The following is a 52,969-nucleotide window of genomic DNA, read 5'->3' as shown; positions in this document are numbered from 1 at the left end:
CGAGAAAACGGCTTGATTTTTCAACACCGATGGAATTGTTTTTGAAGAAAGGTGTTGCACTTAATTGTTGAATCTAAGTTTTAATTTTATTTAATTTTGCATGACTCAATTAATAACGAATCCTCCATCCACCTTCCTGATCTTCCCCAAATTCACCAGCCACATCAATCTATAAGTCACCTGCACGCCAGTAGTCCATCCCACATTATGGTTCTCGTTTAAATAATCCAGAATGTCCAGGTCAGTCTGTGGCTCGTCGGTGGATTGAATAAACTGTACTATCTCCTCAAATCCGAAGATATTTTTGTTTATTGTGTCATATAAAAATTCAATATCTTTTGATCCAAGATATCTCTCACCATCTTCTGTGAGTTTATAAACGCCATCTCTGACCTCTATGAGTCCCATACTTCTCGGAACGCCGGAGTATCCATAGGCGGTTTTTTCACTGGTTACATTTTCATAAGTATCAATGAACCATTTTATAATAGCAGTTTTCGTGTTGATGCCTTTCTTTATCGATTGCAAATAAAGATCGAGTGTTGCAATATAACTATTAATTCCACCGGGAAGTGGCCATACTGATCTGCCTTTGTCGGTTTGTAATGATTCTGTTGACGCACCCACTTCATTCTCAAAATAGTCATGATCAAGAGTGTATATCACCATCTCTTCTTTCTTAATGCCAACGCCATATTGAAACATGAGATCAATAAGTTTCTCCCCGTCCACCAGTGAAACGGGCATTTTATTCGGTGCCTGTGATTCCTCAATGGCCCCCTTGGCAAATTTTGACGTAGTTATCACCAGGCCGCGCTGGTCCACTTCGGCGCTACCCCTGAGTTCCCGTATTATTTTCACATCGATATTGCTCTTGAATCGTTTTACCTGAATAATAGTCTTAACATTGGTAACGCCGCCTACCGTAAGATTGGCGTTTATATCTATGCCGCCGTCACCGGTACTCTTTGTCACCTGTACGTTTTCATATCCGATTTTGGTCAATAAATCCCCTACGAGATATTCAAAAACAAAGGGGTCCATTTCATGGAGCTTTTCTTTAAGTTCCTTTCTGACAATTTCATTTTGCTTCTCGATAAGTAAGTCCGGTGAATCAATATGCCCCTTCATCTCTTTCAATGAAAATCGGCCCCGCCCTACTTTGATAAAAGGAGTATCAATATTTTTTTTAATGTCGGTATAGATGTGCGCCGCCATAGTTGCTTCAGGAGTCTTCCCTTCGGTTTCCAGCAGGCCTTCCTCAAGAGCGATCTCTGTTATTTCCTTTGGGGATAAAGGCTTTGGTGTTTTCCTCAGTATCTTAACTGCTACATCTTTAAAAGTTGCCATTTATTCCTCTCATGTATCTGAGTCATACATCATCTGAACATGATCTCCAACCCGACAGCGAACACACGGATGTGTGAGCTGCTGGGCTGCGGTCGAGGACAAGCAGGATGCGTCCGCAGACCGCACAGCGCAAGTTACCTTATACTATAAGTCCCAGCCCGTCGCGGCGTTTGAGCGACCGCGGGGGTGGCGCCGGAGGGGCGCCGCGTCGCGCCCCTTCGGCAAAGGAGCCAGTCCCGGCCCCCCGGGACATCCCCACCAACCGTGGGTAACGGTCCTAAATCCTCACCCGAGGACCCCGGACACCCTGGGTATACCCCCGACCGTGGATAACGGTCACAATCTTCCCCCAACCGTGGGTAACGGTCCTAAATCCTCACCCGAGGACCCCGGACACCCGGGATATACCCCCGACCGCGTGTACCGGTCACAATCCCCACCCACTGTGGGTAACGGTAATCACCCCCTCACGGCAGTGAACTTTTATTCAATACCGGGATATAACAGTCAATAAGTCAAGTTCTTTACCCTACTGTGGAGCAATTATATAAAAATTTTCATACCATTCCACCGTTTCCCCTTCCCACGGAAACCCTACAGATATAACACAGGTATAATACAGGTATAACACAACGAGCCTTGTAGCAGCCGTGGAAGGTGCAGAAACAGTTCAAGGTTTAAAAAATTTTCTGCCGGAAGCCCAACCCTTCATTTAGCGGGAGCATGGACGCTCCCGCTGCTGTATGGCGGCCGAGGACGGCGCATGGAAGCGCCTCCCCGGGACACAAACCCAGGCAGGGTCCCTGCCGAAACCCCCAAAAAATTTTTTTCGGATTAAAAATATTTTTCCCAAAAATCTTTTTAATCCACCCGAAGGCCCTTCGTATTATAGATAACCACACGGGAGACATGGAGCGCACGACGCCCATCCCCGTAACTTCTCAATAACAGGAGGCCAGCTATGGCTGATGTTAAACTCAATCCCGTATTTACCGGCTTTTCAAAACAGATCGGAGACCTTGTCTTTGTCCGCAGGAACGGCGGAACCTATGTACGGAGAAAGGGCATTCCCCGCCAGCCGAACACGGAAGCGCAGGTGAAGATCCGCTCCTGCTTCAGGGAAACGGCAGCGGCATGGAAAGGGCTCAATGGAGAACAGCGCCAATCCTGGGAGGAAGCGGCTCGCGCCGGGAACATCTCGGGCTACAACCTTTTCTTCAAGGTGAATTTCCCGCGCCTGCGCGCCGGTGAGGCGGTAACGGCCACCCCCGCCGACAGGTGAACCGGATTGGGCGCGCCTGCCGGGCAGGTCAAGACCTGCCCGCAGGCGGCAGCCTGCCAATAGCCGCATTGAGGCAACGATCTTTCAAAATATGAACTTTCAGGGGGATGAATTGCGGAATTCATGAACGATGGGAAGTGGATTTTTTCTTTCAATTGAGGAGGTAACCGGAATATTTGCTTGACTGCCCGAATCAATGTATCTATATTGTGTATACATACTTGGAGGCTTTACATGATAAAGAAAATAATACAGCACGGGAACAGCTCAGCGGTAATAATCGATAAGCCCGTAATGGAACTGCTGGATATCGATAGCGATTCCCTGCTGGAAATGTCAACCGATGGGAGCAGCATTATACTCTCACCCGTAAAAGACAGGGAAAGGTTGAACAGGCTCAAAGCTTCCCTTGATAAAATCAACAGTAAACATTCAGCCACCCTCAAGAAACTCGCAAAATGAAACAGCCTGAAATAAACTTTCTTACACTGGCAGAGCTAATTGAAATTCACGGAAACCAGGTTTCACTATACGGCGGGGAAACAGGCATCCGTGACATTACACTTTTAAGCTCGGCCATGGCTATTCCACGATCAACTTTTGACGGAAAGTATCTCCAAAATGATATCTTTGAAATGGCAGCCGCCTATATATTTCACATAGCACAGAACCACCCCTTTCTCGATGGAAACAAGCGCACCGCACTGGCAGCCGGTCTGGTTTTCCTTGACTTCAACGGTATAACGATCGACGACCCTTCAGACAGGCTGTATGCCATGATGATGCGCGTCGCATCAGGCAAAGGCGATAAAAAGTATATCACTGAAGTTCTCCGCGGTCTCTCTCCCCACTCAGCAGAAAAATAACATGACCATTATTCCGGAGCTTAGATTTAATATTTATCGTCATCATTATCAGTGTCCCCGTCCACTTGATTGTCCAGTGCCGGTTCCACGACTGCGGCGCGCTCCTTCATCCGGCTGCTGAACGACATCCTGGGCGCCGGCATTGCCGGCCTGGCCTTAATCATCACTTCCTCACCGCTGAAGTTTTTCCCCATGCGCGCCTTGCGTGCCGGCTGCATCTTGAGATAGAGCCTGCCCAGCCTGCCCAGGGGCACCCTCTCGCCGAGTAGCATGCCGCTTTCCAGTATGATCAGGTAATCATCGATAATCTGCCGTGCTTTCCTGAGGGTGATATCGTTCCGGGCCGCCACCTGCTGGATTATGGATTTCATCGTGAACTGCACATCTTCCAGATCCCTGTTGATAGCGAGGGACATATTGATTTTAACAAAGCCGTTGGTCAGAAACAGCACCGCCTCGCGTATTCTCATTTCCTGCTCTTCAGGCCTCACATCGTCGCGGCATACCGCAATCCGGTAAAGAGCCGATGTGCTCTTGATGACACCCGATTCGAACTCCAGTATTTTGTCCGTTCCCGTATCGGCCTTGATTTTTGCCTCCGGGGTTTTTAAGATCTCCGGCACATCGGCCCGCAGTTTTATGCTGTGATACTCCATCCAGCGAAGTCCGTCGCGCGACGGCCCCAGGCTGATGAGAGAGCCGGAATAGGTAAGCGCCAGCGCTCCCCTGGGATCATCGGCGGTGAACACGCCGGTTTCGATCATATCCAGGGATTTGATCTGTCCCTGGAATAAATTCATTTTATCAATCCAGTTTTTTGCAATGGCCTCCAGCGATTCCCCGGTATCGGGAAGCCCGGAAGTATGCAGTATTTCACGCAGGTGAACCTGAATATGTTCCGGCAGGGTGTTGATCACTTTTTCCATATATGCCCCTTTGACAGTGAAATTGGAAAATACTGTAGTAAATGAATCATTCATATATAGTAAATATTCCCCGTAATTTCAATATTTTGTCATGAACACGATATAATTTATTTGGAATATTCATTTTTTTTAACTCGTTTGTTGACTTGAACCTGATTTCTCCGTATATTGAATGATTTTTTTAATCACTCGTGCCTGTACAAAAAAATAAATTATTTTAATCAGGAGGAAATTATGGGAGAACATTTTGAACAAATACCTCAGAACATCCAGGAGCACATCAAGGACATCTTTAAAACATCGGGACTGCCCGACACACCGGAATCGCTGGACATAATGTCCGAGGCCTGGCTCAAAAAAAAGGAAGCATTTGAATCAGAAATAGAAAGGCTCGAAATGGAAGAGGTCGACATGCTGGCCAAGGATGATACGCACGGTGTCCTGGTCCTTACCTACTCGGGCTCCCTGGTTAACATAGGCCCTCTTTCGGAACAGGGCAGGAAGGTTGAATACGTAAGCATCGGCCTGCGAAAGGATGTTCCCGAGGCCGCCACAAAAGAAGATTCCATACTCGGCGGAGACGTGTTCATTGACGAAGAGATAGAGTTTGAAAAAGGCCCGGTTCAAATGACCTCGGCGGCATATAAAATCGCCCTGTGTAAAAACCCGGTAAACGCGAAACAGGAAACAAAAGCACTGTCCAGGGCAACAATGATTATATCCAATAAATTCTCTGAAATCAACAAAACGGTCATCAGCGACTAACACACGGTTTAAAAAATATAGCAGACTTGCCGTATACCGTGCCGATTGCATGTTCGACGGAGCGGGATATTCCCATAATACTCCTGAAGTTCCATTGGCGAGAAACGAAAGAGTTACGGCAAGTCCCGCTATGATTTTTTGCCGCCACGCGGCCCGACCGTGAAGCTCATGACCATGAATCGATGTGTTACGGAAAACATAACAGACTAAGCACTGACAGAAATGATATATACCCGGTTTGAAAAAGAACTAATCGATATATACGAACGGGATCATCCTCCCGATGCGTCTCATATGATCAGGCTGATCGAGGAAACCAATAATCAGTTCACTCGTGAAGATCCCCTGATACGGCCGCGCGATAATGAAGGTCTTCCCGGCGGTATCATCTATTTAAACCGCGTTTTGCCGAGCATACTGGTCCCGGACATACACGCCAGGATGGATTTTCTTCTGAGTGTGCTGCTGCGCAGGGATGACGATGGAACAAGCGTACTGGATCGCCTTTTTAAAAACGAAATCCAGCTTATATGCCTGGGCGACGGTATGCATTCCGAGGGCCGTGCCTATGATCGCTGGAACGCCGCGGTGGGAGAATTTGTCAACAATTACCGCGAGCACCGGAACATGGATGATGAAATGCGCGAAAGCCTGGGTGTCATGGAGATAGTAATGCGCCTCAAAACCGAGTTTCCGGAAAATTTCCATTTCCTGAAAGGAAATCATGAAAATATTACCAATGAAGAGGGCAACGGCAACCATCCCTATATAAAGTACGCCTTCGAAGGAAACATGGTTTCGTCATACCTGGAACTATTTTACGGACCGGATTTCATCAGCAGCTATTATCAATTTGAAAGAAACCTGCCGCTTCTGGTCGCGGGTAATGGATTTCTTGCTTCGCACGCAGAACCGGCAGGCCATTATTCCCGCGAGGAAATAATCAACTACCGGGCTCATCCCGCAGTGGTGGAAGGACTCACCTGGACCGATAACGACGCTGCTGAATACGGGAGCGTCGCATTTATGATGGCTGAGCACCTGGGAATTGACGCCGGGAGCGGTCTCTATTTCGGCGGCCACAGGCCCATCGACTCACTCTATGAAAAACGGGCCGACGGGAAATATATCCAGATTAACAATCCCGATAAATTTATTATTGCAAAAATTGATCCGATGAGGAATATTAAACTGGAAGAAGATATCATGGAGATTGACAATTCCATTTCGCAGATACTCGACGATTATTACGGGCTGTAATAACCGTACAACAGGGAGAAGCATGAAAACAAAGGTCGGTAAATATACGGTAACGGAAAGAATAGCCAGGGGAGGAATGGGCGAGATATTGAAGGCCAGGCACCCGACCCTGAACAAGGACGTCATTTTGAAGCGCCTCACCTTCAACGCCAAAAATTCGGTCATTGAAAGATTCAAGAGAGAGGCCCAGCTCCAGATCGATTTTCGCAATGACAACATAGTACAGGTCTTCGACCATTTCAAGGAAGGGCCCTCCTACTACATCGTTATGGAATATGTCGATGGCATATCCCTCGATGCCCTGATAGAAAAAAACAGGTATCTGCCCAACGAGATCGCCCTGCTCATATTTTACCGGATAGCCGGGGCGCTGAAATACGCCCACGACAAGGACGTGATCCACAGGGATATCAAACCGGCCAATGTTTTAATCTCCAGAGAGGGTGTTGTGAAACTGACCGATTTCGGGATCGCCACATCCAAGGAATTTCACGACAAGTATCTGACCAGGGAGATGACCCTGGGAACACCGGCCTATATGTCACCGGAGCAGATCACCGACACCAGGAATGTGGACAAACGGGCCGATATCTACTCCATGGGGGTCGTGCTGTATGAGATGGTGACGGGAAAATGCCCCTATCCCGGCGACATATCCTCGGAAAATATCAACCGCATACAAAAGGGCAAGTATACCAGGCCCTCGAAAGTGAACCCGAAGGTCACTTCGCTGACGGGCCGCATTATCAAAAAAGCCATGCATCATAAAATCAAAAAAAGATACAAAGATTTAGAGGAGATAATCAGAATACTGTCAGTCCAGCTTAAGAAATATAAAAGCCAGGAAATGATAGACGAAACCATCCGCCTTTTTATCCAGGGAAAAACCGCCGACTCAAAGAAATCAAAAAAAAGCAAAGCGACCGCAAGCGCCATATCACCCGTACGCAGCGTACTGAAGATTGCGGCCGCACTCTGCCTCTTTGCCGCGATATCAGCGGCCATAGGTTTCTACGTCTGCAAGAAGGGATATCACCATGAGTTTTACAAAGCCGATGAATTCGGAGCCCTGCGTGCCAAGATTAAAATAAACACGGCGGAAAAGAACGGCGCTGCGCGTTATATACGCGGAAATCTGCTGGTGCGCGGACCTCAGGGATATACGCCCGTGGAGAACGGAGTTCTTGAGTTCACCCCCGGTACTATGAATGAAGATAAAGCGGCAGTTGCCTATACATCGGCGAGAATGTATTTGCCGACCGGTTCTTACCGGCTCATGGTCGACATAGACAACAGGATTTACCAGCGTGATTTTTTTCTTAAACCGCGCGCGGTACAGAAGACCGAAGATGAACATTACAACGCCAGGGTAATCACCATAGATCACACTCCCCTCGCCGCCATGCCCGTCTCCATAACCTGTGCAGTGAGCGACTCAAGCTCGGGCAGGATCATCACTGATGAAACAAACTGTTTCATAAATTATGGCGGCCGATGGGTAAAGTGGCAGGATTTTATCGATAAACCGGAATCCAAAGATTTCCTTGTAAGCGGCAAGAAATATATTTTCAACTTTACCAAGACCAACTACTACAACCGTACCGTCAGCATAGACGTGCTCCCGCACCAGGCTCAGATCGATATCCAGGCCGAGATTGCTCCCTTCCCCGGAATCCTGCTTATCAGGTCAAGCGAGCCCGATGTCGAAGTGCTTATCAACAATAACCCCTATTATATTGAAGGCGGCTCTACTGCCAGAATTGTAAAACTCGACAAGCTTTCACCGGAGGTACGGCGCATAGTGCTCCCGCCGAACAGCTACTACATCACGGCGCGGAAGAAAGGTATTATAAAAACCGAATCAATTCAGATCAATTCAACAAAAAATACCCGTGTAATCGTCAACGTGAACATGGAAAATAATACTATTGAATTCAATGTTTTTTAGCCCAAACCAATAACAAGGAGCGAGATATGTCTTCAATCAAGAGAAGGATCTTTCTGTGCCTGGTGGGCCTTTTGGCCGGACTTGCCGCGTGGCCCGCTGCCGAGACAACCCTGCTGTTTCAAGCCGATTTTCCGTCATACCTGGTATTCTCGATTTTCCTCGGTGCCGTCTTCGGAATTTTTCTCGGCGGCTTTTTCGGAAGCGGCGACGGCATTATCATGTCGCACCGCCGAAGCATAATAACGGGTGTGACACGGGGGATGGTCATCGGGGCCCTGGGCGGCGCCGCCGGTTTTTTCATCGGCCAGGCGGCCCTGTTTATAACCGGCGAATATCTCATCCATTCAATGAAGAAGTTTAATACCGTGGGTATGCCCATATCGCGCGCCATAGGCTGGGCATTCCTGGGTCTGTTCATAGGCATGGTCGACGGAGTACGTTCGGGCTCGTGGAATAAAATCAGGATCGGCATGATCGGCGGCATATCGGGGGGATTCGCCGGCGGGCTCGCTCTGGAATATTTCAGGATAGCCTTCCCCGGGACCGTCTTCGCCAGGCTCCTGGGACTGCTTATATTCGGCCTTTTCATCGGACTCTTTTACGGCTTTGTGGAGATGCGCCTCTCCTATGGGGTGCTGACGCTTTTAAACGGGCGGTTTAAAGGCAGAGAATTTTTGATAAACCAGAAGAAGATCAGGATAGGCGCCCTGGAAAAAAACGATATCAGGCTGGAAGGATATCACAACATATCGGACAACCACGCGCTTGTGAGTATAAAAAAAGACGATGTATTCATAGCAAAGGCCGGCGATGGCAGTATCCTTGTGAACGACGATCCCGTGAACGAACATATGCTGAAATACGAGGACGTCATTAAAATCGGTTCAGCGAAACTGCTGTACCAGTACAAATAGGAGCGGCCCATGAAAACAGGAAAAAAAGCAATCATATCCGCGGCGCTTATGGCGCTGCTGGCACCCTGGACATCCTCGCACGGCGAGACTATCCGCATTTCACAGATAGATCCGTCCATGCTCCTCTTCAAGCAGGATGTAAAGGTATACGTAAGCGTAACGGACAGAGATGGCGCGCCCATAAGAAATATCGGCAAGGACAAGTTCACCGTTTTCGAATCGGCCGATGGAGACAGCTTCAGGCCCATTCCCGAGATCAAAGATTTTCAGACAATGGCAAACTACGAGGATGGTATATACTTTCTGCTCCTCATCGACAACTCGGGAAGCATGTACCTTGACATGCAGCAGAGACTGACCCGCAATCAGGCCGACATGAAGTTCAGACACGCCAAGACGGCCATTTCAACGTTCCTGCAAAGCATGACCAATCCCCGTGACAGGGTGGGACTCGCCTCGTACAATTCATATTATGAATCTTTTTCCAGTCCCGTGTCTGACAAAGCGAGGATAGAGAGCCTCCTGGGACAAATCAGGATGCCTGTGGGGGAAGAAGGGCATACCGAGATATACGCAAGCCTCAGCCGTGCCGTCGATGAATTCAGGTCAATAAAAGGACGCAAGGCCATACTCATACTCTCCGACGGAGAGAACAGGCCCTTCTATAAATATACGGGGAAACCGCACCGGGATTTCGGCACCAAAATCTATTCATACACTGAGCCCATACGCGATTGTCAGCAAGAAGGAATAAGCGTCTTTGCCATCAATTTCGGACGGGGCGGCGAACGCAAGGACATACACCTGAAAGACATCGCTCTCCAGACCGGCGGAGCGATGTTCGATGCCGGTGACGGAAGTGAACTCGCCCTGGTATACTCGAAAATCGTGGGCCAGATCCTGAATGAGTACCTGATTACCTATTCCGCGACGATGGACCCGGCCGACAAAAAATACGTGAAGATACGATACGCCTCGGACAATGGGCCGATCCAGGGTGTCCGCTTCTATTTCTCAAGCACCGTATTCGGGCTTCCGCTTAAAAATTTCAGCATCCTGCTGCTCGTGCCCTTCCTCCTGGCAGTATTGCTGCTGTGGCTCCTGTCGAAAATCAGGTTCGAGAAAAAAAAGGGGGCCGCGAATATAGAGGTATTAAATCCGGGCACGGCCAGGGCAGTGACAAAGTCATTCACGCTGAACAAGGGCCAGACCATCATCGGCGCTTCCAAGGGTGCGGACATGACCATTATGAGCGGCATCACGCAGATAGAGGAGAAGCACGCCACTATCACCTTCGACAATAAAAAGAAAAAATATACGATCGCCGGAGACGGTGATTTCAAGGTCAACAACAAGCGGGTAAAAAGCAGGGTACTTGAACCGGGTGACGTCATCAACGTCGGCGGAGCCACCATCGTATTTGATGACGGCGAGGTGGATTGATACAACAGGCAGATTACAGCCCTTCGGGGGCAACGGCATGTCGTGCCCCTGAAGGGTCTTATCGTTTTTGATATAGTTTATTTCCTCTTTTTGATAAGATCACCTTCGATCTCTTTTTTCTGTTTTTCCGTCAGCTCCGGCAGCCTGATGTTGACCGTATCAAGGCTGCTCTCTATTTTTTTATATTTCTCCGAATCTTTTAATCTCCGCAGTCTTTTATTCGCCCTGCGCCTGTCCCATCGATTGATCTTTCTCTCTTCTCCCATATAATAATACCTCCGTATAACAAAATGACTGGATATGCTTCATTCTTCTGCAATGTTTAATCTTTCACGATAAATTCGCTGCTGACAATAAATTTTTTATTTTACTATTATTTTTACTGACACGGGAATATATATATATGCGAATATCGTCGTATTTTAACAGCTCATTCAGGGAGTTTCATGTATACTAGTTTAGAAATGTCCGGGGCAAGGCAGTACCTCTGTAACAATTAATGCTTGACATTGCCATAAATTTTATAGATATATTATTCAATAAGATTTGAGGTGATAAAATAACATGCTCTCTAAGATACTCCTTATACTTGGCATTGCCTGTTCGCTATATCTTATTGTATCCTCTGCCATGAACATCATGGTTCGGCAGATCAATAAGCATATTGACGAGAAACTGGACCATAATTCTAAAGCATGATCGATAGAATTATCCTCATCCTTGGCTTTTTCATTCTGGCCATTCTTGTAACTCTGGGCCTGCTGGAATATGAATATATTTACGATCCAATAATCAACATTACCTCAATCGTGGCATTTCTCCTCACTATTTATCAGTTTCTTCGTAATCGATAATGCTATGACCCCGGTTCAATGTGACAGGTCAGCCCTGTTCTCTGCACACGGTGCCGTCAAACAAATCCGCTACCTCGCCCCAGCATGATTCCCGGTCGGCAGTGATTCTTTCCACGATTTTCTCAAAATCAATCCACATGGCGTCCCTGGTCATCTCGTAGGAGTGCCCCCAGAAATAGAAGACCCCGCGCTTCTTTGCCTGCTCGTATCGCTCCCACAGGTCGGGCGCAAGAAAATGGCAGCTGGGATGAAAGGCCATGGCATTTTCCGGGGGCCAGGGATAATCGGAACTTTCAGCGGTGCGGGCATACACATGACCCGCTTCCCGGACCAGGTCCATGCCCCCTTCATTATAGGCCCCGAAGGGCCAGGCAAATCCCCGCACGGACTGTCGGAAATACTGCTGCAGGACCTCCCTGCCCTGGACAATTTCATGCCTGGCAGTATCCATATCAACTTGATCGAGGCGCTGATGCGTCAGGCCGTGATTGGCTATGGTAAAGCCCGCGTATACGTCCCTGACCTCGTTCCATCCGAGCCTGAAGACTTCGGTGTCCTGATATATCCAGCCGAACGAGCGATGTTTCTCATGGAGACCGGCGCAGAGGTTGAACGTGGCCCGGGCCCCGTGCCGGCGGAGGATATCAGCGAGCCGCGCGTCCGTGGTCACGCCATCGTCCCAGCACTGTACTACAACCATGGGAGAATTATTCATGGTCACCCTTCATAATACGGAAAATTCCTTCCACTGATATCTGTCTCCACTTGCAGACTGTTATCATTTTTTCAATCCCGCACGCAAAACGGAATCGCGGCTTATCATGCCCTTGAATTTTCCTTCGGCGTCAAGTACCGGGAGCCGTTTTATCCCCCTTCCGGCCATGAGCCTTACGGCTTCATCGATGCGCGTGTTTTCCCTGACGGTGATTACATCGGTCTTCATTACATCCGATGCCGTCTTCATGGTCGTCTGCCTGATAAGTTCTTTGTGCCTGTCGGCCATTTCCTTAAAGGGCATTTTCGCCATGAGGTAATCCCATACGCCGGCCTGGTTATTTGCAAAGGCGCCGAGCAGAACGCGGTCCGATACCAGGCCGATCAAACGACCAACGTCGTCGACGACGGCCACTCTCTGTACTTTCCTGGCGTTGATAATCCTGATTATCTCGTTTACGGGCGTATCGGGTTTTACCGTATCGGGATCGCAGCGCATGACGTCGGCGACATAATGTATATTCCCTACTTTCATCTTTTGTGATTTTACGCTGTTCCAGTCGGGAGATTCCTGAGCGATAGAATTAAAGATATCAAAACGGGCAAGAATACCGACGAGACGGCCACGGGCATCAACAACGGGCATTCTTTTATAATTGACTTTCAGCATTTCATCAACGGCTTCCCCAAGCGTTATTTCCCGGGATACGGTAATCACCGGTTTCGACATGATATCCCCGGCGGTTTTCCTGGAAATTGTTTCCAGGTATGCATCGGTTTTTTCTCCCTCCAGACCGGAAAGCAGGCCGAGGCGTACGGGCATTCCGGCCCGTGCAATGAGATCGCCCTGGGTTATGATGCCCACGGGACGGCTGTCGGCGTCTATAACTGGAATCGCATTGAAATCCGAATGCAGCAGCAGCTTGATAATTTCACCCACCGTGGCCGATACAGCAACACATGTTGGAGACGGCGTCATGACGTCATTTACCCTGATCTGCCGTGGAATAAGCCTGCTGCTCGTCATGTGAAGGCGAACATCCATGTCCCTGACGATGACGATACCGTCGGTAATGATCTCTTCAACGGCGGACACTACCCTTTCCACTTCCAGGGCAGGCAGTATGATCTCAATTTTCAGCGGCAGGTTGAAGGAAAGCACTTCAATATTGGTACTTACCAGCTCACCGTTTTCGTAGCAGCCCGCGAAAGCCTTGGTGACTATGCAGCGTGCAGCAATTTTCAAATCCCTCACATAATCGATCACAGCGGAATACGCCGCTTTTCCTTTATAACGGATTTCCTCGCTGGTGAATATTTCAATTACGTTATATCGCAATGGCATGTAGCTCCTCCTATATTGATCTGCCCGCCCATAGTCCCATAAAGACAAGTAGAAAACCCGCAATGTTATTCAGCAAGATATTCAGCAAAGAAACATCGAGCATCCCGTTCCGGGCGAAATTAACGCTTTCGATCCCATATGTTGAAAAGGTGGTGAGAGCCCCGAGAAAGCCCGTGATGAAAAACAGGCGGAACAGTGGGCTTATGATATTCCGCTCGCTGCCCAGTGAAAACATGAGCCCGATTAAGAAGCAGCCCGTAAGATTCACAATCAGGGTTCCGGCGGGAAACCTGTCGGAAAACAGCCGGGCAGAAAGAATGGTAATGCCGTATCGTGAAAGCGCACCGAGACTGCCTCCCAGCGCGACAAGAAATATCTTTTCCAAGACTCCTCCGTTTTTAATCATCGTCATCCATATGTTTTCTTATGTCCGTGGCCATGCCCGAGATCTGGCGGTATTCCACGGGCGAATAACCCGTATGCTTCTTAAAGTGCCGGTAAAAATAAGTAAGATTATCAAAGCCCACATGAAAGGCTATGTCAATGACCTTGCTGTCGGTCTCGCGCAGCAGCTGCATGGATGCCTCTATGCGGCGGCCGTTGATGTAATTGGCGATATTGGTGCCCGTCACCTTTTTGAAGAGCTGGCCCATGTAATCGTCATTGAGTCTGAACTGTTGGGCCAGTGCCTTGCGGTCATAGGTCTCATTGTAATTGGTATCAAGATATTCAACCAGATCATGTATGGCATCCCGTGGTTCGGGCCGGGATTCCACCCGGGGAATGAGCCTATTCGCCTTCTGCAATTCCTTGTTTTTTTTCAGCAGTATCTTGGTGAGCGAATCACGCTCCTTCTTAATTTTCTTCAGATCGAAAATATATACCAGTACCGCCCCGAGCAGGATAATGGGAAGCCTTACGGCAAATGAAAATGAAAGCAGGTAATACTTCCCAGTAATGAGACTGTGCAGCGTATTGGTCACCGATACGAGGATGACAGCAGCCCATATCACCAGGTACCAGTAGCGCCGGGGGTCCCGGTACAGTGCCGTTATGAACACACCCATTGCTGAACATATATAAAAGATAATTGCCGCCGTGGTGACGGGCCCCCCGTAGCCGATAAGAAACCGAGTCTCGGGTGCATATAATATGATCGAGATGACACCCAGGAGTATAACCAATGCTATGACCGTCAACGTCCGCGACTTGATATTGAAGAACTCCTGTATCAGGAGAAGCAGTGTGAAATCCACCAGGGCATAGATTCCCAGGAAATACTTATACCGGTATATGTTGTTTTCAAATCGCGGGAATCCGATCATGAGCATGTTCACGCAGAAAACCCCGGCAATGAAGGCCAGGGAGTAGAGGGCCATTGCCCTGTTGCCCATACCCTTGACTATTATAAAAAGAAGAATGAGAAGAAGAATTGACAGGAACAGGGGGTCGGAATTATTCAGCGATGGCAGGTATTCATAGAACCACCGCGCTTTGTCCCAGGCCGTAAGCGTGTACAGTGCGGGCCGGGCCTGCACCCCGTTTATCACGTGAGAATACACCCTGATTGCAATGACATTCTCTTTATCAATGTCAAGGATTGAAGAGTCAAACTGATAATTTCTCACCCGATGCCAGGCATACTGATAGGAAAGGGGCCTTCCTGCTTCGGGGAACATGCCGTTTCCGCCGATACACCGTCCATTGACATAGGCCCTGTCAACGACACCGAAATTCCCCAGAGACAGAATGAGCAGTTCATGCGAGAATTCCTTGCCGGGAATGAATTTCTTCCGGAGCCAAATGTCTGCCGCAAGATTGTCATTGTTCTGAAGGAATTCATCCCAGTTTCCCGGGATGGTTATGTCCCGGACCCCGGAATCATTGAAACCCGGTGCGGCAGGGGCATCACCCTTATCCTCTATTATTTTCCAGCTTCCCTGCAGGCCGATAACGCCCGGCTGGGCTGTGGCATTCTCCCCACATGCGGTAAATGCCGTTATGACCAGCGCAGTCAGTGACAGGGCCGTTAAAGCTGTCATAAACGGGGATTTTACCCTTATAAAATTATTTTTCATGTGGTAACTCACCGCAGACCATAATCATTATCCTCGCTGAATCAGGAAACAGCATGAACGCGAATTGTGCAAGATAAATTCCATTTTTCCTTTGTCCCTGCATTCAAAAACCGTCTCAGGTGATTAATAAAACATGTACAGTATATAGTTTGCACCACTTTTCTCTGTTTTGTAGAAGACAACCCCTTTCTTTATCATATACCATTTCCGCAATGACTGATTATTGCTAATCGTCGTACCACTTCAGTAGAATGGTAATTTTTCTTTCCCGGAGATTTTCATGAGAGATGTTTATGTTGTTGCGGCTCATACTACCCGATTCGGCAAGTATCTGAATAAAAGTATAAAGGATCTTACGGCGGAAACGGTCGTTCCCTGTCTAAAAGAAGCGAACCTGGATAAAGAGGATATAGAGGCCCTGTGGTTCGCCAATTCCGGATGGGGATACAGTACCGGCCAGGACTGTATCCGCGCCCAGGTGTCCCTGCGCCCCCTGGGAATCGAATCCATCCCCATGACGAACGTGGAAAACGCCTGCGCCGGCGGGTCCACGGCATTCCATCATGCCTGGATGGGTGTTGCCAGCGGCCTCTATGACATAACCATGGCCGTGGGAGCCGAGAAAGTTTATAATCCCAACCAGTACAAGGTTTTCGCCGGGTTCCTGGGAGGGCTTGATATCGAGAATATTGACAATATTCTCGCCAATATCTCCGTATACGGCATGACCGATGAAGATCGTCTGAACCTGGCGGCACACATCAAAAAATACGCACCGAAGGCCCCGGCGGGTCAGAAAAAGAAAAAAAAGACCATGAGCGACAGGATCACTGACTATAAAAACATGTTCAGGATATATCTCCGGCTCACGGAAAACCTTGGTTCAGAAACGGTAAAGGAGATGCGTAATCTCTTTGCAACGGACCATTCGCCCTTCATGGACGTGTATGGTTACGCAGCGCGCCAGCATATGAAAAAATACGGCAGCACGCCGGAGCAGTTGGCCCTTATCGCGTCGAAAAACCATTTCCATTCGTCCCTGAACCCCAACGCCCAGTATAATTTTCTTGTATCACCGGAACAGGTCCTGGCGGACCGCATGGTCACCTGGCCCCTGACGCGCGCCATGTGTGCCCCCATCGGTGACGGTGCCGCTTCGGCCATCCTTTGCGATGGAGAAACGGTGCGCAGGCTGGGCCTGTCGTCCCAGGCCGTAAAAATACGATCCTCCATCCTTGGATCGGGCCGGGAACGCGAATTCGATAGTATCGATATAGGGGAGCGCCTGAGCAAAAAGGCCTATGAAAAGGCGGGATTGGGCCCGGAGGATATACACCTGGCCGAGGTCCATGACGCCTCGGCGTACGGCGAGCTTCACCAGGCCGAGGCCCTGGGCTTCTGTGCCGAGGGCGAAGGAGGAATACTTGCCCAGAAAGGAGCCACAAAAATCGGTGGAAAGATTCCCATCAACACCAGCGGCGGCCTGGAATCACGGGGGCATCCCATCGGGGCCTCGGGGCTTGCCCAGATACATGAACTGGTGACACAACTCCGCGGCAAGGCGGGACAACGCCAGGTACAGGGCGCCCGGATCGCCCTTGGAGAAAACGGCGGCGGCGCCCTGGGACAGGAAGAGGCAGCCATGTGCATACACATACTGGAAGCGCCGTCGGCAAGCCTTTGATCAGTGTCAAAAGCGTATCATATTGAAATTTTTACCAAAAATAATATAGTATATCAGAGGTTGGACATGTTTTTCTTTCAGAATTTAAAAAACACCTTACTTTTCTCAAAATCCGTACTGATGTTTTTCTACGCTGAAATGCGGCGCGGCACATTCCGTAAAAATTTATCAAGTATGGTAAAGATAAAAGAAATCACCGAGGATATGTCCTGGGCGGAACTATTAGAGGAAAAAGCCTCCCGGTATCCCGAACGTCCCTTTCTCATATTCGAGGACGAAACATATACTAACCGAAAGATGGATGCCAACGCCAACCGCGTGGCCAATTTTTTCCTCAGTCTTGAAAGCGGCCGCGGCAAAGGCGTTGCCATTATGATGGGCAATTCACCCCGATTCCTCGATGTGTTCTTCGGCGTACAGAAAATCGGCATGTATTCCATTCCCGTCAATACATCGCTTCGCGGCGACAGCCTTCTGTATATCCTGAACCACAGCGACGCGGAATACCTGGTTATCGATGGAGAATTCCTGGAAACCTACAAAAGAATCGCCGACCGGGTAGAAAACATCAAAACCATTATAGTCAATACGGACCGCGACACGGACGATTCATCTTTCACCGGCAGCATGATACCCTTCGGTACTTCGTACACGTACTCAACACACAAGCCTGAAGGACACTATGATAAAAATGACATATGTTTCATACTCTACACCTCGGGAACCACGGGACTTCCCAAGGGGGTGCTGTACCGCTACGGCAAGAGCACGGTAAAACTTCTCTCCATTCCGGCCAATGCCCTGTATAAAAAGTCCGACATACTGTACACCTGCCTGCCCCTTTTTCACGGCAACGCCCTTTTCCTTACGGTGACCCAGGGCATGCATCGCGGTGCCAGGGTCGTCCTGGCGAAAAAATTCTCTGCAAGCCGTTACTGGGACGACATACGAAAGTACAACGTGACGTCCTTTAACACCATCGGCGCCATTATCCCCATTCTCATAAAACAGCCGGAACGGGACACGGACAATAAAAACAATGTCCGCTTTATCTTCTCTGCGGCCTGCCCTGCCGATGAATGGCCTAAATTCGAAAAAAGGTTCAGTGTAAAAATATTCGAAGGATATGGCGCTGTTGACGGCGGCGGCAAAAGCATCATGAACCTGGGCAACGCGCCTGTCGGTTCCATAGGCAAACCCAGCCCCGGCGTCCAGTACCGCCTCGTTGACAATGAGATGAATGATGTTCCCGTTGGAACTCCTGGACAACTCATCTTCGCATCGCGGGGTGAAAGGAAGTCTGTGGAATATTTCAAAAACGAAAAGGCCGGCAATGAAAAGCTCCGTGACGGCTGGATTTTCACCGGCGACCTGGTCAGGAAGGACCGTAAAGGATATCTCTACTTCGTGGGACGCAATGCCGAGTTCATGCGGATAAAAGGAGAAAACGTGTCGGCTTATGAAGTGGAGCATGCCATTCAGAAACATCCCCATGTCCTCGAAGCCGCCGTCTATGCCGTACCGTCGGAACTGGCCGAGGATGAAATAATGGTTTCTATCTCTCTCGTGGACGGAAAGGACCTGGAGGAAAGCGAACTCATCAGTTTTCTCAGGGAAGATCTCCCTAAATTCGCCGTTCCCCGCTTTGTTAAGATCGTCAAGGAATTTCCCAGGACCGAAACTCAGCGGATCATCAAGAAAGAACTGGAAAAAGCCGGGATTATTCCCGGAACCTTTGACTCACAGAAAAGCGAATATATAGAGATATCCATGATTTCCTGAACTTTCCTTAATTGTAGTGAAATAAAATCATAAAATATGTCGCCACAGAGGCTCGGAGACAAAGAGAGTTTTAAAAGGTAACGTAAAATTTTATCAATATAATCTTCACATAATACACATAGTGATTGTAGTTAGTTTGTTTAATAGAGAATGACAGTGGATAAAAGAGGATAAAAGGATATTTCTCCGTGTCTCTGTGACTCTGTGGCATAATTATTTTTTCAACATTCCGGAAAGGGTGTATAATTTAAATAGAAATTAAATACATTGAAGCATAACAAAAGGCATGCTACATTAAAAAAAATCAGGAGGTATCCATGAAACCCTGGAATATCGGCAGCAAAGAGCAGCGACGGATTTTATCGGACGGACCGACAATTGCGGAGTGTTACAATAGCCTGGAATGTCAGCACAAAATTCTCAGAAGCACCCACAAGGATGTAGAAAGGGCCATTGCCATCGCGAGGAAATTCAATGATACAGTCATAAAACCCATCGCCCTTGATACGGACCGGCGCTGTATGGAGGACCACAATTATCTGCCCTATGAATTCGCCCAAAAAGCAGCGCAGTGGGGCCTGTACACCATGTTTATACCGAAACTCTTCGGCGGACAGGGAGTCAACTTCCTTGCCATGTACCCTTTCATAGAAGAAATATCCATAAGCTGTGCCGGCCTTGGCCATGTCATAAACCTGCATTACTGCGGAGCGGCTACGCTTTTCCCCAGCATGCATGCCGGGATAATGAGAAAAGTATTCTGGGATGTGACAAAAAGTGAAAAAGAAGGAAAACCCCGTCTCTGCACCATCGTCGTCACCGAGCCCTCATCGGGAACGGACGTGCAGGAACCGCTTCTCATAGACCACGCACGACCCGATTCCTCCGTGGAGAAAGTAAAGGGCGGTTATGTCATCAACGGAAAAAAAATATTCATATCGAACGGTCATCTTTCCCACTGGCATATCGCCAATTTTCAGGAGGACAAGAACAACAGGGGTGAATCATGGATTCAGTTCGTGGTACCCAACGGAACCAAGGGATTCAGCTTCGGAACCCATGAGCGGAAAATGGGTCAGCTGGCCTGTTGCGCCAGTGAACTCCTCTTCGACGACTGCTTCATCCCCGACAACATGATCTCCTTCAGGGCCCAGGACCCGGAATTTAAAAACGGCAAAGGTTCCCGCTGGGCCGGCCATACCATCGTCGATCATGTTACGGCCAGCACACGGACCGGCGTGGCTGCCATTGCCACGGGCATGGCACGCGGCGCCTACGAAAAGACCCTGGATTATGCCCGTCATAAAAAGATCAACGGCAGGCTTCTTATAAACCACCAGTGGGCCCAGATCATTCTCACCGATATGTACCGTAATGTAAATATTTCACGCACAGCCTACATGGAAAGCGTCTATTCATTGACACTTAACGGTCTTTTTAAACTCCTTTTCATTAAGCCCGTTCACGCCTTTATCAATCTCATGCCGCGATGGTATTTTCGGCTCATCTCACCCGTACTGAGGTTGAAGATTGCCACAAAAATTCTCCGGCATGTATACTATCACAGCTATACGAACGAGGAAAGAAACATTGCATCGGGCTGGGGATCGCTTTCGAAGTTCGCATGCAGCGACCTGGGCGTGGTGAACGCCAACCTGGCCATGGACCTCATGGGAGCCGACGGCCTGCGCCATGAGAACAGCGCAGAAAAGTTTTTCAGGGATGCAAAGCTCCAGCAGATATACGAGAGCACCAATGATATCAATCGAATGAATATGTTCTACTGTCTCGTTGCCAATGACAAACCTGAAGTCGAATTCTTTAAATAATCAGTGAGGAGGAATGAAATGAACGTTATGACAACACAGCAATTAAACGATAACCTCTGCGATGAACGTCAGGCCTTTGCCGAACTCGCCCATGACCTTGCCCTGAAAAAACTCGTGGAAAATATAGAAGAACATGACCGCTATCCTTTTACGGAACTGTATACCGATGCCATAGCTGATGCGGGGACAGTGGGATTTTATGGCATAAACCTGAACTCCCGGTATGGCGGCGTTGACATGAATACCCATATGGTGGCAGTCATTCTGGAACAGCTGTCACAGCATGAAGCCGGCCTGGCAGGAGTCGTTTTCACCAATGCGGCGGCCCTGGAAATCATCCGCCAGGCCTCGGAGGAAACGGACTGCGCACAGGTATATGCAGCCATCACCTCTCTTGGCACGGCTCCCCTGGCTTTCCAGTCCTATGCGAGTCCTGCCGAGATGGAAATACCTGAAGTTGATGCAAATGGGAAACTATGGGGCATAGCCCGGTACCTTGTGCTGGGAAATTTTGCCGACTATGCCGTTATCCCGGCTCAAAAACCGGACACTCATGATTATTCTTTGTACCTGGTCAATCTCTCCAGCCATGGAGTCGTCAAATCAGATCCAATCCTGAGCCTGGGATTTCACACATGCCCGGCCGTGGATATAACCCTGAATGGAGCAGATGCATTATTGATAGGCTCGCATGGCAAAGGAAATACTTATTTTGACGCCATGCAGAAAAACATGGGGCTGTGTGCCGCAGCTGTTTCTCTCGGCATCATGAAGGGCTCCCTTCAATCGGCCCTGCAATATACGGCGGACCGGTATCAGGGAGGCCGCCAGATCATTGACTGGCCCCAGGTACGCATGCTACTGGCCAACATGGCCATTGAAGTTAAGATAGGAGAATCAGTCCTGGCACGGGCCGGGCAGGAACTGGAGAACGGCTGTACGGGATGGGGGGATACATCCCTGGCAGCAGCGATCCATGTGGGCGAAATGGCCACACGATCGGCAACGGACGGCGTGCAGCTCTTCGGGGGCAATGGCTACACCAAGGATTATCCCCAGGAAAAACGTATGCGTGACGCGCGCCAGGCCCAGTGCCTGCTGGGAATGGTTCCCCTGAAGAAGATCAAGTACATCGCCGGCATTATCGATGAAAATATATAAAAGCAAGGAGTCCTTACTTGAAGATAGACAATAAATTTCCGGAAAAACGGATTATCATTACCGGAGCCGGCAGCGGCCTGGGCAGGGCCCTGGCCCTGGAATTCGCCATGAAGGGATGGCGTATAGCTATTGCCGATATCGACAAAAAACGAATAAAGGAAACTGCCGCCATGGTAAACGAGGCGGGAGGAAAAGCTCTTGAAGCTCCCTGCGATGTCACTGTTCCCATGAACCTGGAAAAACTAAAAGACCTGGTCATGAAGGAATGGGGCGGCGTTGATATTCTTGTAAACAATGCAGGAGTGGCGGGCGCCGGTTTCATGGAAAAAATTCCCCTCGACGAGTGGGAATGGATTCTGGCCATCAACCTCAAGAGTGTCATATACGGATGCCGAACTTTTATCCCCTTTTTTAAAAACCAGGGATCGGGATACATTGTCAATGTAGCTTCCAATGCCGGGATAGCATCCCTGCCCGAGATGTCGTGCTACAATGTCACCAAGGCCGCCGTAATTTCCCTGTCGGAAACACTGCGCGGGGAACTGGAACCGACGGGTATCGGCGTCACGGTGGTATGCCCCACTTTTTTCAAAACTAATCTCATGGACCAGTTCCAATCCCCCGATGAACGTCAGCGCCTTCTGGCAGAACGTTTCTTTGAGAAGTCGAAAACAAGCTCGGAACAGATCGCCCTGCATATCATAAAATCAATCGAAAAAAGACGGCTCTATGTCATCACGCAGCTTGACGGAAAATTCTCCTGGGTGATGAAGCGACTGAATCCGGAACTCTATTTCAGGGGACTGGGATGGGGATATAAAAAAGGAATCATGGACAGGTACCTCGGCTTAAAAAATTAATGGAATCATTTAATACGGAGGAACTATGAATGCACCAAGTGAAACTTTTTCGCCGATTGGCACATACAGAGAAGGAATGCCGTGGAACGCCGTTGAAAAAATAATCATGGAACGGAGAAGCATCCGGTCTTTCAAAAAGGAACCGCTGCCCGACAGTATGATCCGGAGAATTCTCGAGGCCGGAAGGTTCGCTCCTTCGGCGGGCAATATGCAGCCCTGGCGCTTTATCGTAGTAAATGACCCGGAAATACTGGCAAAAATGGAGAAGGACGCACTGCGGATAGCCAAGCTCTTCATGTTCCTGCTGGATTACACACGAGGCGGCCGACTCAGACGTTTCATAACCAAACCCATGGCTAAAATATCCATCAGGGTCCTTCCTAATGAACTGCATGCCGTCCCTTTCAGTCTGCTGTCCATGATAGCCCAGGGAAAAACCCTTATTTTCCACGGCGCCCCCACTATCATCCTTCTTGTAGAAGATAAGCGCGGTGTTTCTGTGCCTGCCATCGACATCGGTATCTGCGGTCAGAACATGGCCCTCACAGCCCATAGTTTGGGAGCCGGCAGTTGCTGGATAGGACTGATCAAGCTGCTCATGTACTATCCGAAATGGAGAAAACAGTTCGGCATTAAATTCCCCTACCGCCTTGAAGTCTGCATGGCACTGGGCTGGCAGAAACCCCGGGCCGACGGCATGGTTCCCCGGGAGACCCAGGTAGTGGAATGGTATAGAAAAGGCAGCGGCGGACAGCCTATTTTTGACAACCAGGGAGAATAATATGAAAAAGATTAAATATTCACTTCTCGATAGACTGCGGATTCCCGATTACGATACACCCCGGGGGATCAACTCCGGTGATCTTATCTTCGATGCGAATACATGCAGAGAGTGCGGCATCTGCATTTCCATCTGCCCCGGAGGATGCCTGTCGACTGAAACCGTAACAAAAATGGACATCCTGTCAGGGAAGGCAAGCGGCGGTAAATACGGCATCCCCTGCGTGGAGAAAACAAAACGCGGAGCAACTCTTTGTGTCGCTTGTTTCGACTGCGGTGCGGTCTGCCCTCATGGAGCTATCAGCATCACGACGCACTTTGATCCGAATTATTATTACAAAAGACTCACACAGACTGATGCAATGACTATGCCCAGGCAATACTGAACGGTATGCCGCAGGAAAAACAGAGGTCTTGACAATAACCTTATAGCCATTCTAATCAGAAAAAAATAATGCTCTCTTAATCCATTTTTTCAAAGGACCTCCATCCGATATTAAAGGGGGGTGTCCCGAAAGGGCCATCCCCCTTTTAAATATTGCCAGGCCAGCCCATATCATTCTTGACAGCCAAGATTCGGTTTGCCATTACTAACTTATGCTCATGTAAATACTATCCTGCAGAGGTTCCATTATGAATATTCTCGTATATCTTGGAATTGCGATAATTGCGTACCTCTTCGCCGGTCGTTTTTATGCACGTTTCATAGCAAAAACACTGGGTGAAGATGATTCCAGTCCAACTCCTGCGCAAAAAGTCAATGACGGCGTGGATTATGTGCCCACGAAGGCCTACGTGGTTTTTGCCCACCACTTTTCCAGCATCGCCGGGGCCGGTCCCATCCTGGGCCCCACGGTAGCCATATTATACGGCTTTATACCGGCATGGCTCTGGGTTGTCCTGGGCGGCATATTTATGGGAGCCGTTCACGACTTCACCGGTCTGTTCATCTGCATGAAAGAGGGCGGCAAATCCATGGCGGAAGTGGCAAAGAAAACCATGGGGAACACGGGATTCAATCTTTTCATATCCTTTACCATTCTCATGATAATCCTGGTGACATCGTCATTTTTAAATGCCACATCCATGTCCCTCACTTCGCTCTGGCCTGTTGACAAACTGGGAGTAACCGATTCCGACACCATTCTTAAAACTGTGACGGTGGATGGTGTGGTCATGGGAAAAATCGGCGGCATCGCCTCCACGTCGGTTATTTTCATAACTCTTTTATCGCCTTTTCTCGGATGGCTGATTTATAAAAAAAATATATCTTCTTTTCTCGCCATTCCCCTTGCAACGGCAATATGCGTCCTGTCAGTATATATGGGCATTCTTCACCCCATAGCGCTGCCGGCTAAAACATGGATGATAATTGTCTCTGTTTATGTTTTTCTCGCAGCGGGAGCCCCGGTATGGATTATTCTACAGCCCAGAGACTTCATCAACTCGCAGATTCTTTTCGGCGGCCTCATCCTCATGTTCGTAGCCATACTGAAGGGAGGCATGGAAGGCTTTGTCATATCCATGCCCAATTTCAATCTCGACGAGGGGGTTAAAAGCCTGGGACTGATCTGGCCCATGATGTTCATAACCATAGCCTGCGGAGCCATATCGGGATTTCATGCCCTTGTATCGGGAGGAACGACATCCAAGCAGCTTGAACATGAAACAGATGCCCGCAAGGTCGGCTTCAATGCCATGCTCCTCGAGTCCGCCCTGGCAGTGTGCGTACTTATCGCCCTGGGAGCCACCCTTTCTTTCGCCGATTACAAATCAATTGTATGGCCTACGGACCCCGGCGTTAAATCAAACCCCATCCTGGGTTTTGCCCTGGGAGCCGGGCATCTCTTCAACCAGGCACTGGGTATTCGTATCTCCCTGAGTACCGTATTCGGCATACTTCTTGTGGAGGGCTTTGTCATTACGACACTGGATACGGCAGTCCGCCTTAACCGCTATCTTTTCGAAGAACTCTGGGCAATCCTGTTTAAAAATCCCCCCGCTATCATGAAAAAATTCTGGTTCAACTCGGGGCTGTCAGTTATTCTCATGTGGGTCCTGGCCTACAGCAATGCCTTCAGCGCCCTGTGGCCCATCTTCGGTACAGCCAACCAGCTGCTGGCTGCCCTGGCCCTCTTTGCCGTCTCGAGCTGGCTGCTGATGAGGGGGAAAAAATTTGTCTTCACGCTCCTGCCGGGGATATTCATGATGGTCACCACCATGGCATCGCTGGTGATACTGTTCTTCAATTACCAGAAAAAGGGAAATTACATCCTCATGGTTACCGATGCCCTGCTCTTCGCCTTATCCATCGGCGTCGTATACCTGGTCATAAACCGATTCACGCGTCATAAACAAACAGCATAGTGGCTGCAAACAGAATAAAAAAAGGTCCCAAACAACCGGGACCTTTTTTTATTCATTGGTTGTTTAGGCAGGGACAATATCTTTTATCACATCATCGAAGAGATGCCGTATTTTATCCTCTCCCAGCGAAAGGAGTTCATTGGCGCTGAATCCCAGCGGATTGAGTTTCCGGAATGTTTTCATGGAATGCATATCCAGAATTCTTTTCGCATTAACAATAAAGGTGATGCGCGTATCTCCCTGGGAATTTTTTAAAATATAACCTTTGTCGAGGCAGAATTTTATAAAGGCATCGGTCTTTTTCGCAAGATAGTGTGAATCAAAAAGCCCTTCATCCATATAGGGCAGCCGTCGGCCTTTTACCATGGATGCGGTCTTTGACACAACGGCCTCCAGTTCTCTGCGCAGATCATCACGGGTGATCCTCAGGGGGGCCTGCCCCGCATCATACAACTCTGCCAGGCGCCGGAGATAAAAGGAGGCTATCTGGCTCAGCGTAATGGTATGCAGTCCTTTTATAATTTTTTCGAGGTGATGATTAAAGGACTCTGCTGATCTGACAAAAAATTCCGGCTTTCCCACACGGATAAATATGTCTTTTTTACCCTTAACGCAGCGGTCTACCTTGACATTGATGGGCAGGATATAGACCTTTCTCTTGAAGTTCGTATAAGCCCCCGACACCAGCTGATATATCCCGCTCCTGAGTCTTTTCAATCCTCCGTAGCCCCAGGTTGTACCTTCGGGAAAAATAAGAGTGGACATGCCGTCCTTCAGCTCAGTTTTAAATTGCGACATCTTTTCACCTATCTCATTCCGGATCACGGCTTTTTTCCTGGAATATGATTCGATAAAAGGCCGGTGGATGGTGATGAGGCGCATTCTTCTGAAAAAAGCCTCGGGAAGGCCCGTTTTGTCCAGGAGAGTAAACAGACTCCTCAGGACACGACTTTTTTTCCCGAAATTACTGGCAAGGTAGTTACCGCTTAAAAAATCATCCTTTCCCATTATGAGAAATCCCGGGCGGGGCTTCAGGGAATAATATACTTTTGATAGTGAGGGAATCTCAAAATAACTGTCGTGGGTGACGGTGAATATTACCGGTCCCGGAAGATTCTGCAGATTTTCCTTTCCCTGAAGGTGGGGCTTCTGTCGCATTATTTTCGAAACGAAATTGAAACAGAAAATACACAATTCATATAAGAAGCCATTATTCTTTTTACTCATATACAGATATCCCTGAATATTCTTTAAAAGTTCCCTTAATTATAAGACCCCTAATACCGGAAAAAGGTTTTCATTTTCCCAATAATATCTACACTAAATTACCTGTGCCCGGATCATTCTGTCCAGCGATTTTTCCCCATTTGTACTGCTAAAATTTTCCTTTACAAATACCTTTGAAGAGTTTTAGTGTTATACATGAAAAACGGAACTCATATACTGTCATGAATATAATTCTATTCGGCGGAGCATTCAATCCCGTACATCGGGGGCACCTGTATATTGCGGAAAAGGCAGCTGAAACCTATCCCGACTATAAAATCCTTTTTGTTCCTTCCCGTCTCTCGCCTCATAAAAACAATGAGTCAATGATCGCGCCGCGCCACCGCATACACATGCTCCGTCTGGCCCTGAAGGGAACCCCCTTCATGCTGGAACCATGGGAAACGGAAAGATCAGGTATATCATACACCATCAAAACTGTAAAATATCTGTATAAAAAATACAATCCGGAGAAGAAACCGATCATCATGATCGGCGATGACCTGCTTCCGATCCTGCATACATGGCGGAAGGTTGAAGAATTAAAACAGATTGCCGAATTCCTTGTTTTCAGGAGGGAATTGAATCCCCCTTTGCTGTCGGACAAAGGATTTTCCATTCACTATCTTGACAATAATATTAAAACTGTTTCATCAACGGATTTACGTATAATGATAAGCCGCGGGGAAGATCCCGCAGATCTGCTACCGACGGGTGTGTATGATTACATCAAAGAAAAAAACCTTTATAAAGCGAACACATAGAGTGAGCCCACTTCACTATAAATCCGCCTTCAGCATCAATGAACCATAATAAAAGGCTTTTCCGCCGCCCGATTCAGGAGTGAATTCCGTTTCGCCACGCAGCTCAAAAACAGTGAAACCCGCCGGTTTGAGAAGAAAATCTATGAGTTTTTCCCCGTCAATTTCTGGCAGTTTTGTTTTTTCCTTTATGCCGTCATGTACAAGCTGATCCAGGCTGAATTCGGCATGCAGTCCATACGTAATTACCTGTTCTCCCATTCCGGGAATTAAAAGCCTTTGATATCCTTCGGACTCAATGCTTTCTTTTGCCGAACCCTTTACATCCCGGAGCATCATCACATATTTAAATGATGCGGGATTTTTCGTAACCGTTTCAATAAAATTGGGAACGGTCAGTATAAAATCTATCCCGCGATGTGTCGTTCCCCTGACATATTTTTCCGTGACCATGCGGCGCTCACCGCCGATTTCCTCATATCCCCGGGAAAATTCCTCAACATAAATAGCCTGCCCGCTCATCTTCTTCCCCTTCTCATTGAAAGCCCGGCTTGTTCCTGGTATATCCAGGGAAGGTTTTTCTTTTTTGAAAAGGGAAATATACTTCTTTGCATCAGCGTTAAAAATTTTCAGATTATTAATATTGTAGTGCAGTACAACAGGGGCTTTAATTATATTCCTGTTTTCTGTGTGCTGTGTATATACTTCAATATTCAAAACCAGCTCACCCTGAATTGTCCGGTAATGTTCCGAAGAATTGAGTTTAATCCGGGGTCCGGACCTGACTGAAGTAATCACGACCGGCAGCAGAATGATTGTTATTAGCAGAACTCTATTTTTCATTACTTTTTTCTATGGGACACAAGCAGTATTCTGGAATGGTCTTATTCATGGGATCATTCCCTGGAGCCAGAAATGAAGATCATAATCCTGCGTCCCCCAGTTGGACCACGTTTCCATGGCGGCGTCAGTATACGCCCCGTTGATATCATATCTCCGTCCGTTGCTGTATGAATCAGTGACAAGGTTTGCATCTATGTAGGCCGTAAGTTCATTTGTATCATATCCGCCCACAAGATAGGCCGTAAAAATCAAAGTCGTACCGGAGGCGACACTCATATTGATAGGAGTCCAGGTTATCCAGCCGCCCGAATATGACGCGGGAACTACGAGATCAATTGAATCCAGCATGACGCCGCCGGCATTCCGTATGATCAGCCGGAGCGTAACATCGCCGGTGCTTGAATCAACATTGTTTGCAAAGGGTGTTGCCATCGAAATTGAAAAGCTCTCCAGGATAATATCCTGGTCTATAAGTACGGACTGTCCCTGGCCAACGTTGCGGCCACCGGCATAATTGGCATCTCCACCGAACCACGCCGAATTGGACCCGGTGTCATGCAGTATTTCATAGGGTGTTCCCGCGGCAATATTCACAGTGACGGAATAATCCTGCATGGAACCGTCACCGGCAGTTACAGTATATGTTACGGGGCTGCTGAAATCATTGGGAGTACTCCCGCTTATCTGCAGTGTCGCCCCGATATGGACTGAGGCCCCTGTTGTGGCAAAGGAGGCTACCATGGCCGTGACATCCGTTCCATAGGGTACCGTGGCAGTTATGGCATACGCAATGTCATCAATTGTCGCCGTAATTCCCAGGGTTGTAAATGAAAAGGAGGTAATTGCCTTTGCATCGGTCATCACCGCTGGTCCATTCATTTCATTGAAAAGATCGGCGCGTTCACACCCCGATTCCCCTGACAGGGCAAGGAATATAAGCGGAAATATTAATTTAACTATTTGCATTTGATTCCTGTATTTTACCGGAAGCTCTGTGTATAAGCTAGTATTCTTTGATTTTTCCAATCGTGTCAATAAATTAATGGTAAAATAAACTCCAGGCTCATCTTTCATTGATATTCCCGCTACAATTCGTATATTTATACCGGGAGCAGGATCATGTCACTGGTACTGGCAATTACCTTGATCCTGATGCTGGTGTTTCTTCCTGGGCTTTTCAGCGAGACCATACACCTGCACCATTGATCAGGCCTGGAGGTATCCCACTACAGTGGCAGCCTCGGTGTCTCTGCGATTTGAATCCGTATCAAGACAGGGAGAGGGGTATTATAGACTTTCCATAAAAATCGGGCAGTATGCCTGTTGAGAAAATCACGCCTTTGGGAAAAATATCCTTAATTTTTACTTTTTACTTAAAAAAATGAAACTTGACTTCGACTAACCTTCCTGTACTAGAATAAATTCTTAAATCCCACGCCGATTCAATGTGGTGAAATAGTATGCCACTAATATGACTAAAACAAAAAGGAGTTTGATAATGGCTGAAAACAACAGAGAGAAACGCCGGGAAAAAGTGATCGAAGTACTTAACAAGGCCAGATCCATGGAGCTGCATGTGATACACCAGTACATGAACCAGCATTACAACCTGGACGACATGGATTACGGGGAACTGGCAGCGAACATGAAGCTCATCGCTATCGACGAAATGCGTCATGCCGAAATGTTTGCCGAGCGCATAAAGGAATTGGGCGGAGAACCCGTTTCCGAAAAGGCTGCTGAAGTGACCCGGGGCCAGGCCGTTGAAGCCGTTTTCCCTTTTGATGCCGGCCTGGAGGATAATGCTATCGATGCATATAACCAGTTCATCCTGGTATGCCGCGAAAACGGCGACAGCTCCAGCATGAAACTATTTGAGGTCATTGTGGACGAGGAACAGGAACACTTCAACTATTTTGATAATATCGACGACCATATCAAAAAACTGGGGGCCTCTTTCCTGGCACGCATCGCGGGAACACCGGCCGATACGGGCCCCGCTTCAAAAGGCTTCATCTTGAACAAAGGCGGTCAATAGGCTCTGAAATTTAATCCTCATCATCCATCTGTAGGGGGGCGCGCACCTGGGTTTCGACCATTTCGCCCCCCGGCACCTCCTCTGAACCGGCGCCGAACTCCTTCAGCCTGCGGGCTGCGGGAATGAGGCGGCCTTCCATGGAGGCGACAGCTTCATTATAGCTTTTCACCGATGCTGAAATTTTACTCCCCACATCGTTGAACCTGGCAGTGAACACTCCGAGGCGCTTGTAAAGCTCCTTCCCCTGATCGGCGATCTGTCGGGCATTCTGCGAAACATGCAGCTGCATCCATCCCAGGGACACTACTTTTAGAAGAGCCAGCATGGTCGCAGGCGACACGATGATAACCCGGTTATTCAGGGCGTCGTCAAGCAGGGCCGGATCTGTGACAAAGGCTGCCGACAGCCCCGATTCATAGGGGACGAGCATAACAATAAATTCCGGGCTTGACTCAAACTGGCTCCAGTATTCTTTCCTGGAGAGCAATGATACATGGCTGCGCAGGGCCTTGGCATGTTCTGCAAAAAACCTCCGCCTTTCCTCCTCACCCGTGGCTTCGCTGGCGGCCAGATACGCCCGCATGGGCGCCTTGGCATCGATGGGTATAATCCCCTTGCCTGGCAGGCGCACTATCATATCGGGACGGCCGGTCCCTGTATCAGTGGCGGTCTGTTCGGAAAAATCCACATGCTCCATCATACCCGCCATCTCGGCTATTCTCCTGAGCTGCACTTCTCCCCATTTTCCCCGAACGGAAGATGATTTAAGTGCCTGCGACAGGGTTGTGGCAGCCTGTTGAAGCTCCTGATGTGCCCTGCTTAAAGAAAGTATGTGGGTCTCGATAGACCTGTAAGCTCCTTCACGTTTTTCCTCCATTACCTTGACTTGCCTGTCCAGCCTGTCCAGATCCTTTTCAATGGGATTGATGATATTTCTGAATTCTTCCTTATGGGTATTCCAGTCTCCGCGGATCACAGAGTGCAGACCGCTCAGTTGGTCCCTGGACTGCTGCATGAAAAGCTGAGAATTGTTGCGCAGGGCCTCCGTTGCCGTGGCGCTGAAAACATCCCTCATCTTCTTCTCGGCATTTTCCAACCATTCGATCTTAGACTGGTCTGCCTCTTTTTCCTTTCGCAGCGATGCGTTTTCAATCTGCAGGGAGACCATGATCCTTCCGGCTCTCATGCTCATGATAAGCCAGATCGTGAGCCCGCCAAGCAGAAATCCGCCCGCCGCTGCAGCAATCGGCATTGTTCCCGCATATTCCATATTCAACCTCCTGCACTTATAGAAAAAGAATTTTTCCTATTTTATCGGAGCTCCCCCGGGCACTGTCAATGTCTTTTCTGATCACGTAGAATCATGAATTTTCAACCCCTCTCATGGGTGGCTACTTTCGATTTATATACAGCATAAGTTTATCAGCCGGGGTCTCCGTAATGAATGCCATGGATTAATCAGCAGGGGTCAGAGCCTCAAAATATATTCATATCGTTCCTTTTTTTACAGAAAAAACTGAATTTATACCAATAAAGAGTTGATTAATATGCAATGTCATTTTAAACAGTGTTAATGTAATAGAAATTTTTCGCAAATATATTCTTAGTATATCTTAGAGGATTAGCTATATGAAAAATAACGAATATATCATGCACGAAGATGCAGAAAACAGCTGGCTCCAGGTTCCCCTGCAGGATTGCCTTTCCCTGGGACTGCTGGAAGAAATTTCATCAAATTCCTATGTAAACATCAGCGGCACCCTTATCTTCCTGGATAATATCACCGATGCACCCACCTTTATTTCGGCTGCTGAAAAGGCGGGATGGACCCTGGACATACGCCCCGTATACCAGAATTATTCCCACGTCAGAGCCATGAAGCAGTATGATATTGCCATGGTACGGGCCCATGTGGACCGATCGCAGAAGAATTAACAGAAACACATATCATATATAACGTATATAGTCCTTGACTTTTTTACCCCCTCCTCTTTAACTGAATATATATTCATTTACCAGGAGGCCCGTCATGACATGGAAAGACTTTCGTGCCAACTACACATTTAAAAAAATCCATATCCTTTATACAGCAATCTGCATCCTTCTTCTATATATATCATCGTCATGTATCAGCTGTACCGACTATATCATGAAACCGGGGTCAGAGCCCTCACCCACGGCAGCGGATAACGCAAAATTCACCTACGATCTCCCCCTTGACCCGGGAAGCCCCTGGCCGAAATTCCGCTGCAATGCCCTTCAGAACGGCCGGAGTGAAGTAATGCCTGAAAAATCCGGCCTCAGGCCCTGGGCCTATGAAACCGGCAAGGGTATTTTCAGTTCTCCCGTGGTCGATGGTGACGGGACCGTCTATATCGGATCGGCCGATCATTATTTCTATGCCATTAATAAAACTGGTAAGCTTAAATGGCGTCATCTCACTGGAGAGATAATCGATTCCTCGGCACTTCTCGATGATAAGCACAGGGTCTATGTGGGCTCCGGTGACGGCCATGTCTACGCCTTTGACCGCCTGAAGGGGACTCTCCTCTGGAAATTCAAAGCCCACTCTCCGCAGGAGGTAAAGGAAAAATTCGATCTCAAGACCTACAATCTCAACTGGTTCGAAGGCAATGTGGGCATGCTCCACGATGGGACCCTCCTGGCTCCCAATGATAATTACCTGGTTTATGCCCTGGACAGGGAGACTGGCATGGGTAAAACTCAGTACCTTGCCAATGAAATGGTATGGTCTTTGCCGGCGGTGAACACCAAAACAGGAAGGATATTTTTCGGCACTTGTTTTGCTGCCCTGAAAAATGTTTTCTGCTACGACAGCGAAAGTTCCCGGGAGCAGTGGACCAGCGGCGGCCTGGGAACCAATGCGGCAACCATCATGCTCACCTCGGACAGTCCCCGCGGCGCCGCTCTCGTGGGCGGATTTGACGGCATACTCAGGGCCTATGCCCAGGAAGACGGTTCCGCCCTATGGAAGTTCGGCGCCCGTGGGCATATCTATGCCAGTCCCGCACAGCTCAAGGACGGCACGGTGATTCAGCCATCGGCCGACGGCACGGTGTATGCAATAAATCCCGTCGATGGAAGTCTCAAATGGGCCTTTGATACGCGGGAGCCCATCAGGTCGTCACCGGCAGTCGATGCCGATGATGTCATTTATGTGGGTTCCGGCGAAGGACGGCTCTTCTGCATCAATCCCGATGGTACTCTCCGATGGGCATACCGCTGCATCGACGAAGACCGTAATGATCTCAACGCATCGCCGGCACTGGGGCGCCAGGGCGTTTACATAGCGGGAGAGAGCGGCGGGATATTTTTCATTCCCTACGACTATCCACTCTCAACGGCTGGAAAATCCGATGTCCGCTGCACCCCGGGTCCCGGCGAGGATCTGCCGAAAGACGGCAATTTCCTTTTCTTCACTACCCGTTTCGGCGGCCTTCAGATTGAAGCGCCGAAAGAAATCGACGCTAATGAACCCCTGGCCTTCTCCCTTTTCGTCAGAAAAAACGGCGATACGGTTCTGGCTGCCATTGACGGCAATTCCCTTGAGGTTACCTTCACGGGCGGAACCGAAGGCAGGGTCAAGGTTTCGGCCGATCGCCAGTTTATAACAATCATCCCCGGAGAGACATGGACGGGCCCCGAAGGCGGAACGCTTGCGGTCAGGCTGAAAGGTCCCTATATCACGGGACTGTCGCGCTTCGGGTTGAAATTTTTCGGCGGCAACAGGGGCGGCGAATTTGATCGGACATTTTCATTCCGCGTACGTCCCAGAAAAAATGGAAACATGCCATACCGGATACCGGTAAAAGCAGGAGATCCCTCTACCATGTTTGAAATGAGCCGCCTGGCAGCTCCGAGCCCGGCCATCCTCCCGTCGTGGAACCAGATCGGCTTTGATTCCCTTCACTATCTCTACGGCATCGTGGAAGGAAAAGGCAATAATGCCATAATCTGGGGTATCAGGGGAAAGCTCGACGGTGAATCGGGACAAACCGTGGCTGACACATCCCTGCAGGACCGTTTTCCTCTTATCCTGGATTATGACCGTGGGCTCGTTACCATGTACAACTATGACGGTTTCCTCCTGGATTTCAACGGGACCTGGGACATGCCATACGCCCTGTACAGGCTGGCCTTTAAAGCAAATCCTGCGACAGGAGCGATTTCCGCAAGACCGGCCCTTAACGCCATAGCCCGATGTGATGAAATTAAATTTTACGGCAAGTTTCTAAAACTGACGGGCATGTCGGAGTTTGATACGGGTCTCATGAATATTTACGGAGGCTGTAATTTAAAGCTCCACGGCAAAGGATACACAACGGGACCTGAGAATGCAGGGGCTGTCTCCTTCCACGCAGAAAAAGAATATGTCTCGGCAAAAATATCCGGCGGCCAATTGAAAAGAGAAGAACATGTTTATGGTATACTTCTTGTCGACACAGCAACCAATAAGCCGGTCCAGGCCAATTACGCACGGAAAACTTTTGTTGAGTCCCGCGAGGATGGCACGATCAGCACAGTAACCCTTCATCTCGAAGAAAAGGGTTTCCGGGGAAAGGCACGCGCCTATTTCATGGTGGACACCTATCCCGCAGCCAGGTCTGAAATAATCGTGGGATACCCCGGCGAATAGATGTATTTCCCTTATGATTCTTTCTTGACAAAAAGAATTATCCGCATACAAAGAAAGTATATGTCCTTAATCACGGAATAGACCTGAGAGAAACCATGAAAAAAGCCGTCATTATTCTCATGTTCACACTCATCCATTTCCCCCTGCTGGCGGGAATTCACGATGACGTGGATGAGCTGATAAGAAAAAGAGATTTTCAGGCGGCTGAAAAAATGGCGCAGCAGGCCGTTGACAAGAATCCCCTTGACCTGCAAGCCCTGTGCGCCCTGGGCTGTGTGTACCGCAACATGGCTTATAAAGAAGGTATTCAATTCGACTCAACCGCCGCCGGTATCAGAGATGGAGAAAGTGGAATGGGAGAATTCAATCAGGAGAATTTCAACAAAATTTTCACTCCCGTTCCATACTATGAGAAAGAGATTTTCAAAAAGGCGGAAACTATTTATTTTAAGATTATTGAAATTGATAAAACCTACAGTAATGCTTATTTCAACCTGCTCAATTCCTATGCCGTGATGAGGAACTTCGAAAAGTATTTTTCCGTAATTGATTTATACCTTGTCAACTTTAAAGAGGATAATAACACACCGTATATACTCAATGACCTTGCGGGGAAACTGTACAAGGACAACAGTTATGATGAAGCGGTCAGGCTATTCAAAATATGCATTGACCGGTACCCCTCGTATGCCCCGGCAGTTTGTGACCTGGGAGCAGTCTATTTTCAGCAGGGGGATATTTCCGGAGCATACAGGCAGTTCAAGGCAGCTTACAAAATTGACGGCAAGGACGCCATCAACCTGGCCAACCTGGCCCGATCCTGCATTTACCTGGAGGAATTTAAAGAGGCCTATGAGTATTACGGAATAATCACTCAAACAGTAACTGACGATATCTTCAACGATTATACAACGGGCATACTGGGATATATGTCAGGCGGCGAATATGCATCCCTATTCACCCGTTTCATCGAAAACAGGAAAAAGGGAATCCAGGACCACGATAAAGACTTCTGGATATTCACAGCGGGCAAATTTCTGGAGCTGGAAAAATTTGAAGCAAAAGAGAAGAATGATTTTTTTGAATATCTGCTCGATTCATTCAGAAAAAATGAGTACGACACCTATTCCATCATGACGGCAAACATACTGCTGAAACAGGGGTCCAACAGCTTCGCCCTCGTGGTTAACGCATCAATCTTTGACCGGCTCCGCTTTACGGAGAAAACAATTTACTACCTGGAAAAAATCGAGGATAGAAAAAAAGACGATCCGGGGATAATGAGCGACGATGATCTGAATTTCAATTACGGACGAAATTATCTTTATTCCGGGAAGATTGAAAAATCCCTGTCGTGCTTTAACAGGATAACACCTGAATCGGAACATGAGGCTGCTGTCAATTACTACATGGGCAGGATATACCTGATCAGAAAGGATAATGAAAAGGCCCGAACGTACCTGATGAAGAACCGCGACAGGGAAGATAAAAAGGACATGTACTACATCAATGAATCAATCCGCATTCTCCGCACAATGGAGTCTGAAAAACCCCAGGGCGGGAATGAAATAAAAAATGAAGTTAACAAAGAAGATAGAAAAAAAGAGAAGTAAACGAAACCATTTCGTTCATTTATTTGTCCTCCCAGTCCCAGAAAAAATCCTTATTTGTCAGGTCTTTCTCCGCATCCTCCTCCTTCTCGGCCTTTCTTATTCCCGGAGGGAGATCAACGCCGCTGCCGTAAAAATAATCAAGCTGGTCTTCCAGGTCGCGGGTTTCATCCTCCCAGTATTCCACGGTGCCAAAATGGGGAAAAGCCGCGGGAAATGCCGGATCTTCCCAGCGCTGTGCCAGCCATGCGGCATAACGGATATACCGGAGTGAACGCAGGGGCTCGATGAGGCGGAGCCAGGAATCGTCGAAATCCCGAAACTGGCGGTATGCCTCAAGAAACAGTTCACGCTGACGAAGACCTTCCCGGTCCCGGGCCGGGACTATCATCCATACATCCTGCACAACGGGTCCCGTAAGAAAATCATCGAAATCCAGAAAGAAATATCCCTCAGATCCCTTGAGCAGATTTCCCAGGTGGCAATCACCATGTATTCTCTGCACGGGAACCCCGGCGCTGAGTTTTTCAAATATGTCCACAATTTCCCGCACGGCATTCCCGTATCGCTCCCGACAGTGCTCCGGCAAAAATCCCTTCTCTTCAAGAAATGCCAGGGGCTGCAGGCCATAGGTTTCCCCGGTCAGGTGTATCCTGTGGAGTGCCGGTTTTGCCGCGCCGTTGTTGTGTATCCTGGCAAGATACCGTCCCAATGTTTCCAGCTCTCGGTCCTGGAGTTCATCGGGGACCCTGCCTCCGGTGCGGGGCCAGACAGCATAATAAATATCATCGGCCTGGTGTATTGTCGTCCCGTCGGAGAACCGCAGGGGTGCGCACACGGGAATCTCGTCATCACGCAGCTGAAAAAGGAAATCATGTTCCTCCTGTATCTGATCCCTGCTCCACCTGCCGGGACGGTAGAACTTCGTCACGATGTGTGCCCCGTCTTCCAGGCGAAGGTCATAAACACGGTTCTCATAGCTGTTCAGAGTCATACAGTGACCCGTAGGTTCAAACCCGCTTCTCTCTATGGCGCTTAAAACAATATCGGGCGTCAGGTTGTAAAAAAATTCATTCATGGGTTAGAATATCTTCTTCAATTTTTTCTTTACCGTATTTCCATCGATGTTCTTAGTCTGCTTCACTATGGCATCCTCGATTTTGTCGTAGGGAATGGGAAACTTTTTCCTGACTTCGATGACGATGGGAGTCGGCAGGGTGAAAGTACCGATGAGCAGATTCATATGCAGCCTGGCAACAACGGTTATATCTGCAGGTCTATGCCCCAATGCCTTCAGTGCCGATTCGAAGGGGACCTGCAAAAGAAGCTCCTCCACGACCGATGCACCGGCCTTTATACGCAGCATCCTGTTATGCGCCAATGTAGAAGCTTTATATTTATCAAGATAAATATCCCCGTCGATATGATCCAGGGCCACTTCGCCGGTAGTTGTGTTCGTTATTTTCAGGTAACCGGTAAAATCGATACTCTTTATATCAAGGCCCTTGAGGTTGACCTTCTTCAGTTCAATTTTTTCCAGGTCATACTTGCACTTTGAGAGATTCTTCCTGGCCTGGATATTCTGATTAATAGTGCCGCATCCCGCAGCAAAGATTACGGCAAATATCATTATTGAAGCTATTTTATGCATCATTCCCCCTTTTAAATAAAACGCGCTGTTACAATTTTGAGTATAATAGTGTTTATAATAGAATATTCATCAGTATCGTGTCAATGTATTTAAAGAACCCATACAAAAATAGCCCTGCGATTTAAATGTTGCCACAAACACTGCTCCTCCGTAATGGCGCAGCAGTCAACGTGATTTTCCTTGACTTAACCGGACACTTTCCCACACTTTGTCTATGATAATAATGTCTATCACCCGGTCTGAATGAAAAACAAAATAGCACTGTTCATATTTTTCATAGCTGCAGTCTTTTGGGCAGGCATCCTCGTCACGGGCATGGGAAAATCAGCCATGCAAAATGATTCCCGGTTCGTCCTTGCGGAAAAAGGAACAGTCTCTCTGGAAGGTTTCTGGAGAGTCACAGCCGCCGATTCTCCCCGTTATGCCGACCCTGATAGTGACGATTCACACTGGGATACAATTGCCGTCCCTGGGAACCTCATGGAACTCTTTCCCCGTCATTCCGGTATAGCCTGGTACCGCACCATCCTACGTTTCCCGTCTAAAAATAATCTTCCCATGTATTCCATAATTCTTGGGAAAATATGCGACACCGATGAAGTATATTTCAATGGGACCCTTATCGGAAAAACCGGAAATATAAATGATGAGACCAGCCATGCCTTTGACCGGATGCGCATATACCACATCCCCACGAACCTCATTAACACTGCGGGAGACAATATCCTTGCCGTACGCACCCGTGGATATCTTAAAGATTCCGCCGGCATGATCTGGGGATACTTCCTGGCTGGCGATACCCGGAGTATTCTTAAACGTATTGAATCGGAATACATCCTTGAAACCATATTTATCGCATTTTACCTGCTCATCGCCCTTGTTTTCCTGCTCTTTTCCCAGACAACCAGCCCGCTCTACTATCAGCAGCGCGCTTTCGCCCTTTTCTCCCTGTGCATTGCCGTGTATCTTGTCTGCGTTGGCCAGATAAAATATATTTATACCGACACCTTTCTTTTTTTCCATATTCTTCAGTACATTGCAGGCATAGGCGCAACCGTTTCATTCATTGTCCTTCTGAGAAAACTCTTTCAGCAGAATCTTACTTTACCTGACAAAGGGATTATCGCCGTCCTTGCCGCATCAGCCCTGTCATTCCTTTTTATCCGCGAGATCAATGGTTTCACGATTCCCCGCATATTGTGGCAGTCATCCCTTCTCTATATCATTTTCATCATAATTGAAAATACGGTACGGACCGTGCTGGAGAAAAGATGGGATTATATCCCGGTACTGGCCGGTATGGGGATATTGCTGCCCGGCGCCCTTCTGGAAGTCCTTCGGGCCTACACACTGGTGCCTGACTTCGATTATTTCAAGACGGCCCTCCCCGGCCTGGTGATACTCATATCCTACTTTCTCAGCGATCAGCTCTCCATTATGCGCCACATGAAGGCCCAGCTCATTGAAAGACTTGAACTGAAGGTCGCCGAGAGGACCCGTCTTCTCCAGGAACGAAATGAAGCCATTGAATCGGAGCTGGAAATCGCCAGGAATATCCAGACGCGCCTGCTTCCCTCCAGCTTTCCCGATATACACGGACTCAGCATTGATTCACTCTGTATTCCCATGGACAGGATAGGAGGCGATTTTTACACCTATTGCGAGAACGAGGATACTATCCGTTTTCTCATCGCTGACGTTGCCGGGCACGGACTTTCAAGCGCTTTCCTTGCGCTCATTGTTAAAAACGCCTTTGATAACGCGGAAAACCCCGGGTGCAGCGAAAATGAACTGCTGGGAGCCATCAATAAAACGGTCTTTCAATACGCCATGCCTTCTCATTTCATCACTGCCTTTGTCATCACCATCGATAAACAGACCAGACAATGCCGGTTCAGCAATGCCGGGCACCATCCGGCCCTGCTCTTCAGAAAAAGCATCAATGGCTGCATAGAGCTTTACGTAAAAGGAACGTCCATGGGCTGGCGGACTGACATTAATTTCAGCGTTGAATCTTTCCAGCTTCTCACCGGCGACCGTCTCGTTCTTTACACCGACGGTATAGTCGAATGCATGAATCCCGCAGGCGAGTTATTCGGCAGCGGCCGCCTTGAATCCTTTATCGGGGCCACTGCCCTTCGGACCCCGTCCGATACGGTCTCATCGCTTATCGATGAGCTGCGGGTTTTCTCCCGCTGCGATTCCTTTGACGATGACATCAGCTGTGTCGTTGTCGACGTCCTCTGATCCTTCAGTTCCCGAGGCACAAATCGCAGTTCCCGCAATTATCCAGCGGCATATGGAAATATCCATATATATATTCGCGGCGGCACCCTTCTTCTTTTACATACTGCAGAATGTCGTAGAGACGCATCCGGTCAGCCTTCAGCTTCGCTTCCAGGAAATCCTCTGAAAGTAATTCCTCGTGGAGAGTGTCTTCAACCTTAAGATTATGATGCTCCATACTTCCCGTTGTAATGCCATGCCGGTCTAAAATATTCAGAACAGTCTGAAGCCGGTGGTCCCCGGCATGCTTATACACCAGCTTCTCCTGCAGCTCATCGTAGGTATAGCTGTTTATCTGTTGCCCCAGGGCTTTGATGAGATCATAGGTTTTTTTTATAAATGAGGCGTCGGGATTACGCCAGTGCAGGAAGTCCATCTGCACTGCCAGGTCATTCTCATCGTAGATGAGCAGGCATTGCGAAGCGTCGCCGTCCCTGCCGGCTCGGCCGATTTCCTGGTAATATGATTCGACGGAATCGGGGATTTCGGCATGAATGATCATGCGGATGTCGGGCTTGTCTATGCCCATACCAAAGGCGTTCGTTGCCAGCATGATCTCCTTGTCAGAAGCGAGGAACCGCTGCTGAACCGCCTTCCTCTTTTCGGCGGAGAGTCTGCCGTGATAGACCAGGTACGGAATCTTCTTCATATCAAGCCATTCGCCGAAAGCTTCTATGCTTTTAATGAGATTGAAATAAATAATCCCCGGACCGCGGTTTTCCCTGATCCGTTCATAAATAATATCATACTTTTCATTATTATCAATGACGCTGAGCACCTGGAGATTCAGGTTGGGCCGGCACACGCCTTCATTGAACGTCATGACCAGGGAGGGGGAAATGCCCGTCTGCGTGATAATATCCTCCTGCACTCTTTTCGTTGCCGTTGCCGTAAATGCCGCAGTGACGGGATTACCCAGTATCTGCCGGTATTCGGCAATCCTGGAATAGTCGGGCCGGAAATCATTTCCCCACTGGCTGACGCAATGAGCCTCATCCAGGGCAAGCAGTGAAATCTTTCGTTCTTTTATCGAATCGAGAAAATCACTTTTTCTGAAGCGCTCGGGAGAAACATAAAGAATTTTATACCGGCCACGGACAACCTGGCGGTAACGCTCTCGGCGCTCTCGGCCGCTCAGTGATGAATTTATGAAAGCGGCGTCGATTCCCCTGGCCTTCAGCGCATCAACCTGGTCTTTCATGAGGGCAATGAGCGGGGACAGGACAATGGTAAGATCATCAAGCATCAGTGCGGGAACCTGGTAGCAGAGTGATTTGCCCATACCCGTGGGCATGATGACCAGACAGTGCTTCCCGTCCAGAATGCGGTTGATAATCTCCTCCTGGGATGCACGAAAGGCCGTAATCTGAAAGATTTTTTTTATTTCAACCATATCGGAGGTTTTATCTGTGTTTATATCATTCACCTGCTTTTCCCTGATCCTCTTGAATATACAGTAAAAAAAGCACTGTTAATAAACATACCGTTTAACTTCCACTATTTTATTCTCCATCATTAAAAAAATGCTCGCCAAAAATCAACCGTTAATGCAGTTTGTCCTTCTTCTTACAGTTTTCCGAAAATCAGGTAACCATTAGAAGAAGAACCTATCCGGCCCACTGCCGTTCAATCCAAAGAGGACATATATGCAAAAAACCAGAAACATCGCTATTATTGCCCATGTTGATCACGGGAAAACCACCCTCGTCGATGCCATGCTCCGCCAAACCGGTACATTCCGGGAAAACCAGCACATGGAAGAACGGATCATGGACTCCAATGACCTGGAAAAAGAGAGAGGGATCACTATTTTCTCAAAAAATGCCTCCCTCATGTACAAGGACTGCAAGATAAACCTTGTTGATACGCCGGGGCACTCCGATTTCGGCGGCGAGGTCCAGCGAATCATGAAAATGGTAGATTCCGTACTGCTCCTGGTGGACGCCTTTGAAGGCACTATGCCGCAGACGAAATATGTTCTCAAAAAGTCCCTGGAAATGGGACACTGCCCCATCGTGGTAATAAACAAGGTTGACCGCCCCAACAGCAGACCGGTACAGGTCCTTGACATGATTTTCGACCTCTTCGTGCAGCTCAATGCAACGAACAAACAGCTCGATTTTCCCGTCATATACGCATCGGCAAAACATGCCTATGCCCGATATGAACTGAAGGACACCAATAACGATGTAATTCCCCTCTTTGAAACAATTGTAAATCATGTTCCACAACCTGAAGGAGACGCTACACTTCCCTTTCAATTCCTCACGTCGGCAATCGCCTACGACAACTACCTGGGCCGCCTGGGCACCGGCAGAATCCACAACGGTAAGGTCTGCCGCGGTGATGATATCATGCTCATTAAACGCGATGGGAAACGTGTCCCCTCCCGTATAGTGAAGATATTTGCCTACTCAGGCCTTAAAAAGGTAGAGATACAGGAAGCCGAAGCCGGCGACATTGTTTCCCTGGCAGGCATGGAGAGCATTGACATCGGCGACACCGTTGCCGACCGGTTAAACCCGGAACAGTTATCATCCATCGAGATCGACGAACCAACCATCTCCGTAACTTTTCTGCCCAATAACTCCCCCTTCCTGGGGCGGGAAGGAAAATATGTTACTTCCACGGCTGTATGGACACGTCTTGAAAAAGAACGTCAGAGCAATGTGAGCATGATCATAGAAAAGAACGGTAATGCCGAAACCTTTACCGTCAAAGGGCGGGGCGAGCTGCAACTAGCCATTCTCATTGAAAACATGCGCCGCGAAGGGTTCGAATTTCAGGTTTCACGCCCCGAGGTAATATACCGGGAATTGAATGGCGTAACCTATGAGCCCATGGAGCTTGCAGTCATCGATGTGGCCGATGAGTTTGTCGGAGTGGTTATCGAAATGCTCGGCATTCGCAAAGGCGAAATGACCAACATGGTTCAGGGTAGCGATGGTTATTCGCGCCTTGAATTCAAAGTCCCGTCACGCGGACTCATCGGGTTCAGGAATGAATTTCTCACAGAGACACGTGGTACGGGTATAATACATCATAGTTTTATTGATTATGATGTATACAAGGGCGATATTCCCACACGGACCAGGGGAGCCCTGGTCCAGATGGAAAACGGCACGGCCGTGGCTTACGCCCTGGACAACCTCCAGGAACGCGGCGAGCTCTTTATTTATCCCGGCACGGAAGTGTATGTAGGCATGATCGTGGGTTCCAACAGCAGGGAAAGCGACATGGATGTGAATGCCTGTAAAACGAAAAAGCTTACCAATATCAGGGCCTCGGGAACAGATGACGCCATAAAACTGATCCCTCCCCGGACATTCAGCCTGGAACAGGCCCTGGAGTTTATCGACGACGACGAGCTCCTGGAGATCACGCCCAAGAACATACGCATGAGGAAAAAAATCCTCGGTAAAATCGACCGCAAGAGAGCAGCCCGGTAATAAGTCTTTTCCCGGGCCTGAACCGGCCGTATTTATAAATTTTTACCGGCACCTGCGCCCACCACGTTTCCGCCTATACGCGGAAACGATTCAATGACCAACTCCCTCATATAAATGCATGACTCTCCTGTACAGCCCTCCTGCGGCAGCATCCGAAGATAGGCCGAATATTCCCCCGTCATAGGAAAAATATATTGCAATGCCAGTTCATCTGCCATATACTAAAAGTCGAAAACCGGGGAATTGACACCTCGAATCAATCTTGATGGAAATGGGATACTTCTAGTGTTATTCATAAGACTGATCACGATACTTATTATAACCGCCGTAGCTGTGACCGCCGCGCCCGTTGAAAAATCAGTACTGAACCTGGAAGACGGTTTCACCGACACTTACACCGGCTCCTGGTCGGAAATGCTTTCCGATACATCGGGCAGCATGACTATTGAAGACGTGGTGAAATCAGCAAACTGGATATCCCAGGACAGAGACGTCGTATCCCTGAGTTTTCTGAAATACCCTATATGGATACGATTTACATTCCTGGATTCGCGAAAAACCCTGTCGCCCCTTTTGCTTCGTCTCCAAAACCCCCTTCTTAACAGTATAGACCTTTATCTCATCAAAGCGGGACGAATCACGGGACATGTCCATACCGGTGATGCTGAACCATATGGCAGCAGGCCTATCGAAAGCAATGACTTTGTTTTTCATCTTGAGCAGGAGAAACAACCTGTCACCTGCGTTCTGCGCATCGAGTCCACCAGCGCCATGAAAATACCCCTGGAAATTATGACGTTCCCCGCCTATATCCGCCAGAGCAACGGAGAACAGATGATTCTCTGGGGACTGTATGGAATCCTTATCATGCTGGTCCTGCATAATCTCTTTTTATTCCTGTCTGAAAGGGACCGGGTATATGGTCTGTTAGCCTCTTTTTTGATCTTCTGGCTGATATATGAATTGGCCCATCTCGGTTATGGCTACCAGCATCTGTGGCCCAATTCCATATGGTTCCAGGAACACGCCGTTCCCTTTTCCATTTCAGGAGCCCTGACCTTTATCGGTCTCTACTTCACGGCACATCTCAGAACGAAAGAATCGTTCCCCGTCTTTCATAAACTGATAACAGCTCTGGTGATCATTCCGGGAGCAGTCATGCTTCCCGTATCAATTCTCGCTCCCTACCAGGTTTCAATAAAAATAGTACTCATTCTGGGTCTCATCGCATCTCCCCTGCTCATAATTCTTGCCCTGGCCGGCGCCTTCAGAAAAAACCGGCAGGCCTACTTCATCCTTGCCGGATTCACGGCACAGCTGATTGGGCAAATGCTGTCCAACCTTCTCGCATGGGGCGTTATTCCCTTTAATCTTTTTACCAGCAACACCGTACATGTCTCCGGGACCCTGCTCATGGTCCTTGTTTCACTGGGTCTCATGGACAAGCTGAATATAATGAGGAAAAGCCTTGAAACATCCGAGCTGAGTCTGAAAGAAAAAAACCTGGAACTGGTGGCGACAAACGAGGAAATGCACGCCACCCTGGAAGAACTGGAAGCGGCCAACGAGGAATTCGAGGCGCAGAACGAGGAGCTTATTGCCTCGCAGATCCTGCTGGAACAGAACGAGAAACAGATCCGGATAATTGTCGAGAATCTTCCACTGCCCCTGATCGTTGAAAACGAAGGGACTATCAGCTATATAAACGGTGCCTTCCGCCGGACCTATTTCAACGATATCGATGACGTGACAGATTCAGATAAACTTATAACAAAACTTCTCCCCGATGGAGAGGTCCGCCGTAAAGCCATGGAAGAGATACTCCTCCATTCCGCGAATCTGCATGACGGTGAAATGATATACCTTGGGCACTTCAGACTATCGACAGGGTATGGAAACACACGTGAAACCGAAATCTATATTACCAAGGCTCTTCCCCTTCGTCTCTTCATTCTCATTGATATAACAGAACAAATGAGGACAAGAGACCTCATCCTGCAAACGGAAAAAATGATGACCATCGGTGGTCTTTCGGCAGGCATGGCCCATGAAATCAACAATCCCCTTTCCATCATTGTTCAGGGCGTCCAGTCAATACGACGACGCCTTGATCCGTCACGAAAGGAAAACAATGAAACGGCAGCTGAACTGGGTCTCGATCTTAAATCGGCACATGAATACTTTAAATCACGGCGTATCAACCAGTATATGGACGGCATCGAAGAGGCGGGACACAGAGCTGCGGCTATCGTCGTCAATATGCTGAATTTTTCCAGGAAGGGCTCCATCGAAAAGAAAGAATATGATATTCACTCCATCATCGATGAAACACTTAATCTCGCGTCAAAGGATTACAATCTGAAAAAGGGATATGATTTCCGTAAAATTCAAATCAGCCGTAAATTCGATGCCTCACTTCCCCGGGTCAATTGCGTCTTAAATGAAATACAACAGGTTCTACTCAACATCATCAAAAACGCTTCGCAGGCCATGAGCACCTGCAAGGAAGAGGACTACCGACCGCAGCTTATTATTCGAACCGCCATGGACGATGTCATGATTTCCATATCCATCCGCGACAATGGGCCGGGTATCCCTGCGGAATATATCAACAGCATCTTCGATCCTTTTTTCACCACAAAAATCCCCGGGGCCGGAACGGGACTCGGCCTCTATGTGTCACGATACATCATCAACGACAGGCACAGCGGTCAGATAAGCGCCTGCAACCTTCCTGATGGTGGAACGGAATTTCTAATTTTACTTCCTGTTGTACAGTCAGAGATTACATAAAAGGACGAGGCGAAGATCCATGCGGGGAAAAAAATAAGAGGAGGTATCGAACCTCCTCTTGTGTTTGCTCTTTCGCGTGTACGCCTTTTTCGGCGTTTCCCGCTTCGGCGCCGGTGTGTTGAGCCGAAGACCGGAATGAATCATTTTAAGAATTTCCTTTCTGCCGTCATTTTTCTTCATGGCAGCACCTCCTGATTGATGATTGGGCATATACATATGCCGCAGGGCTGTCAAGACAAATTAAGTTATTAGTATTCGAATTCATGGCGGGAATATTGTTACGAAAATTATGTGATTATATATCTATCTCCAGGCCCTCGTAGGCGATATCGACCTTTAGCTTGCCGGTCTTTTTCGCGTTCATTTTTTGATAGATGCGCGCGTTGGCCAGGACATTATCGAGCTTTTCGTCGCTGTAATTGGGATCATGATGAAAGAGGACCAGGTGCTTGATATTAAAGCCCCCGGCAATATCAATGGCGATGGAGGCCGAGGAATGGCCCCAGTCAAGCTTGTTTATCGATTCCTCGAAGGTGTACTGTGTATCAAAAAGAGCCAGATCCGCATCGTGGAACAGTTCCTTATACTGGTTGATGGTGTCGATCTCATCTATATTAAATTCACAGTCGCTGGTATAAACGAATACGCTGCCATTATGCTCTATCCGGTATCCGTAGGAACCTCCCGGATGGGGCATCCGCTTGGTGAAGACGCGTATATCGTTAAGGTAAAACTCCTCATCCTCGGCGACCCGAAAAAATTCCTTTGTAGCAGGCATATATTCCAGCGAAATGGGAAAATGATCAGGCGAATGCTGATATTCCAGCCGCTTTTTCAGGTCCTCGAAGGGCGAATAGAAATTAAACCGGTTGCCTTCGAAATAAAAGGGAGCAAAAAAAGGAATACCCTGTATATGGTCCCAGTGCGTGTGGGTGAGGAACACGCTGGCAACACCCTTTCCCTTTGAAAAGGGTCCCTTCAGCATCTCCTTACCCAGGTTTATAATACCGGAACCGCAATCAATCATGATGATGTCACCATCGTCGGTGGTAACCTGTACTGCCGTTGTATTGCCGCCATAGGTTCCCTTTACGGAAAAAGGGAGTGTCTGGATGAATGTATTAATGGCCTCATCGGACGTAACGTCCCCGGGAGTGGCCAGCTTAAGCGCCCTGCGTACCTTGTTTTCAATGAGCTCACCGTTCAGCGGCGTTGGTATGGATCCCCTGACCCCCCAGAGTTTTATCTTCATATCGGTATTCCCGGCGTGTATTTTACGAATAACATATCTATTATGGTTATCGGACATAAATATACAGCAGCATAGATAAAATCGTAAAGTAATTTTTACCTGTTCCGGTTACTTTATGAGCAAACCCTTTTTTTTCGTTGTTTTTACTGCCCGGTCTGATATTATTTCAAAACAGACGGACAATCAGGCATTTTCCCTGATATGGCTGCAATCAGGCTTGAGAGAGGAATCCTTATGACCGGCATGGAATCCTGCATATTTCTCGGGGCAATAAACCGCCCCTTCGCCAGGGCATATTTTATCAATGAAGGCACGGTTCGCCTCTGTACCGATGCAAAGGGCGATTTCAGGGAAGCCCCTTTTGCCAGGGATGTATTGCTCCCCCATGACATGCAGCCCGGCACCCCCGCTTCAATTGATGAAAACGGCTCCATATCTTCAACTTCCCATAACCGGCTTTCGCTATCCCTGGAGACTGCAGGTAATATCCTGGCTATTAATCACGACGGGACTACAATCATACAGCAGCACATCCATGAAAAGGACCCTCTTCTCTTTGACATAACAGCAAAACCCGGCGAGGGATTTTACGGCTTCGGTGAATGGTTCAATGCATTCCGGCGAACGGACGGTTCCCTTTCCCTGTACAACCACGAAGCACCGGCCTTTACCCAGCATAAACGGACCTATTCAGCATTTCCCTGTTTTCTCAGCGACAGGGGATACATGATACTGATATTAAATGCTCACCGGGGTATGACCCGGATCAACAAGCCCCGGGGCAGGCTCACCATCAGGTTCTCCGGCGGGTCACTGGACTATGTCTTCATCTATGGTCCCTCCTTCAGAATGATCCTTGAGCGTTACACCTCCCTCACGGGAAGGCCGCCCCTGGTTCCTCTCTGGGCCTTCGGGCTCTGGAACACGGCATATCCCGTGGAAAACCAGGAACAGACCCTGGCGCGGATAGAACAGCACCGGGTAAAAAATATCCCCCTCGACGCCGTCATTTTTGACTACCACTGGGAGCAGGGATTTCACACCTTTACCTGGAGGAAAAAGCTTTTCCCTGACCATAAGGCCATGCTTGCAAGGATGAAAACCCATGGGGTCAGAGCCGGTCTCATATATACGCCCTACATCAATAAAAAGGCCCTGAGCCTGTACAAGCTGCTGGTGCGCCTCTATGTGAAAAATGCTCCCCGGGGGGTTCCCTTTCTTTCCAGCGACAACGCCCATGAACTCTATATAGAAGCTGATAAAAAAGAATATTTCGCCCATAAAAATGTTACGTGGTGGCTGGGACGGGGCGGGGCTCCCGATTTTACCGATCCCGATGCGGTGAACTGGTGGTTCGACCTCCAGAAGCCCCTCCTGGACGACGGTGTGTATTTTTTTAAAAATGACGGCGGCGAATACCTGCCGGAAACGGCTGTTTCATCCACAGGTCTTGTAAAAAGTGAGTTTCATAACATATACAGCTTTTATTATACCAGGGCCGTGTTTGAAAAATCACAGGAATATCACCGCGGGGACAGAGCACTGGTCTTCTCCCGCACTAACTGGGCCGGAACCCAGCGCTTTCCCGGCATCTTTCTGGGAGACCAGACACCGGAATTCAAACATATTGCCGCCACCATGCGCTGCGGCCTCAACATGAGCCTCCTGGGCTATGCCTACTGGGGCGCCGATGTGCTGGGCCTCTACCGGAAACCATCGGCCCTTCTCCATAAGCGCTACACCCAGTGGGCCATATTCAGTCCCCTGGCCCGGTATTTCTCATCTCCTTTTGATGAGGATAGAAATCCCTGGGGCATCGACGAATCGTGCGAGGAAAATTTCCGGCGCCATGCGGACCTGCGCTACCGTCTCCTTCCCTACTACTACCGCCTGGCCCACGAGGCCTCCATCACGGGCATCCCCATCCTCCGCCCCCTGTGCCTGGAATTCCAGGAAGACCGCGAAACCCTGTCCATCGCAGACCAGGTCATGATAGGAGACTCCCTCATGCTCTGTCCCCTCGTATCGGATACATCAAACACGCGTGAGATATATTTCCCCAAGGGACAGTGGTATGACATCTGGGACGGGACCTGCCACAGCGGCCCTTCCCGGGAGATAATATCACCTCCCGGGGACAGAGCCCCTCTCTTTGTCCTGGGAGGAAAACCGGTCATCATGGGTCCCGTCATGCCCTTCATCGCCGATGATCACCGCTTTTCCGATATAGAGATACGCATGTATCCTCCATTCAACGGCGCCTCCTTTCTCTACGAGGATGACGGCCGCACCAGGGAATACGAAAAAGGACGGTATGCCTTGCAGCATATTGTATTCCGGCAGAAAGAAGATGAAATAGGCATTCTCATTCCCCCCGTTGAAGGTTCCTTTGACAATCAGCCGGCACACCGAAACGTTACACTCGAGTTATACATGATCACTGAACCGGGAGAGGTCTCCTCGACAGTGGACAACATGCAGCATGTATATGACAGGAACACCAGGACTTTGAGCATTAGTCTCAACATTGCCTTGCAGAATAAGACTGAAATAATTATTATGCAAAAAAACAAGTGATTACCGCTTAATTAAAAAAGGGGGTAATCTTTCGGATTACCCCCTTTTTTTCAATAGCTGTAGCAAGGAGATTTTATGTTAAACTTTTCTGTTGGTATGCCCTCTAAATCCATGAAAGGCTTTCAAGATAATCGCCAATCTGCGATTCGCTTACTTTCGCTTTCAGGGAGCATTCATGGTTTAAACACATCATATATGTTCTCATAATAGCACCTCATTTTTCTTATTATTACATACTTTTAGTATATTCTTATTTTCTTAATATGTCAATATATATAAGTTTTTTTTTATGTATTTTAACGTTATTTATAAAGATGTATCAGATCATGCTGGAAATCAATCCCATACCGCTGAAAAAGAACAGCACGGAACCGAAAAAGATAAATATTCCCATAAGCAGGATGGGAAAAAGAAAGATGAGCAATGCCTTGCCGAAATCCGTGGCATGCATTTCCGAAAGGGCCTGGATGGTGATAAATGCGGACCATATGAAAAGTCCCAGGGAAAAAAGCACGTAGAAAAATCCCGGGGCAAAATTAACCACCTTGAAAATGTAAACCAGGGGAAGGAGAAATACCTTGGGAAAAATAGCATAATTGATCACAATTATCAATTCCCTCACATTCCCCTTCATTCCCATGAACTGTATTATCAAGTCCATGAGGGCAGCCGTGATAATGATTAAAAAAACCAGCACCATGGAATGGAGAATCCATCCGTATGATATTTTGTAGAAGAAAAAGGACGTGGGGCGGCCCATGAGAGAACCGGTGAGCAGTTCCGTAATGGCCACAATGACCGGAACGGTGAAGCTCAGTGCCATGGCCCGGGGATCATTGCTTTTTATCTGCCGGTACAGGGCCCGCGGGTCAATGACGGTGAACAGAAAATAATCGGCCCACCGCAGGGAACGCAGGGTTGCAATAATCATGGCAGGTACCTGTATTCAAACTTATAAAGATTATTATAGTCCATCCCTTCCTTGAGGATGGTCTGGCCGCGGAACATCCCCTCCATATTCATGAGAAGCTGCTGAAAGGGATGTGTGATATCATCGTACACCGGTGCGTCTTCCGAAAGTCCGGCCAGTTCCCTGGCCTTGTTCACAGCGTCTTCGAAATCGCCGAGACCGTCGATGAGTTTATATTTCAGTGCAGCCTCGCCGTTCATAACACGGCCATCGGCTATGGGTTCGATATCGGAGATATTAATGTTCCGGCCCAGGGCGATATCCTTGAGAAATTTCCGGTATGATGCATCGATCATCTCCTGGATCATGATCCTTTCTTCGGGCGCCAGGTCCCGGTGCGTTGACAAAATATCCTTGAACCTGCCGCTCTTGATCACGTTCATCTGTATTCCCAGTTTTTCGAAGAGACGCTTCAGGTTAGGTGAATAGGCAATGACGCCGATGGAGCCCGTGATGGTTCCATAGTTGGCCATAATATAATTGCAGGCCGAGGCCACATAGTATCCTCCCGAAGCAGCCACATCGGCCATGGAAACTACCAGGGGAATATTCTTTTTCCTGAGGCGCCAGATTTTCTGGTATATTTCCTGGGAAGCGGCCACGGTCCC

At 48.4% G+C, this 52,969-nt stretch carries 45 protein-coding genes (1 of these 45 cut by a window edge); 25 read left to right on the top strand and 20 right to left on the bottom strand.

The features are described from left to right. Nucleotides 1-105: 105 nt before the first annotated feature. A complete protein-coding gene (locus CVV44_20785) occupies nt 106-1,350 on the bottom strand; it encodes a hypothetical protein (protein ID PKL35952.1) in 1,245 nt (414 codons plus the stop codon). Nucleotides 1,351-2,027: 677 nt separating this feature from the next. Continuing rightward, on the bottom strand, nt 2,028-2,279 hold the full coding sequence (locus CVV44_20780) for a hypothetical protein (GenBank protein ID PKL35951.1): 252 nt from the start codon (nt 2,277-2,279) through the stop codon (nt 2,028-2,030). A 32-nt stretch (nt 2,280-2,311) separates the two neighbouring features. Between CVV44_20780 and CVV44_20775 the strand changes: the two genes are divergently transcribed. The 3 genes from CVV44_20775 to CVV44_20765 all read left to right on the top strand — a co-directional run bounded on the left by CVV44_20775 (nt 2,312) and on the right by CVV44_20765 (nt 3,498). Then, complete coding sequence (locus CVV44_20775) at nt 2,312-2,632, top strand: hypothetical protein (GenBank protein PKL35950.1); 321 nt, start codon at nt 2,312-2,314, stop codon at nt 2,630-2,632. Between the two features lie 234 nt (nt 2,633-2,866). Continuing rightward, nucleotides 2,867-3,094: an AbrB family transcriptional regulator gene (locus CVV44_20770; protein PKL35949.1), complete on the top strand. Its 228-nt coding sequence runs from the start codon at nt 2,867-2,869 to the stop codon at nt 3,092-3,094. Next, a complete protein-coding gene (locus CVV44_20765; protein PKL35948.1) occupies nt 3,091-3,498 on the top strand; it encodes a type II toxin-antitoxin system death-on-curing family toxin in 408 nt (135 codons plus the stop codon). Before CVV44_20770 ends, CVV44_20765 begins: the two co-directional genes overlap by 4 nt. A gap of 26 nt (nt 3,499-3,524) precedes the next feature. Here CVV44_20765 and CVV44_20760 read toward each other — a convergent pair whose 3' ends face one another. Further along, on the bottom strand, nt 3,525-4,478 hold the full coding sequence (locus CVV44_20760) for an HU family DNA-binding protein (GenBank protein ID PKL35947.1): 954 nt from the start codon (nt 4,476-4,478) through the stop codon (nt 3,525-3,527). 180 nt (nt 4,479-4,658) lie between these two features. On the opposite strand from CVV44_20760, the gene CVV44_20755 reads away from it, so the two are divergent. From CVV44_20755 to CVV44_20735, 5 genes are all read left to right on the top strand, one after another. Then, a complete protein-coding gene (locus CVV44_20755) occupies nt 4,659-5,189 on the top strand; it encodes a hypothetical protein (protein PKL35946.1) in 531 nt (176 codons plus the stop codon). 222 nt (nt 5,190-5,411) lie between these two features. After that, entirely contained in the window at nt 5,412-6,449 is a 1,038-nt protein-coding gene (locus tag CVV44_20750) for a hypothetical protein (protein PKL35945.1), read from the top strand. A 22-nt stretch (nt 6,450-6,471) separates the two neighbouring features. Next, entirely contained in the window at nt 6,472-8,397 is a 1,926-nt protein-coding gene (locus CVV44_20745) for a serine/threonine protein kinase (protein PKL35944.1), read from the top strand. 26 nt (nt 8,398-8,423) lie between these two features. Further along, on the top strand, nt 8,424-9,311 hold the full coding sequence (locus CVV44_20740) for a phosphopeptide-binding protein (GenBank protein ID PKL35943.1): 888 nt from the start codon (nt 8,424-8,426) through the stop codon (nt 9,309-9,311). A 9-nt stretch (nt 9,312-9,320) separates the two neighbouring features. Then, the gene (locus CVV44_20735) at nt 9,321-10,754 is read left to right on the top strand and encodes a hypothetical protein (GenBank protein ID PKL35942.1); all 1,434 of its coding nucleotides are present in this window, start codon (nt 9,321-9,323) and stop codon (nt 10,752-10,754) included. 77 nt (nt 10,755-10,831) lie between these two features. Here CVV44_20735 and CVV44_20730 read toward each other — a convergent pair whose 3' ends face one another. The 5 genes from CVV44_20730 to CVV44_20710 all read right to left on the bottom strand — a co-directional run bounded on the left by CVV44_20730 (nt 10,832) and on the right by CVV44_20710 (nt 15,745). Continuing rightward, nucleotides 10,832-11,020, bottom strand: a complete 189-nt coding sequence (locus CVV44_20730) for a hypothetical protein (protein PKL35941.1) — start codon at nt 11,018-11,020, stop codon at nt 10,832-10,834. A 616-nt stretch (nt 11,021-11,636) separates the two neighbouring features. Next, a complete protein-coding gene (locus CVV44_20725; protein PKL35940.1) occupies nt 11,637-12,323 on the bottom strand; it encodes a hypothetical protein in 687 nt (228 codons plus the stop codon). A 63-nt stretch (nt 12,324-12,386) separates the two neighbouring features. Beyond that, nucleotides 12,387-13,667, bottom strand: coding sequence for a histidine kinase (locus tag CVV44_20720; protein PKL35939.1), 1,281 nt, complete (start codon nt 13,665-13,667; stop codon nt 12,387-12,389). Between the two features lie 10 nt (nt 13,668-13,677). Next, nucleotides 13,678-14,052, bottom strand: coding sequence for a fluoride efflux transporter CrcB (locus CVV44_20715; protein PKL35965.1), 375 nt, complete (start codon nt 14,050-14,052; stop codon nt 13,678-13,680). 13 nt (nt 14,053-14,065) lie between these two features. Further along, nucleotides 14,066-15,745 (bottom strand): hypothetical protein, encoded by a 1,680-nt coding sequence (locus CVV44_20710; protein PKL35938.1) that lies wholly within the window; start codon nt 15,743-15,745, stop codon nt 14,066-14,068. Between the two features lie 280 nt (nt 15,746-16,025). On the opposite strand from CVV44_20710, the gene CVV44_20705 reads away from it, so the two are divergent. The 8 genes from CVV44_20705 (at nt 16,026) to CVV44_20670 (ending at nt 26,208) form a co-directional block, all read left to right on the top strand. Continuing rightward, on the top strand, nt 16,026-17,429 hold the full coding sequence (locus tag CVV44_20705) for a thiolase (protein PKL35937.1): 1,404 nt from the start codon (nt 16,026-16,028) through the stop codon (nt 17,427-17,429). Between the two features lie 120 nt (nt 17,430-17,549). Next, the gene (locus tag CVV44_20700) at nt 17,550-19,211 is read left to right on the top strand and encodes an AMP-dependent synthetase (protein ID PKL35964.1); all 1,662 of its coding nucleotides are present in this window, start codon (nt 17,550-17,552) and stop codon (nt 19,209-19,211) included. 317 nt (nt 19,212-19,528) lie between these two features. Continuing rightward, the gene (locus CVV44_20695; GenBank protein PKL35936.1) at nt 19,529-21,040 is read left to right on the top strand and encodes an acyl-CoA dehydrogenase; all 1,512 of its coding nucleotides are present in this window, start codon (nt 19,529-19,531) and stop codon (nt 21,038-21,040) included. A gap of 18 nt (nt 21,041-21,058) precedes the next feature. Further along, nucleotides 21,059-22,201, top strand: coding sequence for an acyl-CoA dehydrogenase (locus tag CVV44_20690; GenBank protein ID PKL35935.1), 1,143 nt, complete (start codon nt 21,059-21,061; stop codon nt 22,199-22,201). Nucleotides 22,202-22,224: 23 nt separating this feature from the next. Then, the gene (locus CVV44_20685) at nt 22,225-23,061 is read left to right on the top strand and encodes a short chain dehydrogenase (GenBank protein ID PKL35963.1); all 837 of its coding nucleotides are present in this window, start codon (nt 22,225-22,227) and stop codon (nt 23,059-23,061) included. A gap of 25 nt (nt 23,062-23,086) precedes the next feature. Further along, a complete protein-coding gene (locus CVV44_20680; GenBank protein ID PKL35934.1) occupies nt 23,087-23,842 on the top strand; it encodes a nitroreductase in 756 nt (251 codons plus the stop codon). A 1-nt stretch (nt 23,843) separates the two neighbouring features. Beyond that, nucleotides 23,844-24,227, top strand: coding sequence for a hypothetical protein (locus CVV44_20675; protein ID PKL35933.1), 384 nt, complete (start codon nt 23,844-23,846; stop codon nt 24,225-24,227). A gap of 247 nt (nt 24,228-24,474) precedes the next feature. Beyond that, nucleotides 24,475-26,208, top strand: coding sequence for a carbon starvation protein A (locus CVV44_20670; protein ID PKL35932.1), 1,734 nt, complete (start codon nt 24,475-24,477; stop codon nt 26,206-26,208). Nucleotides 26,209-26,271: 63 nt separating this feature from the next. Here CVV44_20670 and CVV44_20665 read toward each other — a convergent pair whose 3' ends face one another. Next, a complete protein-coding gene (locus tag CVV44_20665; protein ID PKL35931.1) occupies nt 26,272-27,435 on the bottom strand; it encodes a hypothetical protein in 1,164 nt (387 codons plus the stop codon). Between the two features lie 221 nt (nt 27,436-27,656). Here CVV44_20665 and nadD point away from each other — a divergent pair, with 221 nt between their 5' ends. Then, entirely contained in the window at nt 27,657-28,238 is a 582-nt protein-coding gene (gene nadD / locus CVV44_20660; protein ID PKL35930.1) for a nicotinate (nicotinamide) nucleotide adenylyltransferase, read from the top strand. A 15-nt stretch (nt 28,239-28,253) separates the two neighbouring features. Here the strand turns inward: nadD and CVV44_20655 are convergent, their stop codons facing one another. Both CVV44_20655 and CVV44_20650 read right to left on the bottom strand, forming a co-directional pair. Beyond that, complete coding sequence (locus CVV44_20655; protein ID PKL35929.1) at nt 28,254-29,078, bottom strand: hypothetical protein; 825 nt, start codon at nt 29,076-29,078, stop codon at nt 28,254-28,256. Nucleotides 29,079-29,123: 45 nt separating this feature from the next. Then, complete coding sequence (locus CVV44_20650) at nt 29,124-30,044, bottom strand: hypothetical protein (protein ID PKL35928.1); 921 nt, start codon at nt 30,042-30,044, stop codon at nt 29,124-29,126. 532 nt (nt 30,045-30,576) lie between these two features. Between CVV44_20650 and CVV44_20645 the strand changes: the two genes are divergently transcribed. Beyond that, on the top strand, nt 30,577-31,116 hold the full coding sequence (locus CVV44_20645; protein ID PKL35927.1) for a bacterioferritin: 540 nt from the start codon (nt 30,577-30,579) through the stop codon (nt 31,114-31,116). Between the two features lie 10 nt (nt 31,117-31,126). Here the strand turns inward: CVV44_20645 and CVV44_20640 are convergent, their stop codons facing one another. After that, nucleotides 31,127-32,386: a DNA recombination protein RmuC gene (locus CVV44_20640; GenBank protein ID PKL35926.1), complete on the bottom strand. Its 1,260-nt coding sequence runs from the start codon at nt 32,384-32,386 to the stop codon at nt 31,127-31,129. A gap of 359 nt (nt 32,387-32,745) precedes the next feature. Here CVV44_20640 and CVV44_20635 point away from each other — a divergent pair, with 359 nt between their 5' ends. The 3 genes from CVV44_20635 (at nt 32,746) to CVV44_20625 (ending at nt 37,386) form a co-directional block, all read left to right on the top strand. Next, complete coding sequence (locus CVV44_20635) at nt 32,746-33,051, top strand: hypothetical protein (GenBank protein PKL35925.1); 306 nt, start codon at nt 32,746-32,748, stop codon at nt 33,049-33,051. Nucleotides 33,052-33,145: 94 nt separating this feature from the next. Beyond that, nucleotides 33,146-35,773, top strand: a complete 2,628-nt coding sequence (locus CVV44_20630) for a hypothetical protein (GenBank protein PKL35924.1) — start codon at nt 33,146-33,148, stop codon at nt 35,771-35,773. A 95-nt stretch (nt 35,774-35,868) separates the two neighbouring features. Next, nucleotides 35,869-37,386 (top strand): hypothetical protein, encoded by a 1,518-nt coding sequence (locus tag CVV44_20625; protein PKL35923.1) that lies wholly within the window; start codon nt 35,869-35,871, stop codon nt 37,384-37,386. Nucleotides 37,387-37,405: 19 nt separating this feature from the next. Here the strand turns inward: CVV44_20625 and CVV44_20620 are convergent, their stop codons facing one another. Both CVV44_20620 and CVV44_20615 read right to left on the bottom strand, forming a co-directional pair. Continuing rightward, nucleotides 37,406-38,461, bottom strand: coding sequence for a serine/threonine protein kinase (locus CVV44_20620; protein ID PKL35922.1), 1,056 nt, complete (start codon nt 38,459-38,461; stop codon nt 37,406-37,408). Between the two features lie 3 nt (nt 38,462-38,464). Next, nucleotides 38,465-39,034, bottom strand: a complete 570-nt coding sequence (locus CVV44_20615; protein ID PKL35921.1) for a hypothetical protein — start codon at nt 39,032-39,034, stop codon at nt 38,465-38,467. A gap of 243 nt (nt 39,035-39,277) precedes the next feature. On the opposite strand from CVV44_20615, the gene CVV44_20610 reads away from it, so the two are divergent. Beyond that, nucleotides 39,278-41,281: a hypothetical protein gene (locus tag CVV44_20610; GenBank protein PKL35920.1), complete on the top strand. Its 2,004-nt coding sequence runs from the start codon at nt 39,278-39,280 to the stop codon at nt 41,279-41,281. A 4-nt stretch (nt 41,282-41,285) separates the two neighbouring features. On the opposite strand, the gene CVV44_20605 is transcribed toward CVV44_20610, so the two are convergent. Further along, on the bottom strand, nt 41,286-42,713 hold the full coding sequence (locus tag CVV44_20605; GenBank protein PKL35962.1) for an ATP-dependent DNA helicase: 1,428 nt from the start codon (nt 42,711-42,713) through the stop codon (nt 41,286-41,288). Nucleotides 42,714-42,966: 253 nt separating this feature from the next. Here CVV44_20605 and typA point away from each other — a divergent pair, with 253 nt between their 5' ends. After that, nucleotides 42,967-44,769 carry a translational GTPase TypA gene (gene typA / locus CVV44_20600; protein ID PKL35919.1) on the top strand — a complete coding sequence of 601 codons (1,803 nt, stop codon included), beginning with the start codon at nt 42,967-42,969 and terminating at the stop codon, nt 44,767-44,769. 32 nt (nt 44,770-44,801) lie between these two features. On the opposite strand, the gene CVV44_20595 is transcribed toward typA, so the two are convergent. After that, a complete protein-coding gene (locus CVV44_20595) occupies nt 44,802-44,987 on the bottom strand; it encodes a hypothetical protein (protein PKL35918.1) in 186 nt (61 codons plus the stop codon). 67 nt (nt 44,988-45,054) lie between these two features. On the opposite strand from CVV44_20595, the gene CVV44_20590 reads away from it, so the two are divergent. After that, complete coding sequence (locus tag CVV44_20590) at nt 45,055-47,562, top strand: hypothetical protein (protein ID PKL35917.1); 2,508 nt, start codon at nt 45,055-45,057, stop codon at nt 47,560-47,562. Here CVV44_20590 and CVV44_20585 read toward each other — a convergent pair. Both CVV44_20585 and CVV44_20580 read right to left on the bottom strand, forming a co-directional pair. Continuing rightward, a complete protein-coding gene (locus CVV44_20585; GenBank protein ID PKL35916.1) occupies nt 47,548-47,742 on the bottom strand; it encodes a hypothetical protein in 195 nt (64 codons plus the stop codon). The two genes, CVV44_20590 and CVV44_20585, sit on opposite strands and share 15 nt — an antisense overlap. A 115-nt stretch (nt 47,743-47,857) precedes the next feature. Beyond that, nucleotides 47,858-48,871, bottom strand: coding sequence for an MBL fold metallo-hydrolase (locus CVV44_20580; protein PKL35915.1), 1,014 nt, complete (start codon nt 48,869-48,871; stop codon nt 47,858-47,860). A 144-nt stretch (nt 48,872-49,015) separates the two neighbouring features. Here CVV44_20580 and CVV44_20575 point away from each other — a divergent pair, with 144 nt between their 5' ends. Further along, nucleotides 49,016-51,391, top strand: a complete 2,376-nt coding sequence (locus tag CVV44_20575; GenBank protein ID PKL35914.1) for a hypothetical protein — start codon at nt 49,016-49,018, stop codon at nt 51,389-51,391. 319 nt (nt 51,392-51,710) lie between these two features. Here the strand turns inward: CVV44_20575 and CVV44_20570 are convergent, their stop codons facing one another. Then, the gene (locus tag CVV44_20570; GenBank protein PKL35913.1) at nt 51,711-52,322 is read right to left on the bottom strand and encodes a hypothetical protein; all 612 of its coding nucleotides are present in this window, start codon (nt 52,320-52,322) and stop codon (nt 51,711-51,713) included. Beyond that, nucleotides 52,319-52,969: the 3' portion of a signal peptide peptidase SppA gene (sppA, locus tag CVV44_20565; protein ID PKL35912.1), read on the bottom strand. The gene runs 300 nt beyond the window's last position; the window shows 651 of its 951 coding nt (coding positions 301-951); its start codon lies off the right edge, out of view; the stop codon is at nt 52,319-52,321. Before sppA ends, CVV44_20570 begins: the two co-directional genes overlap by 4 nt.

Source organism: Spirochaetae bacterium HGW-Spirochaetae-1 (assembly GCA_002839375.1).
Classification (GTDB): Bacteria; Spirochaetota; UBA4802; order UBA4802; family UBA5550; genus PGXY01.
This window is presented reverse-complemented; position numbering and strand designations above follow the sequence as displayed.

Bases quoted from the DNA above. Each gene is read 5' to 3' on its own strand.
- CVV44_20775 (PKL35950.1), top strand. From the start codon at position 2,312: ATGGCTGATGTTAAACTCAATCCCGTATTTACCGGCTTTTCAAAACAG.
- CVV44_20595 (PKL35918.1), bottom strand. From the start codon at position 44,987: ATGGCAGATGAACTGGCATTGCAATATATTTTTCCTATGACGGGGGAA.
- CVV44_20665 (PKL35931.1), bottom strand. From the start codon at position 27,435: ATGAGTAAAAAGAATAATGGCTTCTTATATGAATTGTGTATTTTCTGT.
- CVV44_20705 (PKL35937.1), top strand. From the start codon at position 16,026: ATGAGAGATGTTTATGTTGTTGCGGCTCATACTACCCGATTCGGCAAG.
- CVV44_20750 (PKL35945.1), top strand. From the start codon at position 5,412: ATGATATATACCCGGTTTGAAAAAGAACTAATCGATATATACGAACGG.
- CVV44_20695 (PKL35936.1), top strand. From the start codon at position 19,529: ATGAAACCCTGGAATATCGGCAGCAAAGAGCAGCGACGGATTTTATCG.
- CVV44_20585 (PKL35916.1), bottom strand. From the start codon at position 47,742: ATGAAGAAAAATGACGGCAGAAAGGAAATTCTTAAAATGATTCATTCC.
- CVV44_20645 (PKL35927.1), top strand. From the start codon at position 30,577: ATGGCTGAAAACAACAGAGAGAAACGCCGGGAAAAAGTGATCGAAGTA.
- CVV44_20615 (PKL35921.1), bottom strand. From the start codon at position 39,034: ATGCATAAAATAGCTTCAATAATGATATTTGCCGTAATCTTTGCTGCG.
- CVV44_20625 (PKL35923.1), top strand. From the start codon at position 35,869: ATGAAAAAAGCCGTCATTATTCTCATGTTCACACTCATCCATTTCCCC.
- CVV44_20720 (PKL35939.1), bottom strand. From the start codon at position 13,667: ATGCCATTGCGATATAACGTAATTGAAATATTCACCAGCGAGGAAATC.
- CVV44_20730 (PKL35941.1), bottom strand. From the start codon at position 11,020: ATGGGAGAAGAGAGAAAGATCAATCGATGGGACAGGCGCAGGGCGAAT.
- CVV44_20620 (PKL35922.1), bottom strand. From the start codon at position 38,461: ATGAATGAATTTTTTTACAACCTGACGCCCGATATTGTTTTAAGCGCC.
- CVV44_20575 (PKL35914.1), top strand. From the start codon at position 49,016: ATGGCTGCAATCAGGCTTGAGAGAGGAATCCTTATGACCGGCATGGAA.
- CVV44_20760 (PKL35947.1), bottom strand. From the start codon at position 4,478: ATGAATGATTCATTTACTACAGTATTTTCCAATTTCACTGTCAAAGGG.
- CVV44_20655 (PKL35929.1), bottom strand. From the start codon at position 29,078: ATGAAAAATAGAGTTCTGCTAATAACAATCATTCTGCTGCCGGTCGTG.
- CVV44_20735 (PKL35942.1), top strand. From the start codon at position 9,321: ATGAAAACAGGAAAAAAAGCAATCATATCCGCGGCGCTTATGGCGCTG.
- CVV44_20700 (PKL35964.1), top strand. From the start codon at position 17,550: ATGTTTTTCTACGCTGAAATGCGGCGCGGCACATTCCGTAAAAATTTA.
- CVV44_20605 (PKL35962.1), bottom strand. From the start codon at position 42,713: ATGGTTGAAATAAAAAAAATCTTTCAGATTACGGCCTTTCGTGCATCC.
- CVV44_20740 (PKL35943.1), top strand. From the start codon at position 8,424: ATGTCTTCAATCAAGAGAAGGATCTTTCTGTGCCTGGTGGGCCTTTTG.
- nadD (PKL35930.1), top strand. From the start codon at position 27,657: ATGAATATAATTCTATTCGGCGGAGCATTCAATCCCGTACATCGGGGG.
- CVV44_20675 (PKL35933.1), top strand. From the start codon at position 23,844: ATGAAAAAGATTAAATATTCACTTCTCGATAGACTGCGGATTCCCGAT.
- CVV44_20635 (PKL35925.1), top strand. From the start codon at position 32,746: ATGAAAAATAACGAATATATCATGCACGAAGATGCAGAAAACAGCTGG.
- CVV44_20650 (PKL35928.1), bottom strand. From the start codon at position 30,044: ATGCAAATAGTTAAATTAATATTTCCGCTTATATTCCTTGCCCTGTCA.
- CVV44_20785 (PKL35952.1), bottom strand. From the start codon at position 1,350: ATGGCAACTTTTAAAGATGTAGCAGTTAAGATACTGAGGAAAACACCA.
- CVV44_20670 (PKL35932.1), top strand. From the start codon at position 24,475: ATGAATATTCTCGTATATCTTGGAATTGCGATAATTGCGTACCTCTTC.
- CVV44_20765 (PKL35948.1), top strand. From the start codon at position 3,091: ATGAAACAGCCTGAAATAAACTTTCTTACACTGGCAGAGCTAATTGAA.
- CVV44_20710 (PKL35938.1), bottom strand. From the start codon at position 15,745: ATGAAAAATAATTTTATAAGGGTAAAATCCCCGTTTATGACAGCTTTA.
- CVV44_20745 (PKL35944.1), top strand. From the start codon at position 6,472: ATGAAAACAAAGGTCGGTAAATATACGGTAACGGAAAGAATAGCCAGG.
- CVV44_20725 (PKL35940.1), bottom strand. From the start codon at position 12,323: ATGAATAATTCTCCCATGGTTGTAGTACAGTGCTGGGACGATGGCGTG.
- CVV44_20570 (PKL35913.1), bottom strand. From the start codon at position 52,322: ATGATTATTGCAACCCTGCGTTCCCTGCGGTGGGCCGATTATTTTCTG.
- CVV44_20770 (PKL35949.1), top strand. From the start codon at position 2,867: ATGATAAAGAAAATAATACAGCACGGGAACAGCTCAGCGGTAATAATC.
- CVV44_20780 (PKL35951.1), bottom strand. From the start codon at position 2,279: ATGGGCGTCGTGCGCTCCATGTCTCCCGTGTGGTTATCTATAATACGA.
- typA (PKL35919.1), top strand. From the start codon at position 42,967: ATGCAAAAAACCAGAAACATCGCTATTATTGCCCATGTTGATCACGGG.
- CVV44_20610 (PKL35920.1), top strand. From the start codon at position 39,278: ATGAAAAACAAAATAGCACTGTTCATATTTTTCATAGCTGCAGTCTTT.
- CVV44_20755 (PKL35946.1), top strand. From the start codon at position 4,659: ATGGGAGAACATTTTGAACAAATACCTCAGAACATCCAGGAGCACATC.
- CVV44_20580 (PKL35915.1), bottom strand. From the start codon at position 48,871: ATGTCCGATAACCATAATAGATATGTTATTCGTAAAATACACGCCGGG.
- CVV44_20690 (PKL35935.1), top strand. From the start codon at position 21,059: ATGAACGTTATGACAACACAGCAATTAAACGATAACCTCTGCGATGAA.
- CVV44_20640 (PKL35926.1), bottom strand. From the start codon at position 32,386: ATGGAATATGCGGGAACAATGCCGATTGCTGCAGCGGCGGGCGGATTT.
- CVV44_20630 (PKL35924.1), top strand. From the start codon at position 33,146: ATGACATGGAAAGACTTTCGTGCCAACTACACATTTAAAAAAATCCAT.
- CVV44_20680 (PKL35934.1), top strand. From the start codon at position 23,087: ATGAATGCACCAAGTGAAACTTTTTCGCCGATTGGCACATACAGAGAA.